Genomic DNA, 57,232 nt, shown 5'->3' with positions numbered 1-57,232 from the left:
GCGGGGAGAGCCGTTCGTGCGGGAGCGTCTCCCACGCGGGGAAGAGCGCGACCGAGTCCGCGGGCAGCAGTGAGCCCAAGGCGTCGGTCAGGTCCGCGGCCTCACGTTCGGTCGCGGTGATGGCGAGCACCGGGCGTTCGGCGCCCACCGGCGCGTCGGCGGCCAACGCGCCCACCATGAAGGGGCGCAGGGCCGCCGGGGCGACGAGGTCGAGATGGGGATCGTGGCCGCCGCGGGCGGTCTCGATCGCGCTGTGCAGTGCCGGGTCCCGGGAGACGTCGGCAAGAAGTCCAATGAGGCTCATAGCACCAGAAAGTGGAGTGGTCCGGTTCAGGCGTCGCGTCCTGCGGTACGTGCGGTGGCGGAGACGGTCACGGCCACGGGTCCATGTGCGGATCCGTCCGGGCACGATCGGGCCGCACGTGAGCCGGGCGGCCGTGGGTGGGTGTGCGCCACCCGTTCTCTTCTCAGCTTATCCAGTCCGCCGGTGGCGCGCGGTACGGGTGCTCGGGTGTGGCCGTCTTCGGCCCCCGTGGTCCACAACGCTCGGTGAGCTCGGAGTCTTCCCGGTTCGGGCACCTCAGCGCCGTGTCGTCGGAGGGTGCCCGTCTACGCTGGGTGGGATGACGACCATGGCAGAGGGAGGGTGTGCGTGGTGAGTGTCCACAGACACGGGAGTCGGGATGCCCCGGTCTTCGCCCCTGGTCCGGACGGGCTCGCCCACTTGGAGCTCATCCTCAGCGGGGCGTACCCGTTCCCGGGGTTCATGACCCGGGAGGAGGCCGAGTCGGTCTCGCGGATCGGGCGGCTGCCCGACGGCCGGACCTGGCCGGTTCCGGTCACCTTGGAGGTCCCCGCGGAGCTGGCGGGGGAGAAGGCGCTCACGCTCACCGATCTGGAGGGCGCGCCGCTGGCCGGGCTGGAGGTGCGCGAGTACTGGGAGGACGCGGGGATCCACCACCTGGCCGGTGACGTCACGCTGCTGCGTCCGGCGACGTACGGGGTGCTGCGCGAGCTGCGCGCCACCCCTGCGGAGGTGCGGGCGCAGAGCGAACTCGAAGGGGCCGAGGGCCGGTCACTGCTGGCGGTGGTCACCGACCGTCCGTTGCACCACCGGGCCCTGCACCAGATTCGGGCCGAGGCCGACGCGTTGGCGCGTGGTGGTGAGCGGGCCGAGGTGATCGTGGTGGTCGACGCGCCCTTGGAGGAGGAGGGGTTGGCCACCGCGGTGCTGGCGGCCGAACCCCTGTTGCCGCCGCGTAGTTCGTTCGTGGTCCTGACCCTGCCTCGTGCGCGGGCGCGCGCCTCCGGAGCGGTCGGTGGTGCGTGGACCGAACGGGACACGGCCTTGGCCGCGCACGTGGCCGCCGCCTATGGCGCCACCCACATGTTGGCCGAGTCGGGGGGACGAGGGCCGGAGATCGAGCGGGTGATGGCGTTGCGCCCACCGCTGACGGTCCTGGACCCCGAACCGTGGCGGTACGACTCCGACGAAGCGCTGTGGAAGCCGTTCACGCACGTCGATCCGGGACAGGCGCTCGCGGAGCCCTCCGACGGCGAGGTGGAGTCCGAGCTGGCGCACGGGCGTGAACTGCCCGCCTGGTTCACCCCCGCCCGGGTCGGTGCGGAGCTGGCCCGGCTACGACCCGCCCGCACCAAGCGCGGTGTCACCTTGTTGTTCACCGGCCTGTCCGGGTCGGGCAAGTCCACCATCGCTCGTGGGGTGTCCGACGGAATCCGACGGGCGGGGCGTGCGGTGACCCTGCTCGACGGCGACGTGGTGCGTCGGATGCTGTCCAAGGGATTGACGTTCTCCCGGGAGGACCGGGAGCTCAACATCCGTCGGATCGGTTACGTGGCCTCGGAGATCACCCGGCACGGGGGAGTGGCGGTGTGCGCGCCGATCGCCCCGTACGAGGCCGGACGGGCGGAGGTGCGTGCCATGGTGGAGGAGTTCGGCGACTTCTTCCTGGTGCACGTGGCCACCCCGTTGGAGGTGTGCGAGGCGCGTGACCGCAAGGGCCTGTACGCCAAGGCGCGCGCCGGAGAGATCCCCGAGTTCACCGGGATCTCCGACCCTTACGAGGCGCCGACCGACGCCGACCTGGTGGTCGAGACCGTGGACTCCGACCCGGCCGAATCGGTGGCCGTGGTGATGGACGCCCTGCGCGAGGGTGGTTGGCTCCCCTCCCCGGACCGGCATGTGAGTGAGGAATAGATGACGGAAGACGTCCGACCCCCCGGACACCGGGTGTCGCGCCTGGTCGAGGTGATGGAGACGCTGCGCCGGGAGTGCCCTTGGGACAGCTCCCAGACACACGAGTCCCTGGCCAAATACCTCATCCAGGAGTCCTACGAGACCTTGGAGACCATCGAGGAGGGCGACCACGCGCTGCTGCGCGAGGAGCTCGGCGACGTGCTGTTGCAGGTGGTCTTCCACGCGGCCATCGGAGCCGAGCGGCCCGAGGGGGACCCGGCCCGGTTCACCGTGGACGACGTCGCCGACGCCATCATCGACAAGATGACCCGCCGCCACCCGCACGTGTTCGGTGCTGTGGAGGTCTCGGGAACCGACGAGGTGTGGTCCAACTGGGAGGCCATCAAGGCGGCGGAGCGCGCGGAGAAGGCCAAGGCGAACGGCGGCTCCGGTGAGGTCTCGGTGCTGGACGGGGTGCCGTTCGCCCAACCGGCGGTGCTGCTCGCCGACGAGCTGCGAAAGCGCGCGGTGCGTAACGGGTTCCCCGCCGACCTGGTGGGCGACGACGGGGCCGCGGGCGGTGAGCTGTTCGCGGCCGTGGCGGCCGAAGGCGACCAGGGGCGGGACCCGGAGATGGACCTGCGCGCCGCCGCGCGCCGGTTCGACGCCCGGGTTCGGGCCGCCGAGGACGCGGCGCGCGCCGACGGTCGTGAGCCGCGTGGGCTGGGCGCCGAGGAGTGGCGCGCGTACTGGTCGAAAACCGACGGGTAACCTCAAGAACCCTCAAACCTCGCCTGCCGGTATTGACGTCGGCGTGTGATGTGAACCACAGTGCTTCCGACCTCGGGTTCCCCCTCGGACAGTGGAGCGTCATGCGCCGATTCGGCAATGCCCTCGCGGCGTTCAGCACCCGCTGGGTGCCGGACGCCTTCGTCTTCGCGATCATCCTGTCCGCGCTCGTGTTCGGCATGGCCCTGTTCCTGACCGAACGCACCCCGATCGAGCTGGTCGGGGACTGGTACGGCGGGTTCTGGAACCTGCTCGAATTCGGCATGCAGATGACGCTGGTGCTGGTCACCGGCTACGCTCTGGCCTCTTCCCCGCCGGCCAGGCGCGGCATCACCTGGTTGGCCGGCCGTGCCAAGGGGCCCCTGTCGGCGGTGGCCATCACCGCGTTGGGCGCGGCCCTGCTCGGTATCGTCCACTGGGGTCTCGGCCTCATCGCCGGCGCCCTGCTGGCCGTGGAGGTGGCCCGATCCTGCAAGGAACGCGGGATCAAGGTGCACTTCCCACTGCTGGCGGCGAGCGGATACGTCGGCCTGATGGTCTGGCACAGCGGACTGTCCGGTTCGGCGCCGTTGCTGGTCAACACCCCGGGGCACTTCCTGGAAGATGAGATCGGGCTGATCCCCCTCAGCGAGACCATCTTCCAGCCGTTCAACCTGGTCTTCCTCGTGGTGATGCTGATCGGCGCCCCGCTGCTGCTGATGAGCATGACCCCCAAGGCCGACGAGAGCGAGGAGATCGGGGAGACGGACGACGACGGTCCCCTCGGTGGGGGTCCCTCCGGAGGTCGACCCACCAAGACCGAACCGAGCGCTCTCTCGGCGGCCCAGCGCCTCATGCACAGCCGGATCCTGGTCTACGCGGTGGTCGCGTTCGGCCTGGTGCACCTGCTGCCCGCGCTGCTGCGCGACGGCATCGTCGGCATGGACATCAACCTGCTCAACTTCACCTTCCTCATGGCCGGACTGGGCCTGCACGGCACCCTGGCGAGCTACTCCACCGCCGCGGCGGAGGGCGCCAAGAACGCCTCAGCGGTCATCATCCAGTTCCCGTTCTACGCCGGGATCATGGGCATCATGGAGAGTTCGGGGCTGTTGCAGGTCATCACCCAGTGGTTCATCGACTTCTCGACCCCGTTCTCCTATCCGTTCTGGGCGCTGATCAGTGCCTGCCTGGTCAACCTCGCGGTCCCTTCGGGCGGCGGTCAGTGGGCGGTGCAGGGGCCGGTGGTCATGGGCGCCACCGAGACCCTGGGCATCGAACCGGGGGTCGGCGTGATGGCGGTGGCCATGGGCGACCAACTCACCAACGGGATCCAGCCCTTCTGGGCGCTGCCGTTGCTGGCCCTGACCAGGCTGCGCGCCGGAAAGATCCTGGGCTACTCGGCGGTGGTGATGTGCTTCGGCATCGTGGTGGCGTCCCTGTGCATCACTTTCCTGGCGGCCTGATCCCCGCCGGCAGGGAGCGCACGTCGATCACCTCGGTGGACGGATCGCTCGGAGCCAGCCCCGCGCTGAACGTCTCCTGCGGCCGGCGGGCGGTGTCGCCGATGGTCGACAACAGACCCACGATGCCCCAGTTGGCCATCAGCGCCGACCCGCCCGCCGACAGGAACGGCGTGGTCATGCCGGTCAGCGGGATGAGGCGGGTGGCGCCGCCTAGGACGATGAACACGTCGAACGCGGTCAGGAACCCGAAACCCAGCGCGGTCAGCTTCAGGAATTCGTCCCGGCTGCCCAGAGCGATGCGAAACGCCCGTTGGGCGAACAGGAACAGGAGGAACAACACGGCGAGGAGGCCGGTGAACCCGAGCTTCTCTCCCACCGAGACCAGGATCAGGTCGCTGTCGGCGGCGAAGATCTCCTGTGCGCGGCCGTCGTGGAAACCGGTGCCGAGCAACCCGCCGTAGGCCAGGGCGATCAGGCCCTCCACCACCTGGAAGCTACCGCCGGGCGCGTTGTAGACCTCGTCGTCGAAGGCGTTCAGCCAGATCCTCACCCGGTTCTGCACGTGCCCGAACAACAGGTACGCCACGTACGCGCCGCCGGCGAAGGCCACCAGACCGATGAGCACCCAGGACTTGCGGGCCGTGGCGGCGTACAGCACCGCCAGGAACGTCCCGAACAGCAGGAGTGAGGTGCCCAGGTCCTTGGTGCCCACCAGCAGCAGGATCGCCATGCCCCAGCCCAGACCCATGGGCGCCAGGTCGCGAGCGCGCGGGGCGCTGAACACCTTCACCCCGCCGATCCGGAACGTGCGGGTCACCGTGGCCAGGACCCCGCGCTGCCTGCCCAGATAGGAGGCGAGGAAGATGACCAGCAGCACCTTGGCGAACTCCGAGGGCTGCATGGTGAACGGGCCGATCATGATCCATCGCCGCGCGCCCAGCACCTCGTGGCCCAGCGGCGACAGCGGCAGCAGGAGCAGGACGAGCGCGCCCAACGCGATCAGGTAGGTGTACAGGGCCAGCCTGCGGGGCCTGCGGACCAGCACCACGATGGCCGCGCACAACCCCAACCCGATCAGGGTCCACAGCAGCTGCCGGTCGGCCTCGGTGTGCTCCTCCCCGCCGGTGCGCGACATCTGCAGCGCCCAGATCATGGTCAGGCCGATCCCGCTCAGGGCCGTGGCCACCGGGAACAGGACGGGGTCGGCGTAGGGGGCGAGGAAACGCAGCAGGACGTGCACGCCCAGCGCTCCGAGGCCGATGGCCGCCACGTAGGTGAACACGCTGGGGTCGATCCCACCGGTGATGGCGAGGGAAGCCGACGCCAGGCCGGCGGCGGTGACGACGAGGGCGATCAGGAGCAGCCCGAGTTCGGACCGCCGTCGGCGGACCGGACGCAGCGTGCCGTCCGCGTGTGCGCTCTGAGGGTCGGCCACGATTCGAACTATAAGCCGGTCGCCTCGCGGATCAAGGGGCAGGGCCGGTTCCGGGCGGGTCCGTTCGAACCACCCGGAACCGGGAGGTCGTCACCTCGTGGGCACGGCCGAGGGAGCGTCCAGGGCGAAGGCCTCCGAGGCCCGGTCCAGTTTCCCGGTGAACGTGCCCAGGCTCTTGATCAGCGGTGCCGCGCGCACGACCAGGTCCCGGGCCGCGATGCCGAAGCGGGTCTTGGGCGCCAGGAAGCGCATGCCGCTGTCGGCGATGTCCTGGTTGGCGCGTACGAAGGGGCGCATCCGGTCCTCGTAGGCGGCCAAGGCCCGCGTCACGTTCGTGTGCCGACCCAGCTCCTGGGCCAGAGCGTAGGCGCCGACCACCGCGAGGGTGCTGCCCTGCCCGGACAAGGGGGAGTGGCAGTAACCGGCGTCGCCCAGCAGGGTGACGCGGCCTCGCGACCAGTGGTCCATCCGGATCTGGGTGATGGAGTCGAAGTAGAAGTCCTCGCTGTCGTCCATGGCGTCCAGGATCCGGTCGCTCTCCCACCCGTTTCCGGCGAACACGCCGCGCAGGAAGCCGCGCTGTTCGGCGGGGGAGAGGCGCTCCACCCCGAGGGGGCGGGGCACGTGCATGCCCAGGATCGCCTTGGCCCCGTCGGCCCGCGGGGTCCGGTACATCCCGATGAGCTTGCCGGGTGTGTTGTACAGCCGCGCCTCACGGTCCAGACCGACGTGGTCGGGGATGGTGAAGATGCTGATGTAGGCGCCGAGGAAGCGGGCCAAGGGGTCCTCCGCCCCGAAGACGAGGCCGCGCGTGTTGGAGTGCAGTCCATCGGCCCCGACGACCAGGTCGAAGGTGCGCGGGGCCGCGTTCGCGAAGGTGACGTGGGCCCCGTCGTCGTCCTGTTCGATGCCGGTGATGGTGTCGCCGTAGAGATACTCGGTGTGCCCGGTGGTGGGTCCATGCAGGATGCGCACCAGGTCGCCGCGCAGGATCTCCAACGAGCGGTCCTCCTCGGAGATCATCCCGGTGGGCATACCGACGCGTCGGTGCCCGTCGGTGTCGACCAGGGCGAGGTGGTTCATCTCGGTGACCCGAGAACGGATCTCGGGCAGGTGCCCCATGCGCTCGACCACGTCGATGGCCTTGCCGCGCAGGTCGATGGCGTAACCGCCGGGCCGGGGCTCAGGGGCCTTTTCGACGACGGTGACGCTGATTCCGTGTTGGTGGAGCCAGTGGGCCAGCGCGGGCCCGGCGATGCTCGCTCCGGAGACGAGGACGGTTCGAACGGCGGTCATTGGGCCGTCAGAGCTCCTTGTGTCGTGGAGTCTCCACGCTAAGCGGCTACTTACCGTGCGTCAAGTAACTTACCGTGCGGCAGGTTCGGGATAGACTCGGCGAACCGATCACGACGGACGGGAGCGAGCCAGGGTGGCCAGGGCACGGAGCGACACGAAGACCGAGATCAGGACGGTGGCCCTGGAACTGTTCGGCCGCAAGGGCTATGAGAAGACGAGCCTGCGGGAGATCGCCGAACGCCTCGACATCACCAAGGCGGCGCTCTACTACCACTACCGGTCCAAGGACGAACTGCTCCAGGCGCTGATGCGGCCGCTGCGCGAGGACGCCGAGGAACTGCTCGGTGGCTACGCGGACGGCGCCGTCGACCCGCGGACGGTGCTCGGCGACTACTTCGACCTGTGTGTGCGCCACAGTGCTCTGCTGATGGCCCTGCTCAACGACGTCGGGTCGCTGGGGGAGAGCGGACTGGTGGAGTGGGTGATCGACCGGCGGCACGCGCTCGACGTGGTGTTGGTCGGCGAGGAGCCGGAAACACCCGCGCGCATGGGTGCGGTGATCGCCCTCGGCGGAATCCAGGACATCGCCGTGCTGATGGTCCCCGGGGAGGCGCACGCCCACCGTGACGCCGCGGTGGAGATCGCCCTGGCCGCGCTGGAGACCGGCAAGGCGTATATGGACTAGACCAATTCGGCCGGGGGGACTGCACTGATCGGGGTCCGGGTCGCTAGTCTCGTGTCCGGGCCGGAAATAGCGGGCCCAGACACCGAAGAGACGGAGAGATCGTGGCGTCCATCGAGTCAGTACAGGCGCGGGAGATCCTTGATTCCCGCGGAAACCCGACAGTCGAGGTCGAGGTTCTGCTCGACGACGGGACCCTCACCCGCGCCGGTGTCCCCAGCGGCGCCTCCACCGGGCGGTTCGAGGCGGTCGAACTGCGCGACGGCGGCGACCGCTACGGCGGTAAGGGTGTGACCAAGGCCGTCACCGCGGTCAACGACGAGATCGCCGATGAGCTGCTCGGCCACACCCCGGACGAGCAGCGCATCATCGACCGCGCGCTCATCGACCTGGACGGCACCCCGGACAAGTCCCGGATCGGCGCCAACGCCATCCTCGGCACTTCCCTGGCCGTGGCCAAGGCCGCCGCCGAGGAGGCCGGACTGCCGCTGTACCGCTACATGGGCGGTCCCAACGCGCACGTGCTGCCCGTGCCGATGATGAACATCCTCAACGGTGGCGCGCACGCCGACAGCAACGTCGACATCCAGGAGTTCATGGTCGCGCCGATCGGCGCTTCGACCTTCTCCGAGGCCGTGCGCTGGGGCACCGAGGTCTACCACTCCCTGAAGTCGGTCCTCAAGGCCCACGGACTGGGCACCGGCGTCGGTGACGAGGGTGGCTTCGCCCCGAACCTGGACAGCAACCGCGCCGCCCTGGACCTCATCGTCGAGGCGATCGAGAAGGCCGGCTACAAGGTCGGTTCCGATGTCGCCGTGGCACTGGACGTGGCCGCCAGCGAGCTGTTCTCCGACGGCGTGTACACCTTCGAGGGCAAGAGCCGTACCTCCGAGGAGATGGCCGCCTACTACGCGGAGCTCGTCGACGCCTACCCGCTGGTCTCCATCGAGGACCCCCTCGACGAGGAGGACTGGGACGGCTGGAAGAAGCTCACCGAGCGGCTCGGCGCCAAGGTCCAGCTGGTCGGTGACGACCTGTTCGTCACCAACCCCGAGCGGCTCCAGCGCGGCATCGACGCCGACACGGCCAACTCGCTCCTGGTGAAGGTCAACCAGATCGGCACCCTGACCGAGACCCTGGACGCGGTCTCCCTGGCCCAGCGCAGCGGTTACACGGCGATGATCAGCCACCGTTCCGGCGAGACCGAGGACACCACCATCGCCGACATCGCGGTGGCCACCAACGCCGGCCAGATCAAGACCGGTGCGCCGGCGCGCAGCGAGCGGGTCGCCAAGTACAACCAGCTGTTGCGCATCGAGGAGGAACTCGACGACGCCGCCGTGTACGCGGGCGTGTCGGCCTTCCCGAGGTTCACCGAGCACGGCTAGTCTGCCCCAGTGTCCCGCGAAACACAGCAGCCGCCCACAAAGGCCCGGAAGTCGACCAAAACCGACAAATCCGACAGGCCGCGGAAGGGTGCTGCCACCATAGCGGGCACGAAGGCCAAGACCGCTGACAAGGTCACGAGTGCGGGCCGCACCTCACGGGTGCGGCCCATGCTCACCAGCCGGGCCGCGATCCTCGCCCTCGTGGTCTGCGTGATCGCGTTGAGCGTGGCCTATCCGCTGCGCGAGTACGTCATGCAACGCGCCGAGATCGCTCAGTTGCAGGACGACCGGGCCCGCATGGAGGCCAACATCGAGGAGTTGGGCGGGCGCGAGGAGGCGTTGAACGACGACGCCTACGTGGAGCGCGAGGCGCGCGCCCGCCTGCACTACCAGTACCCGGACGAGACCGCCTACATCGTCATCCGTCCCGAGTCCGAGGGTGAGGACGAGGATCGGGTCGACCCGTCCGAACCCCGCGCTCCCTGGTTCACCGAACTGTGGCGTTCGGTGGAGGAAGCCGACCGGCCCGACGACGGGCTCTGACCAGGCTCGGTGCCCCGTGCTACCCCGGATCGGGGCCTTTTCCACGGCCGGGTGCGCCTATGCTGGATGTGTCATGACTTCCGCAGATCAGCCCGTTCCGGGGCATACCGATGGTGGTCCCGCCTCTGAGCGCGACCTCGCCGCGATCGAACTCCAGTTGGGTCGCCCGCCTCGCGGGGTCCGCGCCGTCGCGCACCGCTGCCCGTGCGGCCTGCCCGACGTGGTGAGGACCGCCCCCCGCCTGGAGGACGGCACCCCCTTCCCGACGTTGTACTACCTGACCTGCCCGCGCGCCGCCTCGGCGATCGGTCGGTTGGAGGGCGACGGCGCGATGCGCCGGATGCAGGAGCGTCTGGGCGAGGAACCCGACCTCCAGGAGGCCTACACCAAGGCCCACGAGTCCTACGTCGCCGAGCGTTCCGAACAGGCCCGCCTGGATGGTGTCGAGCCGCTTCCCGAGGGCATGCAGAGCACCGGTGGGATGCCCACCAGGGTCAAGTGCCTGCACGCCCTGGTCGGGCACGAGCTGGCCGCACCCGGGACCAACCCCATCGGTGCGGAGGCGCTGGACGAGCTCCCCGACTGGTGGGACCGGGGCCCGTGTGTGTGCGTGGACGAGAACGCCCCCGAGGGCGCTGAAGGGACGGAGGCCTCATGAGCGGTGTCGCCGCGATCGACTGCGGAACCAATTCGATCAGGCTGTTGATCGCCGACGTCGTCTCCCTGGACGGTGACGAGGTCCAGGTGGTCGACGCCGACCGACGCATGGAGATCGTGCGTCTGGGCGAGGGTGTGGACGAGACCGGAGCGTTCTCCGAGAACGCGCTGGAGCGCACCTTCGACGCACTGCGCGGGTACGCGGAGGCGATCGAGGCGCACGGGATCGCGTTGGGTCCGGACACGGTGCGCATGGTCGCCACCAGCGCCACCCGGGACGCGAGCAACCGCCAGGTGTTCGTGGACGGGGTCCGCGAGATCATCGGTGTGGAGCCCGAGGTGGTCACCGGCCTGGAAGAGGCCGAGTTGTCCTTCGTCGGAGCCACGGTCGAGCTGGACGCCGAGGCGGCCGACGGCGAGATCAACGGGGACTTCGCCCCGCCGTTCCTGGTCGTCGACATCGGCGGCGGCTCCACCGAGTTCGTGCTGGGCGGCCTGGACACCGACGACGAGCTGGTCCGGGAGTCCCTGTCGGTGAACGTCGGGTGCGTGCGCATGAGCGAGCGCCACCTGCGCTCGGACCCGCCGACGGCCGAGCAGATCGAGGCGGCCATCGCCGACATCGACGCCACCCTGGACGAGGTGGAGAAGGTCGTCCCGCTGGGCGAGGCCGGTTCGGTCGTGTGCGTGGCCGGGACCGCGACGACGGTCGCCGGGATCTCCCTGGACCTTCCCGAGTACGACTCCGAGCGCATCCACCACACGCGGGTCCTCGCGGGGGACCTGGAGCGCATCACCGGTGACCTGCTGCGTTCCACGCACGCCGAGCGCGCGGAGATCGGGGTCATGCACCCCGGTCGGGTCGACGTCATCGGGGCGGGCGCCCTGGTGCTGTCCCGTGTGCTGGCGCGTACGGGCGCGGACCACTTCACCGCGAGCGAGCACGACATCCTGGACGGGGTGGCCTGGAGTCTCATCGCGCTGGACGAGGGGCCCTGACCGGGACCCGAGTACATCGAGGCGTCACCCCCTGGAAGGGCACTTCGGGTGGAACCGGAGGGACTTTCAGGGGGGTGTGACCCGGGACCTTAGGTGAGACGCATCACCCGTTGGCCCCTTGTGAATGCATTCACAACCCATCTGACCTGCGAAGACATCCCTCGCGCATGCCGCGTGGTGGTGCGAAGGTGGGCGGATGTGAACCTTCCTGCGGATGGCTGCTTGTGAAAGAATGCACAAGCAGCCTCCGCAAGAGTCGAAGGTGGGAAACCACGGCTCGGAGGCCGACCCGGCCGCACATGGCCGGGGAGCCGAAGACCGTGACAGGCTTTGCGGCCCTTGAGGCAAGGGCGCCACAGGAAAAACCGTTAGGGCGGAAATGCGATGACCGAGAGCAGGAACTACCGGCTGGTACACGGCGGCGGGGACGAGGCGGAGATCCCGCACATCCTCATCGTCGGAGGCGGTTACCTCGGGATGTACACCGCGAGGCGGCTGGAGAAGAAGCTGGGGGCCGGTGAGGCGCGCATCACCGTCATCGACCCCAACTCCTACATGACCTACCAGCCGTTCCTGCCCGAGGCGGCCGCCGGCAGCATCTCCCCGCGCAACGTCGTGGTTCCGCTGCGCAAGGTCTTCGACCGGGTCCGCGTCCTCAGTGGCCGAGTCGTGCGCATCGACCACGCCGACAACACGGTCCGCTACGAGCCCAACCTCGGCGAGCCCCAGACGCTGGCCTACGACCACCTGGTCATGGCCGCCGGGGCCGTCTCCCGCACCCTGCCCATCCCCGGGCTCGCGGAGTGGGGCATCGGCATCAAGACCGTCGAAGAGGCCGCCTACCTGCGCAACCACGTCCTCAACCAGCTCGCCATCGCCGACTCCACCGAGGACGAGGACGTGCGCGCCAAGGCGCTCAACTTCGTCTTCGTCGGTGGTGGGTTCGCCGGCGCCGAGGCCATCGCGGAACTGGAGGACATGGTCCGCGACGCCGTGCGCGTGCACCCCTCGATCGAGCAGAGCGAGGTCGACTTCTACCTCATCGAGGCCGCGGACAAGATCCTGCCCGAGGTCGGCCCCGAGGTCGGGGCCAAGGCCCTCAACCAGCTCCGTCGTCGCGACATCGACGTGCGCCTCAGCACGTTCCTGGAGTCCGCGACCGACCAGCACATCAAGCTCAGCGACGGCACCGAGTTCGACGCCGGCACCCTGGTGTGGACCGCGGGCGTCAAGCCCAGCCCGGTCGTGTCCGCCAGCGACCTGCCCCTGGGCCCCAAGGGCCACGTCGACACCACCGAGTACCTGACCGTGCACGGCACCGACAACGTCTTCGCCGGTGGCGACAACGCCCAGGTGCCCGACGGCAACGGCGGTTACTACCCGCCCAACGCCCAGAACGCGGTCCGCCAGGCCCCGGTGCTCGCCGACAACGTCATCGCCACCCTGCGCGGCACCGCCCTGAAGGCCTACAAGCACAAGAACCTCGGCGCCGTCGCAGGTCTGGGTGTGCACAAGGGCGCCGCCCAGCTGTTCGGCAAGATCAAGCTGAACGGCCGGCTGGCCTGGTACGCGCACCGCACCTACCACCTGCTCGCGGTGCCGACCTTCAACCGCAAGCTGCGGGTGCTCGCCGACTGGACGCTCGCGTTCTTCCTGCGCCGCGACTTCGCCGCGCTCCCCGAGATGTCCGAGCCCCGCCAGGCCTTCGAGGCGGCCAGCCGCCCCCAGGTCGAGGACGGTCATCTGCGTCGCGTGAGCTGACATACACGAAGAGAACAGAGAAAACGGCCGGTTCCACGCGGAACCCGGCCGTTTTCTGTCCCCTTCCGGCCAAGCAGAATCAAAGTGGGCAATCGGCCCGGCCGGTAGGATGGGGTCGCCCTCGTAGCCCAATGGTAGAGGCAGGCCCCCTAAAAGGGTCACAAGTGTCGGTTCGAGTCCGACCGAGGGTACTCATGCGTCCGGATCGTGTTGTTCCATGAGCAGTTGGAGCCAGGTGAACAGTCGCTCGCCCGGATCGGACAGGTCGATCCCGCTCACGGAGGCCGCGCGTCGTACCCGGTAGCGCAGCGTGTTCGGGTGGACGTGCAGCCGCTCGGCCGCCGACCGGGCGTCTCCGAAGGCCTCCAGGTAGGCCAGCAACGAGTGCACCAGGTCGGCGCCGCCGGCACGATCGTGCTCGACCAGTCGGCCCACCCGCGGGTCCCGCAGCGACGGGTCCGCGCGCAGGTGCGCCAGGGTCTCGCTGATCAGTACCCGTGAGCGCACGTCGGAGATGGTCGCCACCTCCCAGTCGCTGCCTCCGTCCAGGTCGCGGCCCATGGCGTCCAGGACCCGGTCGGCCTCGGCGCGCGACTCGGGCACGTCGCCCAGCCGTTCCACCAGAGAACCCACCGCCGCCTGCACCCGAAGGCCCAGTGCCGCGCGTGCCGCCACCACGGCCCTGCGGATCAGCGTCACCACGGACTGCTCCACCCCGCGCCACCCCTCACGGCCCCGGGCCAGGTCGGGCAGCAGGACGTACACCCGCCCGCCCAGTTCGGTGACCAGGGAACCGCGCCGGTAGGCCGCGGTGTGCACCGACACCAGGTCGATGAGCTGCCGCCGGTGCAGCTCCCGTTCGGGCCGGTCGGCGCGTTCGCCGGCCCCGCCCTCGACGACCTCCGTCCCCGCGCCGCGGCGCAGTGAGAACGCCACCACCAGCGCCGCCCGGTCGGTGTGCACCTCGACGGTGTCGGCCAGCGCGCTCGCGTCGATCCGCCCCTCCAACAGACTCGACAGCAGGTCCTCGCGCAGCCGTAGCCCGGCGCTGGCCTGGGTGCGCTGGCGGATCATCTGCAAGGCCGTGGTGCGGGCCGCGCCCAAGAGCGCCTCCTCCGCGTGCTCGGCCAGGGGTTCGGTCCCCTCCTGCACCCAGATCGAGCCCAACGGCCGGCGTCCCGCGTGGATGCCCACGGCCAGCCGGCGGCGAATGCCCAGTTCGGGGTGTTCGTCGATGCGCACGACCTCCTCGCCGGAGCGCAGCTTCGCGAACACGCCCCATTCGCGAAGCAGCGCCAGATAGGACTCGGGACCCTGCCGACCCAGCACCGACAGTCTGCGCAGCTCGTCCACCTCGGCGCCGCTGGAGTAGGCCAGCACCCGGCTCGCGGAGTCCTCGACGCTCACCAGGCCGCCGGTGAGGTGCGCGATGGTCTGCGCCATGGAGAACAGGTCGCCGCCCGCCTCCGCCAGGTCCTCGGCCGCGGTCACCCGGGCGTCGTCCACGATGCTTTGACACACCGACTGCAACTGGTCCCATCGCACCTCGGGCCGCACCGTCAACAGCGCGATCCCGGACTCCTGGGCCTCGGTGCGCAGAGCCCGCGCCTCCTCGGCCAGGCGCTGGGAACGTCCCGACCGTTGCTCGGCCGGCGGCAGCACCTCCTGCGGCTGGGCGTGGACGCCGGTCTTAACCGCGACCGCGGTCGCGCCCTGTTCGGCGAGCGTGCGCACCATGCTCCAGGCCCGGGAACCGCGCACCCCGATCAGCAGCACGAGGTCGCCCTCCCGCGCCTCCACGTGATCCTCGGGGTCGAGGATGACGACCTTGTCCACCTGGACATCAAGTCCGTGGGGAGCTGCGGCCACGTCGACCACCGGGTCGCCCAGGGCGAGCAACAGCGCGCGCAGCGCGATCCCAGCGTCGACTTCCCCAACCTGACCTGTCTGAACAGGCATGATGTGATTCCTTCCGAGAGGGCTCCGGCCCATGACACTACTGGGGTCGCCGATGCGCTGTTGGGGTTCGGAGGAGAGCGCAAGTGTCCCGATTTGTTCTACCGGACAAATAAGCCTGGCAAAGAGTGGCCCGGCCCACAAGGTACGGGCGTCCACCATCTGAGACCGTTGAATCAGCCCAACCCTGCTCGTTCAGGGACATTCTTTCCAGGGAGATGCCCATGGACGCCGTGACCAACGTTCCGATGCCGGTGAACGAACCCGTTCTCTCCTACGCTCCGGGGAGCCCCGAGCGCGCCGAGCTCGAAGCCAAGCTCGAAGAGCTCGCCGGTGAGAGCATCGACCTTCCGATGCGCATCAACGGTGAGAGCCGCATGGGCGGTGGTGAGCCCATCGACGTCGTTCAGCCGCACAAGCACGCGTCCGTCCTGGGCACCCTGCGCAACGCCACCCGCGATGACGCCCGCGACGCCGTCGCCGCCGCGAAGGCCGCCGCCCCCGCCTGGCGCGCGATGTCCTTCGACGACCGCGCCGCCATCATCCTGCGCGCCGCCGAACTGCTCGCCGGCCCCTGGCGCGCCACCATCAACGCCGCCACCATGCTCGGCCAGTCGAAGACCGCCCAGCAGGCGGAGATCGACGCGGCCTGTGAGCTCATCGACTTCTGGCGTTTCAACGTCTCCTACGCCCGCGGGCTCATCGAGCAGCAGCCGCTGAGCGTCAAGGGCGTGTGGAACCGGATGGAGCAGCGTCCGCTGGAGGGGTTCGTCTACGCGATCACCCCCTTCAACTTCACCGCCATCGCCGGCAACCTGCCCACCGCTCCCGCCCTGATGGGCAACGTGGTCGTGTGGAAGCCGTCCCCGACCCAGCAGTTCGCCGCCGAGCTGACCATGCGCCTCCTGGAGGAGGCCGGTATGCCCCCGGGCGTCATCAACATGGTCACCGGTGACGGTCTGGCCGTCTCCGACGTCGCCCTCGACGACCCCGAGCTGGCCGGTGTGCACTTCACCGGATCCACCAAGACCTTCCAGCACCTGTGGAAGAGCGTCGGAGAGAACATCTCCAACTACCGCTCCTACCCGCGCATCGTGGGCGAGACCGGTGGCAAGGACTTCATCGTCGCCCACTCCTCCGCCGACCCGGAGGTGCTGCGCACCGCCATCGTTCGCGGCGCGTTCGAGTACCAGGGCCAGAAGTGCTCCGCCGCCTCCCGCGCCTTCGTCGCGCGTTCGGTGTGGGAGAAGATGCGCGACGACCTGATCGCGGAGACCGAGGCCCTGACCATGGGCGACGTCACCGACCTGTCGAACTTCATGGGCGCCGTCATCGACCGCCGCTCCTTCGACAAGCTGGCCAAGGTCCTGGAGGACGCCAAGTCCGACCCGACCCTGAACGTCATCGCCGGCGGCACCGCCGACGACTCGGTCGGCTACTTCGTCCGCCCGACCATCATCGAGGGCACCGACCCGAGCAACGACGTCTTCCGCACCGAGTACTTCGGTCCGGTCATCGCCGTCCACGTCTACGAGGACGATCGGTTCGACGAGATCCTGAAGGTCGTCGACGAGGGTTCGGCCTACGCCCTGACCGGCGCCATCCTGGCCAAGGACCGCGCGGCCGTGGCCAAGGCGACCGAGGCCCTGCGCTTCGCCGCCGGCAACTTCTACGTCAACGACCGCCCGACCGGCTCCATCGTCGGTCAGCAGCCCTTCGGTGGCGGTCGCGCCTCCGGCACCAACGACAAGGCCGGTTCGGCTCAGAACCTGTCCCGTTGGTCCAGCCCGCGCGCCATCAAGGAGACGTTCGTCGCGCCGACGGTCTCCTCCTACCCCCACCAGGGGTAGTGGCTCGGGCGCGCACCCCCTCCCGTCCTGAGGGGGTGCGCGCCCTCTCCGGGATCCCCGCGGTCCCACGCCCCCCGAGGATTCCATCGGTGCGGCCGGATCAGCCGGCCGCGCTTCGTCCGCGCCGACCGACCGGTCCGCGCACGTCTTCTTCGAGGTCACCATGCTTCGCAAATCCCTGCTGCTCGCCGCCCGGTCCGCGACCTGCCGCAAGATCGTCGAGCGCACGCCCATGACCCGGGCCATGGTCACCCGGTTCGTCGCGGGCGCAAGCCAGGAAGAGGCCCTGCCGGCCGTGCACGAGCTGGCCAGGGACCGCTACATCACCTTGGACTTCCTCGGTGAGGACACCACCGACCTGTCCCAGGCCACCGACACGGTCAACGCCTACCAGAACCTGCTCGCCGCCCTCGGTGAGGCCGGGCTGGGCGACCGCGCCGAGGTGTCGGTCAAGCTGTCGGCCGTCGGCCAGTTCCTGAACGCGGACGGCGAGAAGATCGCGCTGGAGAACGCGCGGAAGATCGCCGAGTCCGCCAAGGCGATCGGCACCACGGTCACCCTCGACATGGAGGACCACACCACCGTCGACTCCACGCTGGGCATCCTGCGCGAGCTGCGCGAGGACTTCCCGTTCGTGGGCGCGGTGCTCCAGGCCTACCTGCGCCGTACCGTGGCCGACTGCCGCGACCTGAGCGGCGCCGGTTCCCGGGTGCGTCTGTGCAAGGGCGCCTACGACGAGCCCGAGACCGTGGCCTTCCGCGACAAGCAGGAGGTCGACAAGGCGTACGTGCGGGCCCTGCGCGTCCTCATGGAGGGCGAGGGCTACCCGATGGTGGCCTCGCACGACCCGCGCATGATCGCCATCGCCGGTGAGCTGGCCGCCGCCAACGGCCGCGGCGCGGACGACTACGAGTACCAGATGCTGTACGGCATCCGTGACGCCGAGCAGGTGCGCCTGGCCGCCGAGGGCAAGCGCATGCGCGTGTACGTGCCCTACGGCGACGAGTGGTACGGCTACTACATGCGTCGTCTGGCGGAGCGTCCGGCCAACATGCTGTTCTTCGCGCGTTCCCTGATCACGCGCGGCTGAGCGTGCGCGAAGCACGCGCTCGTGACGACGGCCCGCCTCGACCTCCACCGGTGCGGGCCGTCGCCGTTTCCCAACGGTGATCTACCCTCGGAACCCGAGCAGAGGCCCGTACGTTACTTTGTGGGCAGCAAACCACGCGTGAAAGGCCTTTACTGAACATGCGGATGCGGAGTTCGAACCCCGTCCTCAAGCGGGCGCTACAACAGCAGTCCGGGCCCCAGCAGGGCTACGGGCAGCAGGGCTATGGGCAGCCGGGGTACGGACAGCCGTACCCGCAGCAGGGCTACCCCCAGCAGGGCTACGGTCAGCAGGGTTACCCCCAGCAGGGCTACCCGCAGCAGGCCGCCGGCGACCAGCCGATGACCATCGACGACGTGGTCGTGCGCACGGGCATGACCCTGGGCGCCGTCGCACTCTTCGGTGTCATCAACTACTTCCTCTTCATGAGCAACCCGGGCCTGGGCATGGCGCTCATGTTCGTGGGCATGCTCGGTGGCCTCGTCCTGGGCCTGGTGATCGCGTTCAAGCAGATCACCAACCCGGTCGCGATCCTCAGCTATGCGGCGCTGGAGGGCCTGCTGGTCGGTGGTCTGTCCGCCTTCCTCGGCGCGACCCTCTCGGCCACCCTCAGCGACCCGTCCGCGGGCCCCTCGCTGGTGTCCCAGGCCGTGATCGGTACGGTCGCGGTCTTCGGCGTGATGCTGGCGCTGTACAAGTTCCGGATCATCAAGGTGACCGACGGCTTCGTCAAGGCCGTCTCCTACGCCGTCATGGGTGCCGCCGCCCTGATGCTGGTCAACTTCGTGCTCAGCTTCTTCATCGCCGGTGGCATGGGCCTGCGCGGTCCGACCTGGCTGGGCCTGGGCGTCGGCATCGTGTTCGTCGTGCTGGCCGCTCTGACCCTGGCCATCGAGTTCCGTGGCATCGAGGAGGGCGTCGACGCCGGCATCCCGAACAAGTTCGCCTGGCAGTTCGCCTTCGGTCTGACCGTCTCCCTGGTCTGGCTGTACATCGAGATCCTGCGTCTGCTCTGGATCATCAAGACGATGTTCGCCGATTAGTCATCGGCCACCCCGTACGGATGGGGCCGCCCCGAGCGATGCTTCGGGGCGGCCCTTTCTCGTCTGCTGTTCCCCGGGTCAGGAACCCTCGCGGCGTGGGGCCGGGATGGACCGGTTCCTTCGGCGGCGGTCGTACTCGGTGACGATGGCTTGGGCGTAGCCGTGGGTGAGGTCGTACTCGTCAGCGAGCCAGTGTGACCGGTCCAGGGGGCGCAGCAGGCCCGGTCCCTTGTCGAGCGAGTCGAACCACTCGTGGAGTCCGCGGCCTGTCACGACCGGGATGCGTTCGATGAGTTTTGCGTGGATCTCCGGCGAGTGGACTACCGACATAGGCACCTCCGCAGTGCATTGGGCGTCTGGCACTTACCTGCGACCATGCATCAGGATCACGGTTTGGACAAGGCCTGGTCGCCGGCTTTTACCTTGCCGGAGTGGGAACGTTTCCCCGGAAGTGCTACATGGCCGAACCCGGTGGGGCTTTGGCCCCTTCAGCGCCCTTTCGCAGGGGTCGGGGGACAGGAAGGGCCCCGGACCGAACCGGTCCGGGGCCCGACGGAGAGGACTGCTCAGCTGAGGCGCTCGAAGACGGCCGCCATGCCCTGGCCGCCGCCGACGCACATGGTCTCCAGACCGAACGTCTTGTCGTGGAATCGAAGACCGTTGATCAGGGTGCCGGTGATGCGCGCACCGGTGCTGCCGAACGGGTGACCGACGGCGATGGCGCCACCGTTGACGTTCAGCTGGGAGTCGATGTCGATGCCCAGCTGGTCGGCGGAGGGCAGCACCTGGGCGGCGAAGGCCTCGTTCAACTCGACCAGGTCGATGTCGCCGATGGCCATGTTGGCGCGGGCCAGGGCCTGCTTGGAGGCCTCGACCGGGCCCAGGCCCATGATCTCGGGGCTCAGACCGGTCACACCGGTGGAGACGATCCGGGCCAGCGGGGTCAGACCCAGCTGCTTGGCCTTGGTGTCGCTCATGATGACCAGCGCGGAGGCGCCGTCGTTGAGCGGGCAGGCGTTGCCGGCGGTGACGGTGCCGTCGGGGCGGAACACCGGCTTGAGCTGCGAGACCTTCTCGTAGGTGGTGCCGCGACGGATGCCGTCGTCGGTGGTGGCGACGGTGCCGTCGGGCAGGGTCACCGGGCTGATCTCGCGCTCCCAGAAGCCGTTGTCGATCGACTTCTCGGCGAGGTTCTGTGAGCGGACGGCGAACTCGTCCTGGCGCTGCCGGGAGACGCCGGTGAGCTCGGCGACGTTCTCCGCGGTCTGGCCCATCTCGATGTAGGCGTCGGGAAGGTTCCCGGCCTCACGCGGGTCGGTCCAGGCTCCCTGGCCGCCCTCCTTGCGCTTCTCGGTGCGCGCCTTGGCGTCCGCGAAGAGCGGGTTCTCGTTCTGCGGGTTGTCGCTGCTGCCGTTGACGAACCGGCTGACGGTCTCCACACCGGCGGAGATGAACACGTCGCCCTCGCCCGCCTTGATGGCGTGGTAGGCCATCCGGGTGGTCTGCAAGGAGGAGGAGCAGTAACGGGTGATGGTGGTGCCCGGGACGGTGTCCAGGCCGAGCTGCACGGCCACGACGCGGGCCATGTTGAAGCCCTGGTCACCGCCGGGCAGGCCACAGCCGAGCATGAGGTCGTCGATGCTCTTGGGGTCGAGCTCGGGGACCTTGGCGAGTGCCGCCCCGATGATCTGGGTGGTGAGGTCGTCCGGGCGCATGTCCTTCAGGGAGCCCTTGAAGGCCCGGCCGATCGGAGAGCGCGCGGTGGCGACGATGACTGCTTCGGGCATGTTCCTCGTCCTTGTCATGGGCACGTTGTTACTGACCAGTTAACCCGGCGGGCGTTCCCGCGCGCCATCCGGGGTCGTCGTTCGTGCGTCCTGCGAGTCGGGCTCGTCGCCGTGTTCCCGGGCGGTGGTCCGGGGGCGGAACGGGCCGCGGACGAGGGCGGCCCAACCGAATCGGGAACCGCTCGGTTCGAGGCCGCCGGCCCGCGTGACCTCGGTTCCCGGTGTCTCGGCGGCGACCACGGCCGCGCGTTCGACCGGCAGGACACCTCGGGTGCGTTCGCCCTCGTCGAGCTCGGGCAGCAACCCCAAGGCGGCGCACGCGGACGGCAGGACGGCGAACGCGGCTTGGGCGTACCCGCGAGCTGACGGATGAAAACGGTCCGGCCCGAACATGGAAACGGGATCTGTCCGGAAATCGTCGCTGAGGAGGTCGCTCAGGGAGACGGTGCGACCGCCGACCTCGGTGACCGCGATCGTCTGCGCGGCGGCCAACTGGCGGGAGGCCCGTCGGGCCACCGACCGCAGCGGCCAGCCGATGGAACGCACCGTGCCCAGGTCAGGGCAGGTCGCCACCACCACCGGCGTGCCGAGCTCCCTCAGGTCCCGGGTGACCTCGCGCAGCGACGCGACGGCGTCGTTGGGTCGTACCCGGCGGATGACGTCGTTGGCGCCGATGAACACCACCGCCACGTCGAAGTGACGGTCGGGCCGGCGTGCCCCGGCCCGTTCGAGTTGGCGGTCGAGGTCGGCGGAGGTCGCGCCCGGCTTGGCCGTGCAGCGCAGCCGCACCGGACGATCAGCGGCCGCGGCGAGGCCCGCGGCCAGCATTACGCCGGGTGTCTCGCGCGCCTCCTCCACGGCGAACCCCGCGGCGGTGGAGTCCCCGAGCATCAACAGGCGCAGCGGTGGGCCGTCGCCGTCCCCGTACACGCCGTCGGTACGGGGGCGTCGCCACTTGGTCACGCCGATGGCGTTCTTGGCCAGCTTGGCCTGCAGGTAGAGCAGGGCCACCGTGCCTCCGCCCACGAGTGTGAGTCCACCCCCGCCGAAGGCGGTGGCGGCGGCGATGCGACGGGCTCGTACGGCTCGCAGCATGCGGAAGTCACCCCCGGTGAGTCGGACCCGCCCCACAGGCCGGCGAGCCGGTCATCCACCGACGTTACCGGCGAGGAACCCCGTGGTCACGTAACTCGGCGGCACACAATCCGAGCCCCGGGGCCACCCGTTCGATACGTTCGCGTGGATCGGGACGATCGGTCCGCCTCGGGGCTCCGCGCCAGGTGAAGGGGAGCGAACCCCCGAGAACACGCCCTAGAGTTCAGGTGTGGGGGACCGGAACGGTCCCACCCGCCTCGGACGTCACCGGGGATTGCGATACAGGCGGGCCGAAGACCCGGTCGCCACTATGCGAAGGAGCAAAGTTGCGGGTACACGACTCACTCATCGACCTGGTCGGGGACACCCCGTTGGTTCGTCTGCGGAAGGTCACCGAGGGGCTGGCCCCGACGATCCTGGCGAAGGTCGAGTACTTCAACCCGGGTGGATCGGTCAAGGACCGCATCGCACTGCGTATGGTCGAGGCCGCCGAGAAGAGCGGTGCCCTCAAGCCGGGCGGCACGATCGTGGAGCCCACCTCGGGCAACACCGGCATCGGCCTGGCCCTGGTCGCCCAGGAGAAGGGCTACCGCTGCGTCTTCGTCTGCCCGGACAAGGTCGGACCGGACAAGTTGTCGGTGCTGCGGGCGTACGGCGCGGAGGTCGTGGTCTGCCCGACCACGGTCGCGCCGGAGCACCCCGAGTCCTACTACTCGGTCTCGGACCGGTTGGCCCAGGAGATCCCGAACGCCTGGAAGCCCAACCAGTACGAGAACGAGAACAACCCCGCCTCGCACTACGAGTCCACGGGTCCGGAGATCTGGGACCAGACCGAGGGCCGCATCACGCACTTCGTGGCGGGCATCGGCACCGGCGGAACCATCAGTGGCACCGGTCGGTACCTCAAGGAGGCCTCCGAGGGACAGGTACAGGTCATCGGCGCCGACCCCGAGGGTTCGGTCTACTCGGGTGGTAGCGGCCGTCCCTACCTGGTCGAAGGCGTGGGCGAGGACATCTGGCCCGGCACCTACGACACGGCGATCTGCGACGAGATCGTGGCGATCAGCGACAAGGACTCGTTCCTGATGACCCGCCGCCTGGCCAAGGAGGAGGGCCTGTTGGTGGGCGGTTCCTGCGGGCTGGCCGTGGAGGCGGCGCTGCGGGTGGCCGAGACGGCCGGGCCGGACGACGTCATCGTCGTGCTGCTGCCGGACGGCGGCCGCGGCTACCTCGGCAAGATCTTCAACGACGAGTGGATGTCCGACTACGGCTTCCTGTCCGCGGAGACCGAGGAGGCCACCGCGGGCAAGGTGCTGGCCGACAAGGAGGGCGAGATGCCCGACTTCGTGCACAGCCACCCGGACGAGACCGTCGGCACCGCCGTGGCGATCATGCGCGAGTACGGCGTCTCCCAGCTGCCGGTGATGAAGGAGGAGCCGCCGGTCATGGCGGCCGAGGTCGTGGGCTCCATCGCCGAACGCGACCTGCTGGACGCTCTCTTCGACGGCCGCGCCGACCTGGACGACCTGGTGGAGACCCACATGGGCAAGCCGCTGTCCACGGTCGGCACCGGCACCCCGGTGAGCGACTGCGTGCGACTGCTGCGCAGGTCGGGCGCCCTGGTGGTGCTGCGCGACGGCAAGCCGGTGGGGATTCTCACCCGCCAGGACCTGCTGGCGCACCTTTCGGGCTGATCTCGGACGCCTTCGTGCACCGGGTCCCGAACCTTGTTCGGGGCCCGGTGTTCACATACCGGTCAGGGTGCCGCATACTCGGACACTGCTAATGTTCGCATTGGTATTTACTGGCCGGTAATAAGTGGGTGCACCCGTGTCGCGGCTCCTCAACTGGATCATCCGTTCCGTCTGGACGTACGCACGCACCCACGGTGAGATCCGTGCGGAGTCCAAGGCCGCCCGCAGGTTCGCCCGCTTCGGCAGTGGTTCCGCCATCGCCTTTCCCATCGCCACCCTGTACGGCGAACCCTGGATCGAGATCGGGGTGCACACCGTCCTGGGCGGCGACATCACCCTGGCCGCCGGGATGGGACCCGACTACGACCTCGGTGAGGGTTCCGTCGTGCGCATCGGATCCGGATGCGCCATCGGCCGTGGCTCGCACGTGGTCGCCCACCGGTCCGTCGACATCGGCGACCACGTCTACACCGGGCCCTACGTCTACATCACCGACCAGAACCACTCCTACGCCAACACCGACATCCCCGTCGGCCTGCAGTGGCCGGTGGACGACCCGGTGAGCATCGGCGCCGGGAGCTGGCTGGGCGCGAACTCCGTCATCCTGCCGGGCGTGCACCTGGGCCGGAACTCGGTGGTCGCCGCCGGCACGGTGGTCCGCCCCGGTACCTACCCCGACCACGCCGTCATCGCCGGGATCCCCGGGAAGGTCGTGCGCAGCCACGACCCCGGCCTGGGCTGGGACCCGCCGCTGCGCAGCACCGGGACCCCCCCCCGAGTTCCCACCCCGGTGACCGGACTGCCGCCCGAGACGTCCACCGAACCGCCGGAGCCGGGATCGCCCACCTGCTTCCCGCCGGCCTGAGGGTGCCGCTTCCCCCTCAAGGTCCCGCTTCCCCCTCAAAGTCCGGAGTGTGAGACCTCCCAGTTGACAGAGGGTCCCGCACGGAGCACGGGCACTAGTGTTGGCCCCATGAAGTTCGATGGGTTTGAAACGCTGGCCATCCACGCGGGGCAGGAGCCGGACGCCGGCACCGGCGCCGTGGTGGTGCCGATCTACCAGACGAGTACCTACGCCCAGGACGGCGTCGGCGGGATGCGGCAGGGATACGAGTACTCCCGCACCGCCAACCCCACGCGCACCGCACTGGAGGAGTGCCTCGCCGCCCTGGAGGCCGGGTCGCGCGGGCTCGCCTTCGCTTCCGGCATGGCCGCCGAGGACACCCTGCTGCGCGCGGTGCTCTCCCCGGGCGACCACGTCATCATCCCCGGTGACGCCTACGGGGGCACCTTCCGCCTGATCTCCAAGGTGGTCGAGCGCTGGGGCGTCAGCTGGGACGCGGTCGACCAGACGGACATCGACGCGGTGCGGGCCGCCATGCGCCCCAACACCAAGGTCGTGTGGACGGAGACGCCCACCAACCCGTTGCTGGGCATCACCGACATCGAGACGGTCGCCCAGATCGCGCACGACGGCGGTGCGCTGTACGTCGTGGACAACACGTTCGCCTCGCCCTACCTGCAGCGGCCGCTCACGCTGGGCGCGGACGTGGTCGTGCACTCCACCACCAAGTACATCGGTGGCCACTCCGACGTGGTCGGGGGAGCGCTGGTCGTGGCCGACGCCGAGTTGGGCGAGCGGCTGGCTTTCCACCAGAACACCATGGGAGCTATTCCGGGCCCCTTCGACTCCTGGCTGACGCTTCGCGGCGCCAAGACCCTGGGGGTGCGGATGGACCGTCACAGCGAGAACGCCGAGCGCGTCGTGGCCGCCCTGGAGGGCCATTCCGCGGTGCGGCGTGTGTACTACCCGGGCCTGGAGGCGCACCCGGGGCACAAGATCGCCGAGCGGCAGATGCGTTCCTTCGGTGGGATGGTCTCCTTCGCTCTGCGCGACGGGGAGAAGGCGGCACTGGAGCTGTGTGAGCGGACCAAGGTCTTCACGCTCGGGGAGTCCCTGGGCGGGGTCGAGTCCCTCATCGAGCACCCGGGGCGGATGACCCACGCCTCGACGGCCGGTTCACCGCTGGAGGTCCCGGCGGATCTGGTGCGGATCTCCGTGGGCATCGAGTCCGGGGATGACCTGGTCGCCGATCTGTTGCAGGCGTTGGAGGGCTGATCCCTCTGGGGCCCGCGCGGCGCTGCCGCGCGGGTTCCCCGGCGTCGTTGCCGGGCCCGTCGCGACGTTCTTCGGCCTTGCGGTCGTCACTTCGACCCACGTGGTCGGGGCGGGTGTGAGTGCGGTCGTGGGGGAGGCTCCGGGAGGGAGCCCTGCGGGCGTCATGGCCCTGGGGTGATCACCGGCCGCGGTTCTTTCCGTGGTCAGGCCGCGGTGGGCGTGCGGTCCTGGGTGGGAAGGTTCGCGGTGCCGGTGGTGGCCTCGTCGCGGAAGCGCAGGCCGCAGACGACTCGTCCGGTGTAGGACAGGGCGCTGTCGTTGTCGTCGTCCCGCAGGGAGCGGTAGCGGCCCCGGCTGTCCTGACGGCGGATGCCGATGGAGATGGCCAGGAAGAAGCCGACCGCGAGGCCGAGGAGGATCAGGCCGACGAAGGTCAAAACGATGAACGTGGTTTCCACAGCGGTTCTCCTAAGGGATGTGGAGAGTCTTTCTGCTATCCGGTCGGCCCCCCTGTGAGGCGAGGGGGCGTTGGCTGTGTTCTCAAGGTGTGAAGGCTTTCCCTCTTGGTGTTCGGTGCCGTTGGTCGGTGTGTGGTCGGTGGGGCTCGGGTGTCTCCCGGTTTCGCCCGGCCGCGTGGCCGAGAGGGGGATCCACCGTGTACTCCGGGTGGCCTTCAACTAATATGGGTGCAACGGAACCGGTTGGACTTGTTCGGCTGGTGTAGCTCTCAGCTTGTTGGTACAGGTTGTGTTGTTGGTCTTTTACCCCTAGAGGGCGGACTTATGCGGGCAGAAAGCCGATATCGACAGATCGCTCGAACTCTGCGCAGGGAGATCCAGGAGGGAAGCCTGCCTCCGGGCGGTCAACTACCCTCCGAGAAGCAGATGGAGGAGCGCTTCGAGGCCTCCCGCAATACCATCCGTCTCGCCTTGGGCATGTTGCGCAACCAGGGCCTCATCGTGAGCAGACCCGGACGCGGCCACTACGTGCAGGACGTCGTCCCCGAGATCTTCTACGCCACCCGCAGCCGCGGGGGCCCCGGCGGGTTCAACGAACCCAACCTCGCCGGCCTGACCCTGGAGGAGCTCCAACTCCTCAGCGCCAACTCCGACATCGCCCCCCGGCTACGCGTTCCGGAGGGCACCATGACGGTCGTCCGTCGCCTGCACCGCTTCGCCGGCGATCGGTCGGGCTCCATCAGTTCGGCGTTCTACCCCATGGACCTCGTCGAGGGCACCCCGCTCATGCTGCCCGAGGACGTGGAGAGCGCCCTGGAGGTCCTCATGGAACACGGGCACCGCCAGGTCGGCTACGTGGACGAACTGGAGACCCGGATGCCCACCCCCCAGGAGGCGAGCCAACTGGAGCTCACACCCGGGGTGCCCGTCCTGGAGGTCCACCGCACCGACTACTCCGAGGACCGTCCCATCCGGTTGGTGCACACTGTGTACGCGGGGAACAGCATCCGCTACCAGTACGAGCACGGCGACCTCAACGCCTACCACCGGGACTGATGCATCGCATGAGCACACCGAAGAAGACGCTGGTCGCCGACCACCTGCGCGAGGCCCTCGCCAGAGGCGACTACGAGCCGGGTGAACGACTACCCGGCGAGGAGGATCTCGCCGACGACCTCGGGGTCTCGCGCGCCACCGCGCGCTTGGGCATGCGCATCCTCCAGGACGAGGGCCGCATCGACATCATGCCCGGCCGCGGTGCCTTCGTCGCCGACCACCAGCCGTTCCTCCACCTGGCCACCCCGGTCTCCGGCGGCAGCGACTCCGAACGCTTTCAGGCCGGCTACCAGCCCCGACTGCTTCAGGCCGGCTACCACGACATCGACGAGAAGATCAAGGTCAGCCTGGACACCATGCGGCCCAAGGTGGCCAAACGGCTGCGCCCCCAGAACGACGACGGGCAACAACACGGCGGTCTCGTCGTGATCCGTTCCTCGGACCGTTTCGTCGACGGAAGCCTCTGGCAGTCCCAGATCACCTACTTCCCGTTCGCGATCGCCGGCGGCACCGCGCTGATGTCCCCCGAACCCTTGGAGGGCGGAGCGACCGCCGTCATGCGCGACCTGGGCTTCCGTGAGGACTGGAACTGGGACATCGTGGGCGCGCGCATGCCCTCACCGGACGAGGCCGAGGCCTTCGGGTTGGGTCCCGGCATCCCGCTGTTGGTGCAGGAACGCTCCGCCTACGACGGGGAACGACCGCTGCGCTTCACCGAGACGCTCATGCCCGCCAACCGCCACCAGATGCTGTACTCGGGCGGCGACGCACCCGAGGAGCTCCTGCTCATGGCCTCGGACGTCAACATCTTCGAGCGCTGACCCCACGGGATCCCCGACCCGGGCCCGGCCGGTTCAGCCCTCCCCGTCGAGGTAGCGCCCGACCACCAGGGGTCCCAGGACCTCGGCGTCGGCGTCCACCACGCGCACCCCGCGCCGCCGCTCCAACAACCCCCGGAAGGCGCGCAGCCGGGGATCGTCGGCCAGTAGGAAGAACGTCAGCTCCGCCCCCTCGGCCAACGCCGCGTCCAGCTCGGCCGTGGTGACCCCCACCGTGCGCGGAGTGGGCGGCCAGGCGAACCGAGCGTCGCCGTCCTCGCCCAAGTGCGCCGTGGGCTCTCCGTCGGTGACCACCATGATCACGGGCCGCAGTCCCCGGTGCCGCCGCAGATGGGCGCGGGCCAGGTGCAGCGCGTGCTGGAGGTTGGTGCCGGGCACCCGACGCCAGTCGTGTTCGACCAGCTCCGCCGGGGTCATCTCCCGGGCCCGGTCGCCGAACCCGATCACCAGCATCCGGTCCTCGGCCCGCCGGGTGCGCACGAGGGTGTGCAGAGCCAGGGCCGTGCGGGTGGCGGCCTCGTGCAGGCCCCGTGTGGTCATCGAATGGGAGAGGTCGACCAACAGGCACACCACCGCCGCACCGGTCGGTTCGGTCTCCGCGTAGCGCAGGTCGTCCGTCCGCAGGGGCGTCCCGTTCACCCCCGCGAGGTCTCCCTCGGCGGCACGGCGCACCATCGCCGCGCGCAGGGTGGACAGCGGATCCAGGGGACGATCGAGGCCGTCGTGCGGCACACTCGCGCCGGTCGGTTCCCCGGCGTGCCCGGAACCGCCGCGATGGTCTCCACCCCGTACGCTCGGCGCCGCCTCGATCTCGGCCAGCGCCACCTCGCCCAACCGGCGCAGCTCGCGCGGCGTCAACCCGTGGTCGGCCTCGTCCCACCGGTCCAGGCGTTCACGGCCCTCCGAACCCAGCAGACCGCCTAGCGCCACGGTGTCCACCTCCTCCACGGCGGACCGTTCCCCGGCCCCGTAGCGTCCCAGCGCCTCCTCCGCGGCGGACAGCAGCGCCGCCTCCGCTTCGGAGGACTCCCGATCGGAGAGCGCGTCGGTGATCAGCGCGCGCAGCTCACCGGCGGCGCGCACCGCCTCACGCGGCGGTGGTCCCTCATCGGCCAACGGGTCGGGTCCGCCCATGTAGGCCCGGTAACGAAACCTCACACCACACGCCCTCTCAGAACCGGTACACGCCACCGTCGGGCGCGGTGTCCTTGGACAGTCGTCGTTCCAGGTACAGACCCTCCAACGCGAACTCCACCACCGCCGCGGCCAGCCCCGGGGTGGGTGGTCCGTCCACGTCCTCGGGGGCGGCCCGCGCGATCAGCCCGGCCAGCCCCGGTACCGTCCCCACCCGGCGCAGCAGTTCGGCGGCGCCCACCAGGTCACCGCTCTCCACCGTGCCGCCACCGGCGAAACGGTCGCCCAACGGTTCCAGGTCGGCCTCGCCCAGCCGGGCCCGGAAGGTCTCCGCGACGGCGCGGCGCAGCAGCGTCTCCAGGATCGAGGACTCACGGCCCTCCATGCCGGTCTCGAATTCCACCTTGCCCAGGAGGGGTTCGGCCACCCCCACCAGGTCGCAGACCCGCGCCACCGGCACCTCCTCCCCGGTCAGCGCCGCGCGGCGCAGGGCGGAGGCCGCCACGGTCTCGGCGGCGGCCACGGTCAACCGCACCGACACCCCCGACCGCTGGTCCACCCGATTGGAGCCGCGTACCAGACGGGCGAACCGGGCCACCGTCTCCAACAGGTGCGAGGGCACGACCGTGCCCTCGGGCAGCTCCGCCTCCTGTCGCAACAGCGCCAACTCGTGGTCGAGGTCGGGCGGGTAGTGGGTGCGCACCTGGGCGCCGAAACGGTCCTTGAGCGGGGTGACGATCCGCCCCCGGCTCGTGTAGTCCTCCGGGTTGGCACTGGCCACCAGCACCAAATCCAGGGGCAGCCGCAGACTGTATCCGCGCACCTGAAGGTCGCGTTCCTCCAACACGTTGAACAGCGCCACCTGGACCCGCGCCGGCAGGTCGGGCAGCTCGTTGACGCAGAAGATCCCTCGGTTGGCGCGTGGCAGCAGTCCGTAGTGGATCGTCTCCGGGTCGCCGAGGGAGCGGCCCTCGGCCAGCCGGGCGGGGTCGACGTCACCGACCAGTTCGGCCGTGCCGGTGTCGGGGGTCGCCAACTTCTCGCCGTAGCGCTCGTCCCGGTGCCGCCATCGAACGGGGAGATCGTCCCCTTCCGTCGTGGACCGGCGCGCACAGGACGGACAGGTCGGCGCGTAGGGGTGACAGCCGATCGGGCAGTCCGTCACCGTGGGTGACCATTCGTCGAGCAGTCCCGCCACCGTGCGGATCAGGCGGGTCTTGCCCTGCCCGCGTTCCCCGAGCAGCACCACGTCGTGACCGGCGATGAGCGCCCGTTCCAGCTGGGGCAGCACCGTGTGGTCGAACCCGTGCACCCCCGGGAAACGGGGCAGCCCGGCGCCCATGCGGGCCAGGAGGTTTTCTCGGAGTTCGGCCGCGGTGGAACGGTGGACATGGCCGGATTCGCGCAGTGCGCCGAGGGTGTGCGCGTACCCGCCGGGCTGTGGTGAGGCATAGGTCACGGCAAGCAGTGTAGGCCCGGGAGAGTTTGAGGGGCCAGATGCAGGAAAGCCCCTGGGAGTACGAATGGAAGAATGGGACCGTAAGGTTCCCATGGCCGGTGTCGTGGCCGGCGAAGACGGGGGTGGCAGTGACAAGGTTCGGCGATGCTCTGACGACGGGGGCCGACCTCGTGAACGCGGCCGAGCGCGCTGTTCTGCAAGCCCTGGAACAGGTGGACGGGCTCGCCGACCTCGTGTGCTTCTTCGTCAGTGGGACGGACCCCGAAGAGGTCACGCTCGCGGGTGCGAAGGTCATGGAACTGTCCGGTGGCGCGGTCACCCTGGGCTGTAGCGCCACCGGTGTGCTCGGCGGCGGCCGCGGTGTGGAGGGCCAGGGCGCGGTGAGCGTCTGGGCCGCCCGTCTTCCCGAGGTGGAACTCACCCCGTTCCGTCTGGACACCGTGGTGGAGGACGAGCAGCTCGCGGTGGTGGGTATGCGCGAACCGGGGCCGAACGACCGGGCCGGCATCCTGCTCACCAACCCCTACGAGTTCCCCACCCAGGCGTTCGTCCGAGAGACCACCGCCGCCCTGGACGGGCTGCCGTTGATCGGCGGGATGGCCGACGGCATGCGCGGCGAGGACTCGGTGCGGCTGTTCAGTGACGGCGAGGTGGTGGACAACGGGGCCATCGGCGTCCTCATCGGTGGCGAGGGTGTGCTGGGCACCGTGGTCAGCCAGGGTTGCCGTCCGGTCGGCCCGAGCATGACCGTCACCAAGGCCGAGGGCAACCTCTTGCTCGAACTGGCCGGGGAGAACGCCTACGAGAAGCTGGAGGAACTGGTCGAGGAGCTCTCCGACGAGGACCGTGAGCTCGCCGAACGTGGCCTGCACATCGGTGTGGCCATGGACGAGTACGCCGACCAGCACGAGCACGGCGACTTCCTCATCCGGAGCCTGGTGGGCGCCGACTCCGAACTGGGCGGGCTGACCATCGGCGACATGGTGGAGATCGGACAGACCGTCCGCTTCCAGGTCCGGGACGCCGGCACCGCCGACGAGGACTTCGCGCGCAGACTGACCGAGTTCGGGGCCGAACACGCGGTCGGCGCCGGGCTGCTGTTCTCCTGCAACGGTCGCGGTGACGGCCTGTTCACCCGAGCCGACCACGATGTGCTCGCGGTCCGGCGGATCCTGGGCGCCGCACCGGTGGCGGGGTTCTTCGCGGCGGGGGAGATCGGTCCGGTCTCCGGGGTGAACCACGTGCACGGGTTCACCGCCTGTCTGCTGGCCTTCGCCCCCTGACACCTCGGGTCGTCCTGTTCCAAGTCGGACTTTTACCGCTGTATCACCAACACCCGGCGTTGGTTCCTTGTATGCGCGTGCGTTCCGTTAGTTACTGAGAGTGATCATATTCTTCACTTCAGGTCATTGGCGAGAGAAGGAACGATGGCGCAGAATCGGCGCACCACAGCGCCCCTGGTGGCACTCGGGGTATTCGCCCTGTTGGCCCCGTTGTCCGTCCCCGGAGCGGCCTCGGCGGACACCACCTGGTTCGAGCAGGACCTGTCCTCCACCGACCGGATCGGGCTGGCCCTCGACTCGGGGGCACTGCGTCTGGGCTCCGGGGAGGTCCTGGGTGTCTCGCCCCGGCTGGACACCACCGAACGGCGCACCGGACTGGCGACCTTCCCCGAACACGTGCTGGAAGCCCCCACCGACACCGTCGACGTGGCCGTGACCACCATCGGCGACGAGGAGGAGGTCCTCACCGAGGCGCGAGGTGTGCGCGCCGACGGCATGTGGACCGAGTGGCACCCGACCCGGCCCGGCGGGAGCCGGGTGTCCCTCCCCGAGGACGTCACCGAGGTGCAGCTGCGCGTCGAGATGTCCACGGAGGGTGAGGGAGAGGGGGAGAAGGAGGACACTTCCGTCACCGAGGTGCGTCTGCGCCCAGTGGCGTCCTCCTCCACCGACGCCGGGGAGAGCGACTCCGCGGAGGAGGGGCGGGGTGGGTCCGTGGGGGACGACGTGCCCCGACCGTACTCCGCCCGGCTCTTCGCCACCCGTATCGGTCTGGTCGGCAACACCACGGCCAACGGCCACACGGTTCGCCCCGACGACCACTTCGTCGCCCTGCCCTCCCGCCGTGGCCTGGCGAACCGGGGCGGCGGCGAGTACACCGTCCGGGTGTGCACCACCGGCGAGCTCGACCCGGACGCCTCGGGCGACACCGAGGACCACGTGCCGCGCTGCGCCTACCTGCCCGTGTGGGACGTGGGCCCTTGGAACACCACCGACGACCACTGGAACGAGGACCGTGAGTCCTGGCGCGACCTGGATCGGGGCCGTCCCCAGGCGCAGGCCGCCTACACCGAGGGCCACAACGGCGGACTGGACGGTTCCGGTCGCCGCGTGCTGAACCCCGCCGGCATCGACCTGGCCGACGGCGCCTTCAACGAGGGGCTGCAACTGCCCACCAACGGCTGGGTTCAGGTCGACTACCTGTGGACCGCCGAGTACCGCGCACGCGCGGAGATCACCACGGCCACCCAGGGCGAACCGGTGATCGTGCGCACCGGTCCCGCCGGCCACCACGACACCGCCGGCCTGGCCGCCCACAAGGCCAACGTCGACGTGGCCTGTCAGGTCGTCGGCGACCCCGCCAGTGGACCGAACGGCACCAGCGACGTCTGGTATCGGATCGGGGAGGACCACTACGTTCCGGCGGCCTTCGCCTCGGGCGGATCCGACGCCCCACAGTGCCTCCCCGACCAGCCCTGAAGCACAGGCGAAGACCCCGGATTCAGCGCGTGCGGATCACGATGGTTCCGGCGACGCGGTCGTGCAAGGCGCGTCCCCGCTCGTCGCCGAACATGGCCATCGACTCCCCGAGGGAGAACAGGTGGCCCAGACACGGTAGGGACTGCGGCAGGCAGAACAGCATGGACCGGCCGATGGCCTGTCCCTGGCTCAGCCTGCCGTGGTCCGTGGCGTCGACCACCTTGATGCCCACCATCATCTTGCCGAGGGTGCGACCCCACGTGATCAGGTAGAGCCAGTCGTAGAAGAACAGCAGCAGTCCCCAGCCGAAGAGGAACAACGAGCCCCAGAGAGCTCCTTCGGCATCAGTGGGCGAACCGCCCCCGGTCGCTAACTCCGTGAAGAGCACCAGCACGACGAAGAACGTGAAGGCGGCGATGAACGCCAGCACCGCGTCGATGGTCCGGGCGACCAAGCGGATGCCGAACTCGGCGTAACGCACCGGCGGCATCGGAGGCGTGGGCGGCGGGGGCTGCTGTGCCGGCGGCGGCCCTCCGTAGGACCAACCACCGCTCTGCGGCGGCCCACCCTGATACGGATCTCGGGGGTTCCAGTAGGGCGAGGACATAAGGCCGCCAGTTCCTTGGGTCGAAGGGGGTCGACGAGCGGGGATCAAATGCAGCGTACCGAGCAAATAGGACCCATCGGGCACACGACGAGGGGCGGCCGTGGCCGCCCCTCGTCATGTGCTGTCGCCCGCCCGAGGGCGGAGCGTCTCACATGCCGCTGTAAGGCACCGCCCCGATGATCTCCACACCCAGGCTCTTGCCGTTGGGGAGTTCGTAGCTGACGGTCTCGCCCACGCTCTTGCCGTTGATCGCGGAACCCAACGGGGACTTGGGGGAGTACACGTCGATGGGGGCACCGCTCTCCTCCCTGGAGGCGAGCAGGAAGGTGACCTCCTCGTCGTCACCCTCGAACATGATGGTGACGGTCATGCCGGGTCCGACCACGCCCTCGGTACGGGGCGTCTCGCCGACGCGAGCGGTGCGCAGGATCTCGGTGAGCTGGAGGATGCGGGCCTCCATCTTGCCCTGCTCCTCCTTGGCGGCGTGGTAGCCGCCGTTCTCCTTGAGGTCGCCCTCCTCTCGGGCGGACTCGATCTTCTCCGCGATCTCGATGCGCCCACGCCCCGACAGGGTGTCCAGCTCGTTCTTGAGCCGGTCATACGCCTCTTGGGTGAGCCAGGTGGCGTTGTCATCGCGGGTCTGGGTCACGGGAACTCCTTGTGTACTAGTAGCAAAGGCCACCAGGCGGCCAGAGCTGAACTTACGAGAATATCACCGAGCGCGATCACGCGCCCGGTGTCCGTGGTCTCGGGGTTCCGCCCCGCTCCTGCTGTCCGGTCGGGGAGGGTTCGGTCGGTCAGTCTTGCGAACCTTGTTCCCTGCAAGAGGCCACTTCTACCGTGGCGGCCTGGCGAACCGTCTCAAAGTTCGCCTGGACCATGCGGTTCCCGGGCTCGACCTCGACCCTGTGCGTACCCACCTCGACCATCTGCTCGTCCAACGCGCGCAGCAGGCACTCGGCGCCGTCGCGGCTGTTCACCTCGAAGGAGATCTTCGCCTCGTCGGCGGATGGTGCGGTGACCGTCACCACCTGGTGGAACACGCCACCGCCCAACCCGTTGTAGCTCATCACGGAAAGGCCCCAACCGAAGGTGACCACCACGGCGAAGATGGTGCCGACGACGAAGAAGACGGGCCCGTTCCCGTGGCGCTTGCGAAGCGCTGGAGCTGTGTCGGCACTGTTCACGGCATCATCTTCCGGGGTCGCTGACATTGGGAATCTCCGAGCGAGGGGATGGTGTTGTCTAAGATATCCCCGACCTGACAGCCCCCCTACGCGGCCCGCACGTGAGTCGTCCGACGCCGTGCACCACCGGGGGTACGGACGTACCCCTGCCCATAGGTCGTCCGGGTCGTCGACCGAGCCAAGGAGAATCCTTCCGTTGTCCGAGCGCCTGCGGCTTATGGCCGTCCATGCCCATCCCGATGACGAGTCCAGCAAGGGCGCGGCCACCATGGCGCGTTACGTCCAAGAGGGTGCCGAAGTGCTGGTCGTCACCATGACCGGTGGTGAACGCGGTGACATTCTCAACCCGGCGATGGAACGCCCGGAGATCCGGGAGAACATCACCGAGGTGCGCCGTGAGGAGATGAACCGCGCCCGCGAGATCCTGGGGGTCGAGCAGGAGTTCGCCGGTTTCGTCGACTCGGGTCTGCCCGAGGGCGACCCGCTGCCGCCCCTGCCCGAGGGGTGTTTCGCCACCCTGCCGGTGGAGGAGGCCGCGGCCCCCCTGGTCGAGGCGATCCGCCGGTTCCGTCCGCACGTGATCCTCACCTACGACGAGAACGGCGGTTACCCGCACCCCGACCACATCATGACCCACAAAGCGTCGATGCACGCCTTCGACGCCGCGCCCGAACCGGACGCCTATCCGGACGCCGGCGACCCGTGGCAGCCCCTCAAGCTGTACTACTTCGTGGGTTTCCCGCCCGAGCGTTTCGAGGCGCTCGCCGAGGTCCTGGCCGAACGCGGCCTGGAGAACCCCTTCGAGGGCTGGGCCGAGCGGTTCAAGGACAAGGACCGTCGTCGCTGGGAGATCACCACCCGGGTGCACTGCGGTGAGTACTTCGACCTGGCGCACGACGCGCTGCGGGCGCACGCCACCCAGATCGACCCGAACGGGTTCTGGTTCGCGGTGCCCAACGAGATCGTGTCCGAGGCCTGGCCGACCGAGGACTACCACCTCGTTCGTTCCCTGGTGGACACCGAGGTCCCGGAGAAGGACCTCTTCGCAGGGGTCCGCGAGACGATGAGAGTATGAACGACATGAACACCCTTCTCGCGTCCACGATGGTGCTCGCCGACAGTTTCTCGTTGGACAAGGACACGGTCACGCCCGGTGTCATGGGCTTCCTCGCCATCTTCGCGATCGGTGTGGTCCTGTACTTCCTCATGCGCAACATGACGGGCAAGCTCCGGGGGGTCTCGGACCGGGCCGAGGAGGCCGGGGAGAAGGCGCCGTCCGCGGTGGACGACCACTCCACGGAGGAGGACGTCGAGACCGAGAAGGGCGACACGGCCGAGGCCAAGGACTCCGACGTCCGGGCCGCCGGTTCCGAGACGGTCGACAGCGGTACGGACAAGGGTTAGTTCGAAGGCCCGGGACGGAGCGATCCGTTCCTCTGGGATCGGAGCATCCTGCGTTGGGTGCTCCGTCCCATGGCCACGGCCATGGGCAGCGCCCACAGCCCGAACCTCGGCAGGGCGTCGGCGATCCGGGACTGCCACCCCCGCCACCGCGGCAGAACGGTCACGGGTCGGGGCCGGTCGAGGATCCTGCCGACGGCCTTGACCACCTTCTCCGGGCGCAGTAGTTCGCCCGAGAACGACAGCGCCGATTCGGGGTCGTCGAGTTTGTCGTGCAACATCGGCGTCCAGATCCCGTCCGGGCACACGCACGAGATGTCGATGTCGCGGATCCCGGCCAGTCGTAGGTCGGCGAGGGTGCTGAGGCTGAAGCCGATGGCGGCGTGCTTGGACGCGGCGTACACGGCCTCGCCGGGCACCGAGGTGATCCCGGCCAAGGACACGACGTTGACGATGTGCCCCGCGCCCCGTTCCCGCATGGCCCGGATCGCCGTCACGGTGCCGTTGACGGCTCCCAGGGCGTTGACGTCGAACATCAGGGACCGGGTCGCCTCGTCCTGTTCCCAGGCCGGCCCGGTGATCAGCACCCCCGCGTTGTTCACCCACACGACCAGTCGTCCGGCGCGGGCCAGGATCTCCTCGCCCGCCGCGATGACCTGCGTCTCCTCTCGAACGTCGACCCGCATCGATGCGGCGCGCGGGCCCAGCTCCACGGCGGTGGCCGCGGCGGCCTCCCCGTCGACGTCGGTGACCAGCACCGTGTACCCGCGTTCCACCAGAAGCGCGGCGATCCCCCGGCCCAGGCCGCGCCCCGCGCCGGTGACCACGGCGCCACCGGGCTCCGTCTCCGCCGTCATCGTGCCCCACCCCCGCTGAGTTCGCCGTAGGAGACGCCTCCGTGCGTGAACGTCGGCATGACCGGCCAGAACCGCTTCCACGGCGCGAGTTCGGTCGAGGGGAGGATCTGGAGCCAGCGCGGATCCCGGCGGCACGGGTCGGCGAGGATCTTCTCCTTGATCATCGAGTCGTACTGGTCGAGCGAGTCCTCCAGGGTGTTGGCGTTCGGGCAGATCTCCCGGCCGTAGCGCCTGTGGTATCCGCGCACCCCGGGGATCTTCGACAGCTCGGGTTGCCAGTTGTCCAGCGCGATGCCGTTCTCGGAGGACACCCACACCCCGTCGGGGGTGTTGAGCAGCAGTGAGTGGTTTCCGTCGGTGTGCCCGGGAGTCCACAGCAGGGTGACACCGGGACCGAGTTCGACGTCCCCGTCGAAGGTGACGAACGACGACCGGTCCACGCCGCGGAGCCCGTCCTCCACGTACCACGCCCACTGCATCGGGTGCAGGGACTCCAGGGTGGCCAGTTCACGGGAGTGCACCAACATGCGCGCCGAACCGAAGAGCGGGCCGCGCGGGCGGCTCTCCCCGGGGATCGCCTCGCTCGACCCGAGGATCATCCGGGGGTCCTGGACGTGCAGGTGGTCGAAGGTGCAGAAGTCGATGTCCTCCGGGGTGAGTCCGAGCTTGGTGAGCGCGTCCCCCGGTTCGTTGTAGTACTTGAGCAGGAAGGCCTCCGCCAGGCGGGTTCCGCCCGGGATCCTGCGCATCAGTTGCTGGAGGTGGTTGTAGAACGGGGCCTCCGCCGATCCGTCCGGGACGGTCGGTTCGAACACCAGGGTGCGCGGACGTCCGTCCCAGTCGTCGTACCGCACCACCACCATGCGGTTGATCATCGCGATCATCGGTAGGGCCGGCACCGACACGGCGTTGTTGAACGCGAACGCGACCGGGTAGGGGGCGGCGGCGATGTCCACCGACCGCACCGCGCGCACCGTGCCCTGGGACTTGAAGCGTTCCTTGTACGCGTGGGCGGCCTCCTTGACCGCGCTCAGCCGCTCTCCGCGCGGCCAGACGTCGTGCACCCCCTCGAACTCCGGGACACTTCGCGCGCCGATGTCGGCCAGGGTTTCCTCGGCGTGACCTGTGCTCATCCTCGTCCTCCGTCTTCCGGCAAACCGCTCTTCCTACGGCACCCTAGGAACCGGAGAGTGGCCTGGACCACTCTCCGCCCGGCCAGGGAGTTAACATTTCCGGACACGAGTTCGGGAGGGGAGGTGATGGTCGTGCATCGGTGGGACCTGCCGCGCGGTCCGGCCAGCGCCCTGCTGCTGGTGCGGCTGGGCGAGGAACATTCGGTGCCCGCGAGCACCGTTCTCCACGGAACCCGGGTCGCCGTCGACGACCTGGAGGACCCGCACGCTCTGGTCGGCGCGGAACAGGAGACACGGATCGTCCGGAACCTGCTCGGCGCGCTCCCGACGGTCGAGGCGCTGCCGGTGCTCGCCGGTTCCCGCTACCACCTCACCACGCACGGCGTCTGGGGGTTCGCGATCTCCGGCAGCCCCGACCTGCGTTCGGCGATCCGTGTGGGTCTGCGGTATCTGGCGTTGACCTGGGCTTTCTGTGGCATGTCGGTGGTCGAGGGCGGTGCCCGATCACGCCTGCTGCTGCATTCGGAACACTTGCCCTTGGACGTGCGCCGCTTCTTCGTCCACCGGGAGCTGGCCTCGATCATCGCGTTCGCTCGTGAGCTGGGCCTGGCGGAGGAACAACTGCCCGAGGTCCGGTTGCGGGACCGTCCGCCCGCCGATCCGGGGCCTCGCGCGAAGCTGTTGGGCCCGCGCGTCCGCTTCGACGCGGAGGAGGACGCCCTGGTCCTGGACGCCGCGGAACTCGACCGGCCGCTGCCGCGCGCCGACGCGCACGCCGCCGCCCTGGCCGAGGAACAGTGCCGGCGGCTGCTGGAAGAGAGGTACGGACGTGCCGGGGTGGCCGGGCTGGTCCGCGGTCACCTGATGGCCGCGTTCCCCGGCGTCCCCGACCTCGAAGTGGTGGCCGGGCGACTGCACGTCAGCTCGCGGACCCTGCGCAGGCGACTGGTGGACGAGGGCACTTCCTATCGTGTGCTGCTGGACGAGGTCCGGGAGGGGCTGGCCGAGGAACTGTTCGCCGCCGGGTGCACGGTGGAGGAGACCGGCCGCCGGCTCGGCTACCGGAACACCCCGAGCTTCACCACGGCCTTCAAACGCTGGAAGGGGATGGCGCCGCGCGTGTACCTGGCCCGGACACGGACCTGACCCGCGGGCTCTCGCCTGGGACCGGACACCGGCCGGCAGAGTGGGGGACATGCCCAACCGCTTGAGCGACGCGACCAGCCCGTACCTGTTGCAGCACGCCGACAACCCCGTGGATTGGTGGCCCTGGGGTGAGGAGGCCTTCGCCGAGGCCCGCCGCCGCGACGTCCCCCTCCTCCTCTCGGTCGGATACTCGGCCTGCCACTGGTGCCACGTCATGGCCCACGAGTCCTTCGAGGACCCGGCGACCGCGGATCTGATGAACACCCTGTTCGTCAACGTCAAGGTCGACCGTGAGGAACGCCCCGACGTCGACGCGGTGTACATGGAGGCCACCCAGGCCATGACCGGTCAGGGCGGTTGGCCCATGACCGTGTTCGCCACCCCTGATGGGGCGCCCTTCTACTGCGGTACCTACTTCCCGCGCGAGCACTTCCAGAGGCTGCTCCAGGGGATCACCTCGGCCTGGCGGCACAAGCGGTCCGACCTCGTCGATCAGGGACAACGCGTGGTGGACGCCCTCGGCGCGCCTCGTCGGCTGGCGTCCTCGCCGCCGCCGACCGCCGCCGACCTGGACCTGGCCGTGCAGGCGCTGATCCGTGACTACGACACCGCCGCCGGCGGGTACGGCGACGAACCGAAGTTCCCGCCGTCGATGCTGCTGTCGTTCCTCATGGCGCAGCATGAACGGACCTTCCCGTTCCAGACCGCCGACGAGCCCACCCCGGCCGCGCTCATGGCGGGCGGCACCGCCGTGGCCATGGCGCGTGGTGGCATCCACGACCAGCTCGGCGGGGGTTTCGCCCGCTACTCCGTGGACCGGGAGTGGGTGGTACCGCACTTCGAGAAGATGCTGTACGACAACGCCCTACTGCTGCGCGCCTACACCAGGTTGAGCCGGCGCCCCGCGGAGGGCGACGCTGCGGCCGATTCGGACCGGGCGCTGTTGCTGCGCGCCGCCCAGGAGACCGCCGACTGGATGCTGCGCGACCTGCGCACCCCGGAGGGCGGGTTCGCCTCCGCCTTGGACGCCGACAGTGAGGGTGAGGAGGGCACCTACTACGTGTGGACTCCCGGACAGTTGCGCGAGGTCCTGGGAGAGGAGGACGGCGCGTGGGCGGCCGCGCTGTTCGACGTGACCGAGCAGGGCACCTTCGAGCGTGGATCCTCCGTTCTGCGCCTGCCCGCCGACCCCGACGATCCCGAACGCTTCGACCGTGTGCGCGCCGCCCTGCTGTCCGCTCGCGCCGATCGGGTGCCGCCGGCCCGCGACGACAAGGTGGTCGCCTCCTGGAACGGGTTGGCGATCGCCGGCCTGGCCGAGGCCGGAGCCCTGATGGGCCGACCCGAATGGATCGCCGCCGCCCGCGTGGCCGCCGACCTGATCCTGGACGTCCACCTGCGTCATGGACGCCTGGTGCGCACCTCGCGGGACGGTCGGGCCGGGCCCAGCGCGGGTGTCCTGGAGGACTACGCGAACCTGGCCGAGGGGCTGCTCGCCCTGCACGGGGTGACGGGAGAGGCCCGCTACGTGCGGGAGGCCGGCGGTCTGTTGGACACCGTCCTGGACCACTTCGGTGACGACGAGGGCGGGTTCTTCGACACCGCCGACGACGCGGAGAAACTGTTCAGTCGTCCCCAGGACCCCACCGACAACGCCACCCCCTCGGGACGCTTCGCCGCCGCCTCCGCGCTGCTCACGTACGCGGCGCTCACGGGGAGCGCACGCCACCGGGAGGCGGCCGAGGGGGCGCTGGCGGTGGTGCCGCTCCTGGCCGAGAAGGCCCCGCGCTTCGCCGGGTGGGGTCTGGCCGCGGGGGAAGCCCTGTTGAGCGGACCGCGCGCGGTCGCGGTGGTCGGTGACACCGGCGACCCGGCGGTCGAGGAGATGGTGCGCACGGTCCTGCGCTGGGCGCCGCTGGGCACCGTGCTGTCCCGGGGCGATGGTCGTGACAGTGGGGGAGTGCCCCTGCTGGAGCACCGCGTACCGATCGAGGGGAAGGCGACCGCCTACGTGTGCGAGGGCTTCACCTGCAAGCTCCCCGCGACCACCACCGAGGAACTCCTCACGCAACTGGCCGGGTGATACCGCCCGGTGTGTCTACCGGAGCCGGACGTTGTCGATGATGGTGTCCACGACGTCCGGCCGGTAGTCGGGCTGGCGGATCTCCATGTACACCGTGCGCGGGGTGTCGGGCGGGTGTACCGCCACCGAGGTGAACGTGCCGTTGCCGTTGCACTCGGGCCACTCCCAGAGCGTGCCCTCCCACTGTTCGGTGCGGACCGCGCGCTCTTCGGGCCGGCCCTCGCACGGGTCGGTCTCGGCCACCCTGCGCAGGTCGGGGGAGCCGGGCAGCACGGTGGCGTACACCCCGTAGGACGGTTCGTCGGTGGTGTACCAGTGGTCGGCGTCGGTCGCGGCGAGCAGACCGGGTCCGGCCCCTGCCTCGGCCACGGCCGGTCGTGCCTCCTGGCCGGGGTCGAGCTCCCGGGCCCACACCGAGGGCACGTCCACGCGGACGCCCTGGCCGGTGTGCCGGACGGTGGTCAAGGACATCCCCGGGGCGCCGAGCGAAGCGGTCAGGGTCAGGGCGACCACCCCGCAGAGGGCGGTGAGGGTGACGGTCCGTCGCCAGGGCATGCGCTGGCGGGACCACCACGGGTCGGTCCTGGGCAGGTCGGGCGACATACGGATCGCCCTGACCCGGTCGGTGAAGGTCTTGGCGTCACCGGGCCGGTCGTCCCGGTCCACCGATAGCGCGGCCAGGATCAGTTCGTCCAGAGCCGGAGGCAGACCTGGCCGGATCCGGCCAGGCGCGGCCCGAACCGGCGGGCGCGGGGGCGGCTGGCCGGTCATGAGTTCGTAGGCGACCGCACCGAGTGAGTACACGTCGGAGCGAACGTCCAGATCACCGCCGGGCGTGCTCTGTTCCGGCGACATGTAGCCGGGGGTGCCCGCGGCGGCGGTGAACCCGGAGGCCTCGTCGATGGACTTGGCGAAGCCCAGGTCGGCGACGAGCACGCGCTGGCCGACGGGGGAGGACTGCAACAGCACGTTGGACGGCTTGATGTCGCGGTGGATGGTGCCGTGGTTGTGCAGCACGGTGATGCCCTGGCCGATCTCGGTCAGCAACCGCAGGGCCTCGTCCAAGGGGAGTTGACCTCGACGGATGAGGTCGGCGACACTGCCTTGGTCGGCATAGGTCATCACCATGTAGGGACGACCGTCCGGCAGCACGTCCACGTCGTGCACCGCCACCAGCCAGGTGGAGTCGGTCTGACGCAGGATGCGCGCCTCTTCCAGGAACCGGTACTGGATGTCCATCTGGTGCGCCCAGTTCTCGGCCAGCACCTTGATGGCCACCGGGTAGTTCAGAAGGTCGTCCTGGGCCAGCCAGACGGTGGCGAACGAACCGGACCCCAGGCGCCGGATGACGCGGTAACGTCCGAAGGCCTCCGGTTGGCTCATTTCCGCCTCGGTCTATTGGGGGTGAATACGGGTTCGTTGCCCACTAATACACCATCTGAGCCTTGGCGAGGGCTTCCACGGATATGATCCCCTTCCCGGGTAGCGCCGACGCCTTCGGGGCATGGAAACTGGAGGGGCCCCTTCGGGCCCTCCGCCCTCGTGGGACAACGCTGCGTGAGACAACGGGATCGGCATGTGAAGTCGAGTGAGGGAACGGAGCCGAACGGGGTTCGTAGACGTCCTATAGACGTGTGACCCTCACCAACGGACGTCTGTCGTCAGCCAGGAAGAGACGAAGCCATGCGTAGTAGTGACCAACCGGACCACGAGGAGCGCCCCACCCCCCGCCGCCGGGTGGCGAGCAACGTCGACGAGGAACTCGAAGATCTCGCGCGCCGGGCCAAGGAAGGTGACGCCGTGGCCCTGGACGGACTGCTCCGACGCATCCAACCCGAGGTGCTGCGACGCTGCGCCCGGTTCCTGCCCTACCGTCAGGACGCCGAGGAGGCCTGCCAGGACGCGCTCCTGCGGGTGGCGCGCAAGATCGACAGCTTCAAGGGCGACTCCCTGTTCACCACGTGGCTCTACACCGTGGTGTCCAACTCCGCACGTCAGACCTACCGGTCCATGAAGCGTCGCTCCGCCGAGTTCCCCACCGAGGCCGAGCGGATGCCGCACCAGCGCGACCCGCGCACCACCAGCGTGATCGCCGGTTCGCGGATCGACCTGCTGGAGGCCCTCGACCAGCTGGAGAAGGACCGCCCCAACCTGGTGGCGCCGTTGGTCCTGCGCGACCTGTGCCAGATGGACTACAACGAGATCGCCTCCGAACTGAACCTGGCCCTGGGCACGGTCAAGTCGCGCATCCACCAAGGCCGCAAGCACGTGCGGAAGTCGCTCGCCGTGACGTGAGGGCTCCGGGCGAACTACTCTGGACCTCATCCCGTCGGCACATCCGTCACTGGAGTGCGCCGTCTTTTGATCCAGCTCTGAGAGGTTTCGCCAATGGGGCTCCGTGACCCCCTGTACTGGCTCTACGAGCGGCGGCTGGAACGCCGCCTGACCAGCCAGGAGATCCCCCGGCACGTCGGTGTCGCCATGGATGGGAACCGGCGCTGGGCCAAGAGCAGCGGCCTGCCGGGGGCCGAACAGGGCCACCAGGCCGGCGCGAACAAGATCTTCGAGGTGCTCGGCTGGTGTGACGAGATCGGTGTGCAGGTCGTCACTCTGTGGATGCTGTCCACGGACAACCTGACCCGGGACGAGACCGAGCTCGGCCCGCTCGTGCGCATCATCGAGCAGACCATCGCGCGCCTGCGCGAGGAAGGGTGGAACACCCGCCCCGTCGGCGCTCTCGACGTGCTGCCCGATTCGACGGTCCGTGCCCTGAAAGAGGCGGAAGAGGCCACATCCGGCAACCCGGGTCTGGTTGTCAACGTCGCCGTCGGGTATGGGGGTAGACGTGAGATCGCTGATGCGGTTCGGTCCCTCCTCCACGAGGAGGCGACCAAGGGCACCGGTATCCAGGAGCTGGCAGAGCGCCTGGATATCGAGGATATCGCCCGGCATCTCTACACGCGCGGACAGCCCGACCCCGACCTGCTCATCCGCACCTCGGGTGAACAGCGTCTCTCGGGTTTCATGCTGTGGCAGAGCGTCCACTCGGAGTTCTACTTCTGCGAGGTCTTCTGGCCTGCCTTCCGCAGAGTGGATTTCCTCCGTGCCCTGCGTTCCTACGGCGCGCGCAACCGACGCTTCGGCTCCTGATCCCCGACAACGGTCTCACCATCGTCCCTTAACGAGGAGTTCACGGGGACGCCGGTTCGGGCCCTGGAAAACGGGCTCTCGGGCGCGTAGCGTCGGTATCAGCGGATGGCGTTCGTCCATCCGTTCGGGAGGCCCCGGCTCATTGATCTTCTCCGCCCTGGCGGGATGTCGACGAGGAGGGCCGGACCCGGCCCTCGTGGGTCTGGTCCCGGTCCTCCATGATCCCGTGACAGTAGGGCGCCCTTGTGGTGCCCAAGGGGAGAACGAGTGGCTAGTTCCTCGACCGATCGCCGTGACACCCAGTCCCCCGCCGCCCCTGAGGCGGTAGAGGGCACGCGCGTCTACGTGCTCGACACCAGTGTCCTGCTCGCCGATCCGTTGGCCATGAGCCGGTTCGCCGAGCACGAGGTCGTCATCCCCGTGGTGGTGATCACCGAGTTGGAGAGCAAGCGTCACCACCCGGAACTCGGGTACTTCGCGCGCGGCGCGTTGCGCCGTCTGGACGACCTGCGGGTCGCCCACGGCCGTCTGGACGTCGCCGTTCCGGTGAACGACCACGGCGGCACGCTTCGGGTGGAGCTCAACCACAGCGATCCGAAGATCCTGCCGGCGGGCTTCCGGCTCGGCGACAACGACACTCGGATCCTGACGGTGGCGCGCAACCTTCAGGAGGAGCATGAGGAAGAGGACGCCGTCGTCCTGGTGAGCAAGGATCTGCCGATGCGGATCAAGGCATCCTCGATCGGTTTGCAGGCTGATGAGTACCGGGCCGAGCTCGCCATCGAGCACGGTTGGACCGGGATGGCGGAGCTGGACGTGCCCGCCGCCAACATCCAAGAGCTGTTCTCCCAAGGGGAGAGCGAGATCGAGGAGGCCAGGGAACTGCCCTGCCACACCGGTCTGGTGCTTGTCTCCGAGCAGGGCCGGGCGCTCGGCCGGGTCCAGGCGGACAAGTCGGCGAAGGTGGTGCGCGGCGATCGGGACGTGTTCGGTCTCAAGGGCCGAAGCGCCGAGCAGCGGATCGCCCTCGATCTGCTCACCGACCCCGACGTCGGCATCGTCTCGCTCGGTGGCCGTGCCGGTACGGGTAAGTCCGCGCTGGCGTTGTGCGCCGGTCTGGAGGCCGTCCTGGAGCGCGGCCGGCACCGCAAGGTGATGGTGTTCCGTCCGCTGTACGCGGTGGGCGGCCAGGAACTGGGCTACCTGCCGGGTACCGAGAACGACAAGATGACGCCCTGGGGTCAGGCGGTGCACGACACCCTGTCCGCGGTGACCAGCGAGGACGTCATCGAGGAGATCATGGACCGCGGGATGCTGGAGGTCCTGCCGCTCACCCACATCCGGGGCCGGTCCCTGCACGACGCGTTCGTGATCGTGGACGAGGCCCAGTCCCTCGAACGCGGGGTCCTGCTGACGGTGCTGTCCCGGCTGGGGGAGAACTCGCGGGTGGTGCTCACCCACGACATCGCCCAGCGCGACAACCTGAGGGTGGGCCGGCACGACGGTGTGGTCGCCGTCATCGAGAAGCTCAAGGGCCACCCGCTGTTCGCCCACGTCACCCTGAACCGGTCGGAGCGCTCCCCGATCGCCGCCCTGGTCACCGAGATGCTCGAAAGCTAGTACCGAGACCCGAGTGGGCTCTCGCCGATCCGGCGAGAGCCCACGTCCCCTTCCGGCGGGCTCAGCGCAGCGCGCCGACGTACCGACCGACTCGGCGCAGCCGGTTCAGGTTCGCCTCGTAGCGCGCGCCGATCAGGAGCAGCAGCAGGCCGAGTACCGCGAACGGCACCCAGTTGGGCAGCAGCAGGGTCAGGTCCCACAGTGGCGGACCGAAGGCCCGCAGGGACACCGTCAGCAGCGCCCCGCCGCCGAGCAGCAGCTGTGCCTGGAGGCGGGACCGCAGGCCCCACACCACCGTGGCCAGGCCCACCACCAGCGCCACCGGGACCCGCCACCCCAGGTCCTGACCGTCGAGCGCGAGCCAGACCGTGGGACCGAGCAGCAACAGCAGCCCGCCGCCGTACGAGAGCAGGCTGGCGGGCGCCTCGTCGACCCGGCGCTCCCACTCCCAGCCGATCACCAGGAACGCGAGCGCGGGCGGCACCGTGTAGGCCTCGGGGACGGCGACGTCCCAGGCCGCCAGCGCGGTCCACAGTGAGCAGAACATCAGCAGCCCGCCGACCAGGGCCGTCCACCACCGGCCGGGCCGTACCGCACCGGCCAGAGCGATCACCCCGACCACGGCCAGGGCGAGCGCGACCAGTTCCAGCCTGGTGCCGGCGCCCACGGTGACGAGCAGGGCGATCGCCGCCCACACCGCGGCCGGGATCTCGGTGGCCTCCGACAGGGGCGAACGCAGCCGCGGTGCCGTGGCCGCCACGGCGGCGACCACCATCAGCGGACCGAACGCCGCGTACTCGGCCGGGGCGCCCATGGCCAGGAGCAGCGCCAGGGAGAACGCTCCGGTGCCGAAGGTCGCCGCGGCGGTCGAGGCCACGGTGATCGACCTGACGCGGGCCAGAGCGGACGTCACGGACGCCGCGACCGCCCACGCCAGCAGAACCCCCACGGCGGCGTACCGTTCCGACAGCGCCCAACTGAACGCCAGGGCGAACGTGAACAACCCCGCCGACCACACCACCCAGGCGGTCCCCGTTCGGTCCACCAGGCCGGAGCCGGCCGTCAGAGCCGCCCCCACCAACACGGCGCACACCAGGGCGACCAGGAAGGGCAGCCCGAGCGCGAACGGCAGCGGCACCAGGGTCAACGGCGCGAGCAGCGCCGCCGCGGGCACGAGCAGACCCCGGTGGAACAGCCGCACCGCGCCCACGGCCAAGGCACCGGTGATCAACGTTCCCAGTGCCACCGCCAGGCCCGCGAGGGTGGTGGCGTCGGACAGACCGATGAACTCGTGCGCGGGCTCCAACAGGGCCCCGGTCGACGCCCCTTCCGGAAGGTGGTCCCAGGCGAAGAACGACAGGGCCGGTACCCCGGCCGGACCGACCACCAGGGGCTGCGCGATGAGCAGGAGCAACCCGCCGATCCCGAACGGACCGATCCCGGTGGAGTCCGACCCGGGCCCGTCCTCACCCCGGGGGTCGTCGGTCGCGCCGAGCACACGGGAGGCGACCCCGTCGAGGACCAGGGCGGTCGCACCGAGCAGCAGCCCCGTGGCGCCCAGCAGCCACCACGGGCCGTGGCTCTCGGCACCCGAGGTCGCTCGGGCGGCGGTGGCCGCCAACGAGGCGCCCCCGATCACCAACGCCACGGCCCACACGATGACCGTCGTCCCGTACACGGCCGCGGCGGTGTCGTCCTCGCCCTCACCCCCGACGGATGGGCGACGCGCCGACAGCGCCGAGACCATCGTGATCGCGGCGACCAGAACCAGCGCGGCCAGCATCGTGTGCTGCTCCACCGACGACCACGCCAGCCCGAGCAGCAGGGTCGCCAGACCGCTCACCCCGAGCAGCCAGGAGGGCAGAGACGCGCGTGGCAACGCCGCGCACAGCAGCAGCGCGGCACCGACCAACAGGGTCCACACCACCGCCACCGCGAACGGGGCCCCGAACAGCACCGGTAGCGGAACCAGCGTGGGCGGAGCGATCAGCGCCACACCCACCGCGGTCCAACGCCGTTCGATGAACACGACCAGCGCCAGGGCCAACGCGCCGACCGCCACGACACCGAGGGCCGACAACGCCCCGGTGAGCGGGTCGGGCTGGGCCGACGAACCCAGCACCGCGGACGCCGGTTCGCGCACCACCCCCGGCGACGCCGACCAGGACGTGTGTTCGGACGAGAACAGGGCCAGGGCCGGTCTGTCGGACGGCAGCGCCAGCAAGGGCGCGGCCGGCAGTAGGAGCACACCCACCACGGAGAACATCCCGCGCAGATCGGTGCGCTGATCCGGCTGGTTCGGGGCGGTCGGCGCCGACAACGAGGAGGGGGTGGGCACCCGGCTCATCAGCAGCGCCGTGGCCCCCGTCAGGACCACGGTGGCGGTCAGCAGCCACCACTGGGCCTGTTCGGTGTCGGCGGCGCCCCGGTTGACGATCATGAAGACCGAGCCGGTCAGCAGCACCAACGCCCACGGCAGCATCGCGCCCATGTACAGTCCGGCGACCCGGCCACCCGGTTCCGGACGGTGGCCCGACCCGGCGAACCGACGTGCCCCGGCGGCGGCGACCATGGCGGTGGCCACGATCAGCAGCAGCGCGGCCAGGGTCGTGTACCGCTCCGGCAACGCCCACACCAGTCCGGTGAACAGGGTTGCGGAGCCGACCAGAACCGGTGTCGAACTCAGCCCGCGCGGCGCCACGCCCGCACTCAGGACCAGCGCGGCGCCGACCAACAGCGCCCACACCACGGTGATCGTCTGGGACATCCCGAGCAGCACCGGCACGGCCAGGAGCGTGGACGGGGCCAAGAGCATCGCGATGACGAACAGCGAACGGCGACGCAACAGCCACACCGCGCCCAGCGCCAGGAGCGCCGCCACCACGACCCCGATCAGGTAGACGGTCGGAAACTCGGGCATGGCACGGCCGTCCGACCCCAGCAGGGCCAGGGCCTTGGTGGACATCTCCGACGGGGACACGCTCCACGGTGGGACGGTCACCCGGGGCAGTGCCGGCAGGGTCGAGGGGCCCGCCGCCAGGGGGAGCAGTGCCAGGACCGAGAGGCCGGCCACGGAGTGGAACGAGGGAGCGTCGGCGTTCCGGCCGGGGCCCCGGGCCGACAGCAGCCCGGTCGCCCCGCCGAGGAACAGTGTTCCGGCCAGGCCCCACCAGTGGAACGGATCGCTGTCACGGATCGGCAGAACGGTGCCCGCCACCGCGACCACCACCACAGTGGCCACCGAGGAGAACAACCACAGGGTGACGGCGGACGCGCGCAGGGTCCGCACCGGAGCCCCCGGGCGCGGTGCGCCGAGGAGCAGGACGGCGACCGCGTCGGCGAGAGCCGTGGCGCCCAACGAGGTGAGCAGCCAGACCGGGTGGACGTCCGGCAGGGAGGCCACCAGCAGGACCGGCACGGGCTGGGCGAGCAGCGCGGCGAGGACCCGGGGCGAGCGCAGCGGAACCAGGACCGGATAGAGCGCCAGGAGCGCGCCGATCACCGCCAGGGCGGCGGCCGTGTACCCGGGGCCGTTGGTGAGCCGGTCGGACAGGAACCACAGGGCCAGCGCGTCCACGCACATCAGGAACGCGGCCACCACGCCGACGGCCTCGGCGGTGGAGTGCAGACCGCGCCGATACAGCGGCAGGGCCATGACGGTGAAGGTCAGGGTGGTGAGGCCCAGGACGGTGGCGCGGGCGCCGGTGCCCAGGTCGCTCCAGGTCCACACGGCGAAGACGAGCGCCGCGATCCCGATGAGGAGGGCGCCCAGGCCGAGGATGACGTTCTGGGCCGAGCGCGGGCTCACCTCGCGGGCGGGTGCGGAAGGGGCCGTCGTGGGGTGGGGAGTCCGGTCCCGGGCCGGGGCCCCGGGCGGCGGGGCAGACGCGGACGCGTGCTCGGAGCTCTGCTCGGCCGGGTGGGAGGGTGCGCCCGGGGCGGCGCGTGGGGCGATCGGTTCGGCCGCGCGGGTCTCCCAACGCAGCCGGGCCAGGACCCCGGGCCGCTCTTCTAGGAGCGTGTGCCTGCGCAGCTCCACCGAGGCCAGTTCGGAGTCGATCCACCACAGACGTTGCGCGGTGGGTCCGACGAGGCCCAGCCCGCAGTGCGGGCAGGCCCGGACCGACGTGGCGAGCACGGCCCGGCAGTCGGGGCAGCGGTGCGGTGCCCCTGGCCGACGGGGGGTTCCTTGGGCGTTCATACCCCCATGCTGCGTCCTCTCCGGTTCGGACGCATCGGTACGGGTACTCAGGACCGCCCTGGGAGACGAGTGACACAAACCTGTCCGTACTTGATCACCTATTGACTCTTCGTGTCCAAGGCCAGGTCAGAGCCTCGCAAAACAGGCACATTCCGTGATGTGAGTCACGACACAGTAAAACCGGCGTTACTTTAACGTGACGATGATGCAGGCTGAATGCGCTGCACCGAGCAACCCCCTCCCGTGTGGGAGCCCCCGCCCGTGGTCGGTCGAACGGCGAATTCCGTCCCCTCCACGCAGGTCACCAGGGCCACGCGGTCCTGCGGCGGCATCCCACACCACGCGAACACCCCGAATGGGTGCGCGTGCGTCAACGTGAAAGGGCGACCTTGCTACTTCACCGCATCTCTCTGCGCCAGATGAGCGCGGTCGGCGCCGCGGCGCTGGTCGCGGGCGGTCTGTTCACAGTCTCCGCCTTCGCGGACACCGAAAACCTCGACCCGGGGCAGGCCACATCCGCGGCCACACTCCCCGAGGCCGAGGAGACCCCCGTCGAGGCGGATCCGCAGGACGAGTTCTTCGCCAGTCCTTCCCCCGAAGACGAGCGGGACCGCGAGGACCGGCGCGAGGAAGCCCGCGAGCAGGCCGGGGCGGCCGTCGACGACTCCTCGCGTACCGGTTCCGGCACCGGCAGCGAGATCCAAGAACCAGAACCCGAACCCGAGAGCACCCCCGAGGCCTCCTCCGGCTCCGAGGGCTCGTCCTCTTCCTCCGGCGGGTCGGTCCCCTCCGGCTCGGCCAAGGAGATCGCCCTGCAGATGGTCCTCGACGAGGGCTGGGGCGCCGAGGAGTTCAACGGCTGCCTGGAGCCGCTCTGGGAGAAGGAGAGCAACTGGAACCACACCGCCGAGAACGCGAGTTCCGGTGCGTACGGGATTCCGCAGTCTCTGCCCGGCAGCAAGATGGCCAGTCACGGCGATGACTGGCAGACCAACCCGGCCACGCAGATCGCCTGGGGGCTCGACTACATCAAGGACCGCTACGGCACTCCCTGCGGCGCTTGGTCCCACTCACAGGCGAACAACTGGTATTAATAGGTTTTTCCCCGCCCTAAACCCCCTTTTGGGAAAGGCAAGCGTGCTACTCAACCGAATGTCGCTGCGCAGTACTGCGGCGGTCGGTGCGGCGACCCTGGTCGCCGGCGCGACGTTCGCCGTCTCCGCGTTCGCGGACGACGGTCTGGACCCGGATGCGGCCGCCAGTGCCGCGATCCTGGAGTCCGAAGAACCCGCGGCCGACACAGAACCCGAGGCCGACACAGGATCCGAGGAGAACGAGGACTTCTTCGCCTCCTCCGAGGAGTTGTCCGAGGACGAACTCCAGAACCGGCGCGACCAGGCCCAGGAACAGCGCGAGAGCGCCCGGGGCGACAGCGTCGTCAGCACCTCCGCCACCGGCTCCGCCATTCAGGAGGAGGAAGAAGAAGAGGAGGAGGTCCCGCCCGAGTTCGAGGGGGACCCCAAGGGCATCGCCATGCAGATGGTCCTCGACGAGGGCTGGGGCGCCGAGGAGTTCAACGGCTGCCTGGAGCCCCTGTGGGAGAAGGAGAGCAACTGGAACCACACCGCCGAGAACTCCAGTTCCGGCGCGTACGGGATTCCGCAGTCTCTGCCCGGCAGCAAGATGGCCACCCACGGCGATGACTGGCAGACCAACCCGGCCACCCAGATCGCCTGGGGGATCGACTACATCAAGGGTCGCTACAGCACCCCTTGTGAGGCCTGGGCCCACTCCCAGTCCGTCGGCTGGTACTAGAGCCGACGGAGCTCTCTCAGAGCCTCAGGCAGCATTTCGGCCCCGTCCGGAAGGGAAATCCCTTCTGGGCGGGGCCGTCGCCGTCGGTGTCACTTCAGCGGGGTGAAGCTCTCGATCACGTCCTCGTGCACCTCGTCGAAGTCATCGGCCTGCGCTCGCGGCACGTTCACGGTGACCAGGTAGAACACCCGCTCCCCGCCTTCGTTCATGATCACCGAGTACGCCCAGAAGCGGCGCTCGGGGTCGTCCCAGGTGTCGTTCACCAGGTCCGCCTCGACCATCGCCACGTCCATGCCGGCCAGGCCGTCCTCGAAGTCGTCGCCTTCGAAGTCCTCGGTCTCGCGGATCTCGTAGTCACGGGTGACGTCCCCGTCGATGTCGGTGCCGCCTTGGGAGTCGGCCAGGTACTCCGCGCTCGTTCCGGTGAACTCGGTCTCCTCCCAGCCCTCCACGTCGATCTGGTGCTCCAGACCGGGGGCGACGAACGACGCGTAGGAGTCGTCCGGGTCCTCCTCACCGATCTCCCAACCGCCGGGGTAGGAGATGGTGAACCACGGTGAGTCGTAGAGCGACAGGTCGTCCTCTTCGTACTCGGGAGGGGACCCGTCCGAGGCGACCGGGGCGTCGTTCTGTCCGGCGCCCTCCTGGCTCTCCTCACCGCCCTGGTCGCTCTGGCCACCTTGGTCGCCGGTGGTGTCCTGCCGGCCCTCGGAGTCCGCGGTGGAGTCGGCGGGGGTGGTGTCGGGGCGCAGCGCCACGACCAGAACGAACCCGGCCACCAGGAGCAGCGCCGCGGCGGCGGCGAACATGGCGATCATCGGGCCCTTGCGGGAACGGCGCGCGGGCTCCCCGGGGGGAGGGGGCGCGACCGGGCCGGCGTAGGCGGCGGAGTTCGGGTAGGCGCCGCCGCCGTAGTAACCGCCGCCCTGGTGCGGCCCGGTGGAGTAGTCGGCCTCGTAGGCGTTGTCGGGATATCCACCACTGTGGGCGTCGTGTACCGGCTCCTGAGGCCCGCTCGGGACGCCGGCGACGGCCGTGGCACCCGCCGGTCCGGCCGCACCGGATCGGAGGTCCTCCAACAACCGAAGCGCCTGATCCACGGTGAGCCTGCGCTCGGCGTCGCGCTCCAGCAGACCCGCGATCACCGGTTCCAGCCACCCCGCGCGCGTCATCGGCGGCATAGGAGAGGAGATCACCGCGGCGATCGCCGCCGTGATGGAGTCGCGCCGGAACGGGGAGGAACCCTCCACCGCCGCGTACAGGGTCACGCCGATGCTCCACAGGTCGCCACGGTGGTCGGCGGGCGCACCCTCCAACCGCTCCGGCGGCATGTACTCGGGCGACCCGATGAGCGCACCGGTCCGGGTGATGCTCGGACCGCCCTCCACGGTGGCGATGCCGAAGTCGGTGAGGATGATCCGCCCGTCGGCGGACATCATGATGTTGCCCGGCTTGATGTCGCGGTGCAGCACACCCGCCGCGTCCGCGGCGCGCACGGCCTCCAAGAGCGAGACGGCGATGTCGGCCACCCGCTCCGGCGGCAGGGCGCCCTCCTCGGACAGCATGTCCTGGAGCGAACCGCCCTCGACGAGTTCCATCACCACCCACGGGTCGTGCTCGTGCTCGAAGACGTCGTGGATGGTGATGACGGTGGGGTGACCGACCCGGGCCGCCGAGCGGGCCTCGCGGCGCACCCGCGCGTGCGCGTCGTCGCGTTCGGCCTCGGTGAAGTGTCCGGGCAGCAGCACCTGTTTGATCGCCACGACGCGATCGAGGGCGGTGTCGTACGCCTCCCAGACGATGCCCATGCCGCCCCGTCCGAGTTCACGGCGCAGGACGTAGCGGTCGGCGACGGGGTGTTCGCTGTTACTCGACATCTATCGCTCTCTCGAAGCGGGCCGGTGAAGCAGGGGAAAGGGGGCGCTCTGGCACTACTGTCCGACGACGTCGCGGGCCGAAAGGTTCCGGCAAGCGCCCGGGGCACCCCGCCGAAGCGAGGTGCCCCGAGGGTCCGACGGCGACCTACTGGGAGTTGGTCATCTTCAGGACGTCGAGGGCGGCGTCGAGCTGCTCCTCGGTGAGCTTGCCGTCCTTGACGTACCCGCGCTCCAGGACCACCTCACGGATGGTCTTCTTCTCGGCCAGCGACTGCTTGGCGACCTTGGAGGCCTCCTCGTAGCCGATGTAGCGGTTGAGCGGGGTGACGATCGAGGGGGAGGACTCGGCGTAGACCCGGCACTGCTCCTCGTTGGCCTCGATGCCGGCCACGCAACGATCGGCGAAGACCGTGGAGACGTTGGCGAGCAGACGGATCGACTCCAGCACGTTGCGGGCCATCATCGGCAGCTGGACGTTGAGCTCGAAGTTGCCGGAGGCACCGCCGAAGGCCACCGCCGCGTCGTTGCCGACGACCTGCGAGGAGACCTGGAGCATGGCCTCGCACAGGACCGGGTTGACCTTGCCCGGCATGATCGAGGAGCCCGGCTGAAGGTCGGGCAGGAAGATCTCGGACAGACCGGTGGTCGGGCCCGAACCCATCCAGCGGATGTCGTTGGCGATCTTGCAGTAGCCGATCGCGATCGTCCGCAGTTGACCGGAGAGCTCGACCAGGGCATCACGGGCGCCCTGCGCCTCGAAGTGGTCGCGGGCCTCGGTCAACGGCAGACCGGTGTTGTCGGCGATCTCCGCGATGACCCGGGCGGCGAAACCCTCGGGGGTGTTGATGCCGGTGCCGACGGCGGTGCCGCCCAGCGGGAGCTCGGCCACGCGCGGGAGGACGGCCTCGACGCGCTCGACGCCGTAGCGGACCTGAGCGGCGAACCCGGCGAACTCCTGGCCCAGGGTGACCGGGGTGGCGTCCATCAGGTGCGTGCGACCGCTCTTGACCACGGAGGCGAATTCGGTCGCCTTGCGGGTGAGCTCGTCCTCCAGGTGGCGCAGCGCCGGGATCAGCTCGTTGCGCACCGCCGAGGTGGCGGCGATGTGGATGGAGGACGGGAAGACGTCGTTGGACGACTGGGAGGCGTTGACGTGGTCGTTCGGGTGAACGTCCAGGCCGGTGCGCTCCTTGGCGACCGTGGCCACGACCTCGTTGGTGTTCATGTTGCTGGAAGTGCCCGAACCGGTCTGGAAGACGTCGATCGGGAACTCGTCGTTCCACTTGCCGTCGGCCACTTCGAGGGCGGCGGCACGGATGGCCGTGCCGAGATCGTCGGGGATCACGCCGAGCTCGGCGTTGACCTTGGCGGCAGCGGCCTTGATCTGGCCGAGGGCGGCGATGTGGGCGTTCTCCAGACCCTGTCCCGAGATCGGGAAGTTCTCGACGGCACGCTGGGTCTGGGCCCGCCACTTGGCGGCCGCGGGGACCTTGACCTCACCCATCGAGTCGTGCTCGATACGGAACTCACTCATGACTACCCATCTCTCCTGGGAAAACCTGTGAACTCAAGCCTGCCAGACCCGAGAGAACCCGAAGCACCTCACCCTGGGTTGACGGTGTTGCACGTGTCATGTTGACATCGGCGCAGGTCATGGATGTGCGAACGAGGATCACAGGTGGGCCAGGGTCCGACGGGCCGCCTCCGACGTCGTCAGGGGCCGCACCGCCAGCCGGACCAGGGCCAGGGCGTTGTCGTCGCCGGCGACCCGGTTGGCGCTCAGCTCACCACAGGACGCGCACCGGTGGATGAGCATCCACTCCCCGTCCGGGCGGGCGAAGAGTCCGGCCGCGGTCATCCGCCCCCCACAGTCGGAGGTCCGATCACCCGGGACCCGACCGTCGACGTGCAGGCTCGTCAGGCAGTGCGGACAGTGGTTGCGATGGGCTGAGCCCACCGCGCGGGCGGGCACGTCGAGTCGGCACCCGGCGCAGCGGAAGGATTCCGCCGCCGGGCCGGCGCGACGTCCCTGTTCACCCCGTGCGCGCAGCACGGTCTTGCGGCGTTGCGGTCGCCGAGGTCCGCGGTGGTCGCGCCGGCCCATGGCTCACACCCGCCCGAGGAGTTCGAGCGGGAACGGCGGTTCGGCCAAGGGCCGTACGGCGATCCGCATGAGCAGGAGCGGGCTGTCGTCGCCGGCGACGACGCCCTCGGACAGTTCGTCACAGCCCACGCATCGGTGGACCAGTCGCCAGCGCCCATCACTCGGGACCACGACGGACAGGGGCGTCATGCGCGCGGCGCAGTCGGAGACACCGTCGTCGTGCTGGTCGTGGACGTGCCGGGAGGTCAGACAGCTCGGGCAGTGGTCGCGTTCGTCGCCGTCGGGGGCGAAGGCGGACACGGTCAGACCACAGTGGAGACAGATGAAGTCGGGTTCGGTGTTGGACACCCGGAAACTCCTTGCTGAGAGGACAGGCTTGGGTCAGCAAGAGTGCCGAGCGGGTCTCGACGTGGGGCGGGTTCCGGCTCAGCCGGCCGAGGGGACTCGGGGCAGGCTCAGGCCCGCGCGGCTGTGAGGCGCGCTCGGCGCGTTCCGGGGC

49 protein-coding genes and 1 tRNA gene (1 of these 50 running past the window's edge) are annotated in these 57,232 nt (G+C 69.6%); 29 read left to right on the top strand and 21 right to left on the bottom strand.

The genetic code is table 11. The features are described from left to right. Positions 1–304, bottom strand: partial view of a transcription-repair coupling factor gene (gene mfd / locus BQ8420_RS01105; RefSeq protein ID WP_087095909.1) — the 5' end (the start) only. Its footprint begins 3,296 nt before the window's first position; only the first 304 of its 3,600 coding nucleotides appear in the window; its start codon is at positions 302–304; its stop codon lies beyond the left edge, outside the window. A 348-nt stretch (positions 305–652) separates the two neighbouring features. Between mfd and cysC the strand changes: the two genes are divergently transcribed. The 3 genes from cysC (at position 653) to BQ8420_RS01090 (ending at position 4,431) form a co-directional block, all read left to right on the top strand. Next, on the top strand, positions 653–2,218 hold the full coding sequence (cysC, locus tag BQ8420_RS01100) for an adenylyl-sulfate kinase (RefSeq protein ID WP_369825459.1): 1,566 nt from the start codon (positions 653–655) through the stop codon (positions 2,216–2,218). Beyond that, entirely contained in the window at positions 2,219–2,968 is a 750-nt protein-coding gene (locus BQ8420_RS01095) for a MazG family protein (RefSeq protein ID WP_087095907.1), read from the top strand. It abuts the gene before it with no gap. Positions 2,969–3,069: 101 nt separating this feature from the next. Further along, a complete protein-coding gene (locus BQ8420_RS01090) occupies positions 3,070–4,431 on the top strand; it encodes a short-chain fatty acid transporter (RefSeq protein ID WP_087095906.1) in 1,362 nt (453 codons plus the stop codon). Here the strand turns inward: BQ8420_RS01090 and BQ8420_RS01085 are convergent. Together BQ8420_RS01085 and BQ8420_RS01080 are read right to left on the bottom strand one after the other, a co-directional pair. After that, complete coding sequence (locus tag BQ8420_RS01085) at positions 4,412–5,866, bottom strand: FtsW/RodA/SpoVE family cell cycle protein (RefSeq protein WP_087095905.1); 1,455 nt, start codon at positions 5,864–5,866, stop codon at positions 4,412–4,414. The two genes, BQ8420_RS01090 and BQ8420_RS01085, sit on opposite strands and share 20 nt — an antisense overlap. A 90-nt stretch (positions 5,867–5,956) precedes the next feature. Beyond that, positions 5,957–7,162, bottom strand: a complete 1,206-nt coding sequence (locus tag BQ8420_RS01080) for an FAD-dependent monooxygenase (RefSeq protein WP_087095904.1) — start codon at positions 7,160–7,162, stop codon at positions 5,957–5,959. A 133-nt stretch (positions 7,163–7,295) separates the two neighbouring features. On the opposite strand from BQ8420_RS01080, the gene BQ8420_RS01075 reads away from it, so the two are divergent. The 7 genes from BQ8420_RS01075 (at position 7,296) to BQ8420_RS01045 (ending at position 13,383) form a co-directional block, all read left to right on the top strand. After that, positions 7,296–7,847, top strand: coding sequence for a TetR/AcrR family transcriptional regulator (locus BQ8420_RS01075; protein WP_087095903.1), 552 nt, complete (start codon positions 7,296–7,298; stop codon positions 7,845–7,847). A gap of 101 nt (positions 7,848–7,948) precedes the next feature. After that, complete coding sequence (eno, locus tag BQ8420_RS01070) at positions 7,949–9,232, top strand: phosphopyruvate hydratase (protein ID WP_087095902.1); 1,284 nt, start codon at positions 7,949–7,951, stop codon at positions 9,230–9,232. A gap of 168 nt (positions 9,233–9,400) precedes the next feature. Then, positions 9,401–9,775, top strand: a complete 375-nt coding sequence (locus tag BQ8420_RS01065; protein WP_087095901.1) for a septum formation initiator family protein — start codon at positions 9,401–9,403, stop codon at positions 9,773–9,775. 73 nt (positions 9,776–9,848) lie between these two features. Beyond that, positions 9,849–10,433, top strand: a complete 585-nt coding sequence (locus BQ8420_RS01060; protein WP_087095900.1) for a DUF501 domain-containing protein — start codon at positions 9,849–9,851, stop codon at positions 10,431–10,433. Next, positions 10,430–11,431, top strand: a complete 1,002-nt coding sequence (locus BQ8420_RS01055) for a Ppx/GppA phosphatase family protein (protein WP_087095899.1) — start codon at positions 10,430–10,432, stop codon at positions 11,429–11,431. Before BQ8420_RS01060 ends, BQ8420_RS01055 begins: the two co-directional genes overlap by 4 nt. Positions 11,432–11,815: 384 nt before the next feature. Then, on the top strand, positions 11,816–13,192 hold the full coding sequence (locus tag BQ8420_RS01050) for an NAD(P)/FAD-dependent oxidoreductase (protein WP_087095898.1): 1,377 nt from the start codon (positions 11,816–11,818) through the stop codon (positions 13,190–13,192). 117 nt (positions 13,193–13,309) lie between these two features. Then, a tRNA-Leu gene (locus tag BQ8420_RS01045) sits at positions 13,310–13,383 on the top strand. Between the two features lies 1 nt (position 13,384). On the opposite strand, the gene BQ8420_RS01040 is transcribed toward BQ8420_RS01045, so the two are convergent. After that, complete coding sequence (locus BQ8420_RS01040; protein WP_087095897.1) at positions 13,385–15,151, bottom strand: CdaR family transcriptional regulator; 1,767 nt, start codon at positions 15,149–15,151, stop codon at positions 13,385–13,387. A 221-nt stretch (positions 15,152–15,372) separates the two neighbouring features. Between BQ8420_RS01040 and pruA the strand changes: the two genes are divergently transcribed. The 3 genes from pruA to BQ8420_RS01025 all read left to right on the top strand — a co-directional run bounded on the left by pruA (position 15,373) and on the right by BQ8420_RS01025 (position 19,149). Then, on the top strand, positions 15,373–16,998 hold the full coding sequence (gene pruA, locus BQ8420_RS01035) for an L-glutamate gamma-semialdehyde dehydrogenase (RefSeq protein ID WP_087095896.1): 1,626 nt from the start codon (positions 15,373–15,375) through the stop codon (positions 16,996–16,998). A 163-nt stretch (positions 16,999–17,161) separates the two neighbouring features. Continuing rightward, a complete protein-coding gene (locus BQ8420_RS01030; protein ID WP_087095895.1) occupies positions 17,162–18,088 on the top strand; it encodes a proline dehydrogenase family protein in 927 nt (308 codons plus the stop codon). A gap of 158 nt (positions 18,089–18,246) precedes the next feature. Next, on the top strand, positions 18,247–19,149 hold the full coding sequence (locus BQ8420_RS01025; protein WP_087095894.1) for a Bax inhibitor-1/YccA family protein: 903 nt from the start codon (positions 18,247–18,249) through the stop codon (positions 19,147–19,149). 78 nt (positions 19,150–19,227) lie between these two features. On the opposite strand, the gene BQ8420_RS01020 is transcribed toward BQ8420_RS01025, so the two are convergent. The 3 genes from BQ8420_RS01020 to BQ8420_RS01010 all read right to left on the bottom strand — a co-directional run bounded on the left by BQ8420_RS01020 (position 19,228) and on the right by BQ8420_RS01010 (position 22,031). Next, positions 19,228–19,479: a DUF4287 domain-containing protein gene (locus BQ8420_RS01020; protein WP_087095893.1), complete on the bottom strand. Its 252-nt coding sequence runs from the start codon at positions 19,477–19,479 to the stop codon at positions 19,228–19,230. Positions 19,480–19,715: 236 nt separating this feature from the next. Beyond that, positions 19,716–20,936, bottom strand: coding sequence for an acetyl-CoA C-acetyltransferase (locus tag BQ8420_RS01015; protein ID WP_087095892.1), 1,221 nt, complete (start codon positions 20,934–20,936; stop codon positions 19,716–19,718). 39 nt (positions 20,937–20,975) lie between these two features. Then, positions 20,976–22,031, bottom strand: a complete 1,056-nt coding sequence (locus BQ8420_RS01010) for an SGNH/GDSL hydrolase family protein (RefSeq protein WP_087095926.1) — start codon at positions 22,029–22,031, stop codon at positions 20,976–20,978. Between the two features lie 326 nt (positions 22,032–22,357). On the opposite strand from BQ8420_RS01010, the gene BQ8420_RS01005 reads away from it, so the two are divergent. The 3 genes from BQ8420_RS01005 to BQ8420_RS00995 all read left to right on the top strand — a co-directional run bounded on the left by BQ8420_RS01005 (position 22,358) and on the right by BQ8420_RS00995 (position 25,844). Then, the gene (locus BQ8420_RS01005; RefSeq protein WP_087095891.1) at positions 22,358–23,725 is read left to right on the top strand and encodes a cystathionine beta-synthase; all 1,368 of its coding nucleotides are present in this window, start codon (positions 22,358–22,360) and stop codon (positions 23,723–23,725) included. Between the two features lie 136 nt (positions 23,726–23,861). Then, on the top strand, positions 23,862–24,590 hold the full coding sequence (locus BQ8420_RS01000) for an acyltransferase (protein WP_087095890.1): 729 nt from the start codon (positions 23,862–23,864) through the stop codon (positions 24,588–24,590). A 108-nt stretch (positions 24,591–24,698) separates the two neighbouring features. After that, a complete protein-coding gene (locus BQ8420_RS00995; protein WP_087095889.1) occupies positions 24,699–25,844 on the top strand; it encodes a cystathionine gamma-synthase in 1,146 nt (381 codons plus the stop codon). Between the two features lie 203 nt (positions 25,845–26,047). Here the strand turns inward: BQ8420_RS00995 and BQ8420_RS00990 are convergent, their stop codons facing one another. Continuing rightward, positions 26,048–26,302: a hypothetical protein gene (locus tag BQ8420_RS00990; RefSeq protein ID WP_087095888.1), complete on the bottom strand. Its 255-nt coding sequence runs from the start codon at positions 26,300–26,302 to the stop codon at positions 26,048–26,050. 324 nt (positions 26,303–26,626) lie between these two features. On the opposite strand from BQ8420_RS00990, the gene BQ8420_RS00985 reads away from it, so the two are divergent. Next, positions 26,627–27,358, top strand: coding sequence for a GntR family transcriptional regulator (locus BQ8420_RS00985; RefSeq protein WP_087095887.1), 732 nt, complete (start codon positions 26,627–26,629; stop codon positions 27,356–27,358). A gap of 8 nt (positions 27,359–27,366) precedes the next feature. After that, on the top strand, positions 27,367–28,179 hold the full coding sequence (locus BQ8420_RS00980; protein ID WP_087095925.1) for a GntR family transcriptional regulator: 813 nt from the start codon (positions 27,367–27,369) through the stop codon (positions 28,177–28,179). A 33-nt stretch (positions 28,180–28,212) separates the two neighbouring features. Here BQ8420_RS00980 and BQ8420_RS00975 read toward each other — a convergent pair whose 3' ends face one another. After that, positions 28,213–29,355, bottom strand: a complete 1,143-nt coding sequence (locus tag BQ8420_RS00975) for a VWA domain-containing protein (RefSeq protein ID WP_087095886.1) — start codon at positions 29,353–29,355, stop codon at positions 28,213–28,215. Positions 29,356–29,368: 13 nt separating this feature from the next. Next, positions 29,369–30,883 (bottom strand): sigma 54-interacting transcriptional regulator, encoded by a 1,515-nt coding sequence (locus BQ8420_RS00970; RefSeq protein ID WP_087095885.1) that lies wholly within the window; start codon positions 30,881–30,883, stop codon positions 29,369–29,371. A gap of 35 nt (positions 30,884–30,918) precedes the next feature. On the opposite strand from BQ8420_RS00970, the gene BQ8420_RS00965 reads away from it, so the two are divergent. Next, a complete protein-coding gene (locus BQ8420_RS00965) occupies positions 30,919–32,073 on the top strand; it encodes an FIST N-terminal domain-containing protein (RefSeq protein ID WP_200815742.1) in 1,155 nt (384 codons plus the stop codon). Positions 32,074–32,217: 144 nt separating this feature from the next. Further along, complete coding sequence (locus BQ8420_RS00960; protein WP_087095883.1) at positions 32,218–33,552, top strand: hypothetical protein; 1,335 nt, start codon at positions 32,218–32,220, stop codon at positions 33,550–33,552. Between the two features lie 22 nt (positions 33,553–33,574). Here the strand turns inward: BQ8420_RS00960 and BQ8420_RS00955 are convergent, their stop codons facing one another. The 3 genes from BQ8420_RS00955 to BQ8420_RS00945 form a co-directional block, all read right to left on the bottom strand. Next, positions 33,575–34,159 carry an RDD family protein gene (locus BQ8420_RS00955; protein ID WP_087095882.1) on the bottom strand — a complete coding sequence of 195 codons (585 nt, stop codon included), beginning with the start codon at positions 34,157–34,159 and terminating at the stop codon, positions 33,575–33,577. A gap of 148 nt (positions 34,160–34,307) precedes the next feature. After that, the gene (gene greA / locus BQ8420_RS00950) at positions 34,308–34,808 is read right to left on the bottom strand and encodes a transcription elongation factor GreA (RefSeq protein ID WP_087095881.1); all 501 of its coding nucleotides are present in this window, start codon (positions 34,806–34,808) and stop codon (positions 34,308–34,310) included. Between the two features lie 148 nt (positions 34,809–34,956). Next, positions 34,957–35,373: a DUF4307 domain-containing protein gene (locus BQ8420_RS00945; protein ID WP_087095880.1), complete on the bottom strand. Its 417-nt coding sequence runs from the start codon at positions 35,371–35,373 to the stop codon at positions 34,957–34,959. A 169-nt stretch (positions 35,374–35,542) separates the two neighbouring features. Between BQ8420_RS00945 and mca the strand changes: the two genes are divergently transcribed. Then, the gene (mca, locus tag BQ8420_RS00940) at positions 35,543–36,421 is read left to right on the top strand and encodes a mycothiol conjugate amidase Mca (RefSeq protein ID WP_200815736.1); all 879 of its coding nucleotides are present in this window, start codon (positions 35,543–35,545) and stop codon (positions 36,419–36,421) included. A 5-nt stretch (positions 36,422–36,426) separates the two neighbouring features. After that, a complete protein-coding gene (locus BQ8420_RS32150) occupies positions 36,427–36,750 on the top strand; it encodes a hypothetical protein (protein WP_200815744.1) in 324 nt (107 codons plus the stop codon). Here BQ8420_RS32150 and BQ8420_RS00930 read toward each other — a convergent pair. Both BQ8420_RS00930 and BQ8420_RS00925 read right to left on the bottom strand, forming a co-directional pair. Then, positions 36,747–37,604, bottom strand: a complete 858-nt coding sequence (locus tag BQ8420_RS00930; RefSeq protein WP_087095878.1) for an SDR family oxidoreductase — start codon at positions 37,602–37,604, stop codon at positions 36,747–36,749. The genes BQ8420_RS32150 and BQ8420_RS00930 overlap by 4 nt on opposite strands. After that, positions 37,601–38,737, bottom strand: a complete 1,137-nt coding sequence (locus tag BQ8420_RS00925) for a hypothetical protein (RefSeq protein WP_087095877.1) — start codon at positions 38,735–38,737, stop codon at positions 37,601–37,603. The genes BQ8420_RS00930 and BQ8420_RS00925 overlap by 4 nt, the downstream gene beginning before the upstream one ends. A 126-nt stretch (positions 38,738–38,863) precedes the next feature. Here BQ8420_RS00925 and BQ8420_RS00920 point away from each other — a divergent pair, with 126 nt between their 5' ends. Together BQ8420_RS00920 and BQ8420_RS00915 are read left to right on the top strand one after the other, a co-directional pair. Beyond that, entirely contained in the window at positions 38,864–39,883 is a 1,020-nt protein-coding gene (locus BQ8420_RS00920; RefSeq protein WP_087095876.1) for an AraC family transcriptional regulator, read from the top strand. A gap of 49 nt (positions 39,884–39,932) precedes the next feature. Continuing rightward, positions 39,933–41,966: a thioredoxin domain-containing protein gene (locus BQ8420_RS00915; protein ID WP_087095875.1), complete on the top strand. Its 2,034-nt coding sequence runs from the start codon at positions 39,933–39,935 to the stop codon at positions 41,964–41,966. 15 nt (positions 41,967–41,981) lie between these two features. Here BQ8420_RS00915 and BQ8420_RS00910 read toward each other — a convergent pair whose 3' ends face one another. Then, positions 41,982–43,349 (bottom strand): serine/threonine-protein kinase, encoded by a 1,368-nt coding sequence (locus tag BQ8420_RS00910; protein ID WP_087095874.1) that lies wholly within the window; start codon positions 43,347–43,349, stop codon positions 41,982–41,984. A 300-nt stretch (positions 43,350–43,649) separates the two neighbouring features. Here BQ8420_RS00910 and BQ8420_RS00905 point away from each other — a divergent pair, with 300 nt between their 5' ends. From BQ8420_RS00905 to BQ8420_RS00895, 3 genes are all read left to right on the top strand, one after another. Next, positions 43,650–44,261 carry an RNA polymerase sigma factor gene (locus BQ8420_RS00905; protein ID WP_087095873.1) on the top strand — a complete coding sequence of 204 codons (612 nt, stop codon included), beginning with the start codon at positions 43,650–43,652 and terminating at the stop codon, positions 44,259–44,261. Positions 44,262–44,354: 93 nt separating this feature from the next. Then, on the top strand, positions 44,355–45,116 hold the full coding sequence (locus tag BQ8420_RS00900; protein ID WP_087095872.1) for an isoprenyl transferase: 762 nt from the start codon (positions 44,355–44,357) through the stop codon (positions 45,114–45,116). Positions 45,117–45,383: 267 nt separating this feature from the next. After that, positions 45,384–46,736: a PhoH family protein gene (locus BQ8420_RS00895; RefSeq protein ID WP_087095871.1), complete on the top strand. Its 1,353-nt coding sequence runs from the start codon at positions 45,384–45,386 to the stop codon at positions 46,734–46,736. A gap of 61 nt (positions 46,737–46,797) precedes the next feature. Here BQ8420_RS00895 and BQ8420_RS00890 read toward each other — a convergent pair whose 3' ends face one another. After that, positions 46,798–50,937, bottom strand: a complete 4,140-nt coding sequence (locus BQ8420_RS00890; protein WP_087095870.1) for an SCO7613 C-terminal domain-containing membrane protein — start codon at positions 50,935–50,937, stop codon at positions 46,798–46,800. A gap of 389 nt (positions 50,938–51,326) precedes the next feature. On the opposite strand from BQ8420_RS00890, the gene BQ8420_RS00885 reads away from it, so the two are divergent. Beyond that, entirely contained in the window at positions 51,327–52,031 is a 705-nt protein-coding gene (locus BQ8420_RS00885; RefSeq protein ID WP_087095869.1) for a lytic transglycosylase domain-containing protein, read from the top strand. 43 nt (positions 52,032–52,074) lie between these two features. After that, positions 52,075–52,752 carry a lytic transglycosylase domain-containing protein gene (locus tag BQ8420_RS00880; RefSeq protein ID WP_087095868.1) on the top strand — a complete coding sequence of 226 codons (678 nt, stop codon included), beginning with the start codon at positions 52,075–52,077 and terminating at the stop codon, positions 52,750–52,752. Positions 52,753–52,841: 89 nt separating this feature from the next. Here the strand turns inward: BQ8420_RS00880 and BQ8420_RS00875 are convergent, their stop codons facing one another. From BQ8420_RS00875 to BQ8420_RS00860, 4 genes are all read right to left on the bottom strand, one after another. Continuing rightward, the gene (locus BQ8420_RS00875) at positions 52,842–54,629 is read right to left on the bottom strand and encodes a serine/threonine-protein kinase (protein ID WP_087095867.1); all 1,788 of its coding nucleotides are present in this window, start codon (positions 54,627–54,629) and stop codon (positions 52,842–52,844) included. Positions 54,630–54,774: 145 nt separating this feature from the next. Continuing rightward, a complete protein-coding gene (locus BQ8420_RS00870) occupies positions 54,775–56,163 on the bottom strand; it encodes an aspartate ammonia-lyase (RefSeq protein ID WP_087095866.1) in 1,389 nt (462 codons plus the stop codon). Positions 56,164–56,301: 138 nt separating this feature from the next. After that, complete coding sequence (locus BQ8420_RS00865) at positions 56,302–56,733, bottom strand: RNHCP domain-containing protein (protein WP_087095865.1); 432 nt, start codon at positions 56,731–56,733, stop codon at positions 56,302–56,304. Positions 56,734–56,736: 3 nt separating this feature from the next. Continuing rightward, positions 56,737–57,081: an RNHCP domain-containing protein gene (locus BQ8420_RS00860; protein ID WP_087095864.1), complete on the bottom strand. Its 345-nt coding sequence runs from the start codon at positions 57,079–57,081 to the stop codon at positions 56,737–56,739. Positions 57,082–57,232 lie beyond the last annotated feature (151 nt).

The sequence above is a fragment of the Nocardiopsis sp. JB363 genome (assembly GCF_900143625.1).
Taxonomy (GTDB): Bacteria; Actinomycetota; Actinomycetes; order Streptosporangiales; family Streptosporangiaceae; genus Nocardiopsis.
Note: the sequence above shows the minus strand (reverse complement) of the source record. Positions and strands in the feature narration are given on the sequence as shown.

What these genes read in the sequence shown, in the direction of transcription:
- BQ8420_RS01095 (WP_087095907.1), top strand. Translation starts at nt 2,219, where the DNA reads ATGACGGAAGACGTCCGACCCCCCGGACACCGGGTGTCGCGCCTGGTC.
- BQ8420_RS01090 (WP_087095906.1), top strand. Translation starts at nt 3,070, where the DNA reads ATGCGCCGATTCGGCAATGCCCTCGCGGCGTTCAGCACCCGCTGGGTG.
- BQ8420_RS01080 (WP_087095904.1), bottom strand. Translation starts at nt 7,162, where the DNA reads ATGACCGCCGTTCGAACCGTCCTCGTCTCCGGAGCGAGCATCGCCGGG.
- BQ8420_RS01065 (WP_087095901.1), top strand. Translation starts at nt 9,401, where the DNA reads ATGCTCACCAGCCGGGCCGCGATCCTCGCCCTCGTGGTCTGCGTGATC.
- BQ8420_RS01060 (WP_087095900.1), top strand. Translation starts at nt 9,849, where the DNA reads ATGACTTCCGCAGATCAGCCCGTTCCGGGGCATACCGATGGTGGTCCC.
- BQ8420_RS01055 (WP_087095899.1), top strand. Translation starts at nt 10,430, where the DNA reads ATGAGCGGTGTCGCCGCGATCGACTGCGGAACCAATTCGATCAGGCTG.
- BQ8420_RS01050 (WP_087095898.1), top strand. Translation starts at nt 11,816, where the DNA reads ATGACCGAGAGCAGGAACTACCGGCTGGTACACGGCGGCGGGGACGAG.
- BQ8420_RS01040 (WP_087095897.1), bottom strand. Translation starts at nt 15,151, where the DNA reads ATGCCTGTTCAGACAGGTCAGGTTGGGGAAGTCGACGCTGGGATCGCG.
- pruA (WP_087095896.1), top strand. Translation starts at nt 15,373, where the DNA reads ATGGACGCCGTGACCAACGTTCCGATGCCGGTGAACGAACCCGTTCTC.
- BQ8420_RS01030 (WP_087095895.1), top strand. Translation starts at nt 17,162, where the DNA reads ATGCTTCGCAAATCCCTGCTGCTCGCCGCCCGGTCCGCGACCTGCCGC.
- BQ8420_RS01025 (WP_087095894.1), top strand. Translation starts at nt 18,247, where the DNA reads ATGCGGATGCGGAGTTCGAACCCCGTCCTCAAGCGGGCGCTACAACAG.
- BQ8420_RS01020 (WP_087095893.1), bottom strand. Translation starts at nt 19,479, where the DNA reads ATGTCGGTAGTCCACTCGCCGGAGATCCACGCAAAACTCATCGAACGC.
- BQ8420_RS01015 (WP_087095892.1), bottom strand. Translation starts at nt 20,936, where the DNA reads ATGCCCGAAGCAGTCATCGTCGCCACCGCGCGCTCTCCGATCGGCCGG.
- BQ8420_RS01010 (WP_087095926.1), bottom strand. Translation starts at nt 22,031, where the DNA reads ATGCTGCGAGCCGTACGAGCCCGTCGCATCGCCGCCGCCACCGCCTTC.
- BQ8420_RS00995 (WP_087095889.1), top strand. Translation starts at nt 24,699, where the DNA reads ATGAAGTTCGATGGGTTTGAAACGCTGGCCATCCACGCGGGGCAGGAG.
- BQ8420_RS00985 (WP_087095887.1), top strand. Translation starts at nt 26,627, where the DNA reads ATGCGGGCAGAAAGCCGATATCGACAGATCGCTCGAACTCTGCGCAGG.
- BQ8420_RS00980 (WP_087095925.1), top strand. Translation starts at nt 27,367, where the DNA reads ATGAGCACACCGAAGAAGACGCTGGTCGCCGACCACCTGCGCGAGGCC.
- BQ8420_RS00970 (WP_087095885.1), bottom strand. Translation starts at nt 30,883, where the DNA reads ATGGGAACCTTACGGTCCCATTCTTCCATTCGTACTCCCAGGGGCTTT.
- BQ8420_RS00960 (WP_087095883.1), top strand. Translation starts at nt 32,218, where the DNA reads ATGGCGCAGAATCGGCGCACCACAGCGCCCCTGGTGGCACTCGGGGTA.
- BQ8420_RS00955 (WP_087095882.1), bottom strand. Translation starts at nt 34,159, where the DNA reads ATGTCCTCGCCCTACTGGAACCCCCGAGATCCGTATCAGGGTGGGCCG.
- BQ8420_RS00945 (WP_087095880.1), bottom strand. Translation starts at nt 35,373, where the DNA reads ATGTCAGCGACCCCGGAAGATGATGCCGTGAACAGTGCCGACACAGCT.
- BQ8420_RS32150 (WP_200815744.1), top strand. Translation starts at nt 36,427, where the DNA reads ATGAACACCCTTCTCGCGTCCACGATGGTGCTCGCCGACAGTTTCTCG.
- BQ8420_RS00930 (WP_087095878.1), bottom strand. Translation starts at nt 37,604, where the DNA reads ATGACGGCGGAGACGGAGCCCGGTGGCGCCGTGGTCACCGGCGCGGGG.
- BQ8420_RS00925 (WP_087095877.1), bottom strand. Translation starts at nt 38,737, where the DNA reads ATGAGCACAGGTCACGCCGAGGAAACCCTGGCCGACATCGGCGCGCGA.
- BQ8420_RS00920 (WP_087095876.1), top strand. Translation starts at nt 38,864, where the DNA reads ATGGTCGTGCATCGGTGGGACCTGCCGCGCGGTCCGGCCAGCGCCCTG.
- BQ8420_RS00915 (WP_087095875.1), top strand. Translation starts at nt 39,933, where the DNA reads ATGCCCAACCGCTTGAGCGACGCGACCAGCCCGTACCTGTTGCAGCAC.
- BQ8420_RS00910 (WP_087095874.1), bottom strand. Translation starts at nt 43,349, where the DNA reads ATGAGCCAACCGGAGGCCTTCGGACGTTACCGCGTCATCCGGCGCCTG.
- BQ8420_RS00905 (WP_087095873.1), top strand. Translation starts at nt 43,650, where the DNA reads ATGCGTAGTAGTGACCAACCGGACCACGAGGAGCGCCCCACCCCCCGC.
- BQ8420_RS00900 (WP_087095872.1), top strand. Translation starts at nt 44,355, where the DNA reads ATGGGGCTCCGTGACCCCCTGTACTGGCTCTACGAGCGGCGGCTGGAA.
- BQ8420_RS00890 (WP_087095870.1), bottom strand. Translation starts at nt 50,937, where the DNA reads ATGAACGCCCAAGGAACCCCCCGTCGGCCAGGGGCACCGCACCGCTGC.
- BQ8420_RS00875 (WP_087095867.1), bottom strand. Translation starts at nt 54,629, where the DNA reads ATGTCGAGTAACAGCGAACACCCCGTCGCCGACCGCTACGTCCTGCGC.
- BQ8420_RS00870 (WP_087095866.1), bottom strand. Translation starts at nt 56,163, where the DNA reads ATGAGTGAGTTCCGTATCGAGCACGACTCGATGGGTGAGGTCAAGGTC.
- BQ8420_RS00865 (WP_087095865.1), bottom strand. Translation starts at nt 56,733, where the DNA reads ATGGGCCGGCGCGACCACCGCGGACCTCGGCGACCGCAACGCCGCAAG.